This is a genomic window from Ruegeria sp. R8_1 (genome assembly GCF_017743815.1).
Lineage (GTDB): Bacteria > Pseudomonadota > Alphaproteobacteria > Rhodobacterales > Rhodobacteraceae > Ruegeria > Ruegeria lacuscaerulensis_A.
Window position 1 is genome coordinate 564,573 of the sequence record NZ_JAGHRL010000001.1, and the last position, 54,751, is coordinate 619,323.

A 54,751-nucleotide genomic window follows, 5' to 3' on the forward strand; every position below is an offset into this window, starting at 1 on the left:
CGACGATTTTCATCGCCAGTTCGTTCATGAAGGTACAGCCCTCGACAAAGGCTTTGGCGCGGCTTCCGATCATTAGGACCGCAATGCCGACAACGATCACGTAGAAGATGATCTGCAGCATTTCGCCATTGGCCAGCGCCTGAACCGGGTTCTTGGGGATGATGTTTGCCAGTATCTGCCACGCGGTGTCCTGCGTTGCGATGGACACATCCGCGCTGGCCATGTGCAGGCTGTCAAATCCCATGCCGGGGTTGATGATATTGGCAAACACCAGCGCCGTCATCACCGCCAGCGCCGTGGTCGCCAGATAGGTGACAAAGGTCAGCCCACCTACGCGCCCAAAGACTTTGAGATCACCAATCCCAACCACGCCGCACAGTAGGGAAAACACCACCAGCGGTACGACCAGCATCTGCAGCGCGTTCAGGAACATCTGGCCGACCATGGTGAACAGGCCGTTGACCACATGCTCTTGAAGGAACGGTATGTGCCAATAGTTCAGGGCCAGTCCAAGGGCTGAACCAAGGGCAAGGGCCGTCAGGATTTGCGTCGTTAGGTTGGCCGCAAGCAGCCGTCGCATAGCATGGGTCATTGTCCGTCTCCCTTTACCAAAGCCAAACCCGCAGGTCGGGAACCTGTTGCATCACGGGCTGTGTCATTGAAGCCCAGCCGCACGGATCTACACGGGGTCGAACGGTTGAGGGTCAGGATTACTTGGTGACGTAGGGTAAGGATTCAATTGCTGGGCGTAGGGAAGTCGCCATTTAGATGATTAATAATTCTTCATCTTTTCTGAGGGATCGGCCCCGAGACAGTCAAAATGCTGGAACACGCGCTAGCTGAACTCGATCAAGTCCCAGCGATTTCCAAACGGGTCACGCCAGACCGCGACGGTTCCATAAGGTTCATGACGAGGGGTCTCCTCGAACGTCACGCCAGCCGCCGTCATGGCTGCGTGGTCGCGGTGAAAATCATCCGTCGCCAGAAAAAAGCCGACACGTCCGCCGGTTTGGTTGCCTATGGCCTTGTTTTGATCGACGTCAGCCGCTTTGGCCAGCAGCAAGGACCCCTCGGGCGCGTTGGGAGGGGCCACGCGCACCCAACGCTTACCATCACCCAAATCAATGTCCTGCTCGAGCGTAAAGCTCAGGGTCTGCGTGTAAAATGAAATCGCAGCATCGTAGTCTGGCACCACGAGGGTCACCGCATGCAGGCTCTGACGCATGGGACTTCAGCCTTTGGTCGGGTGTCGGTCAGGCAATTGGATATTCGCCACTTGCTCGGCAATCGGAGCGGTGGACAGAGGGTGGTGGCCCGATCCTGCAAGATCATCCGGGTTTCCGACCTTGACCCATTCACCCTGAATATATGCCTCTAACCCCGAAAACCGGGCTTTATATCCCATCTTCGGGCTGCCAGGGACCCAATATCCAAGATAAACATAAGGCAGCCCGGCCTCGCGTGCGATGTCGATATGATCAAGGATCATATAGGTGCCCAGGGAATTCTGCGGTTGATGCGGGTCATAGAACGAGTAGACCATGCTAAGCCCGTCATCCAGAACATCGGTCAGACTGACGGCGATCAGGTTATCGGTGTCGGGGTCCGCATATTCCACAACCCGGCTGCGGATCGGAGTTTCCTCGATCATTGCGGCGAATTCGAACACGTCCATATCGGCCATACCTCCATCGGCATGGCGGGTATCCAGATAGCGGCGAAACAGCTCGTACTGTTCATCGGTGGCCCAAGGCGAATTGGCCTTGCGCTGCAGGAACGCGTTTCGCTTGACCGCGCGCTTTTGGCTTTTGCTGGGGGCAAACGCGGATACGTCGATACGGGCTGACAGACAAGCGGCGCAATCGGCACATGACGGCCGGTACAGGACGTTTTGAGAGCGCCGAAACCCTTGTTGCGACAACGAGTTATTCAGTTGATCCGCCCCTTCGCCCTGTAGGGCTGTGAACAGCTTCCGCTCCATCCTGCCCTCAAGATAAGGGCAAGGCTGAGGGGCCGTCACATAGAATTGTGGCGCGATAGGCAGCGTGTGTCGCATGAAAGTCCCGTGTTTCCTGACCGGGATGATAGCAATCGTTCCCGGAGCCGCCAAGTGATTCACGCGACAGGGTTACTATTACGCGCGCTGGTTGATCATCACCGTTCCAAGGAAGGAATCCGTCAGGCCCTGTCCGCGGGAACTGGTCAGCATCATAATGACCGAGATGACCTGCACCACAAAGATCGCCATGCTGACGAAATATCCCGCTGTATGGGCGATAGCTTTACCCAGGTCCATCCGTGCGCCGAATGCATCGCGCAGTTCGATTCCCATAAAACGCATGCCCAAAGTGGCCGACCCGTTCGCAATCGTGACGACGCGGTAGACAAAGCTGATGACGGCATAGATCAGAGGCAAAAAGAACAGTCCGGCAAAAAAAGTTAGAAAGACCGGCACAATACAAAGCAGCGATATCAGCGCGATATCGAACAGCCAGGCAACAAAGCGCTTGGTCGCCACCGATTGATAGAATTCCGGTTGGCGATCTGGATCTGGTAGATGAGTCATATAGGGGTATCCGCGTCGTTGAATGGGTTCACCCTGTCCCGAAAGCCGGGGCAGGGCAAGGATCAGATCAGGCGCGTGCGTCGCTTTCGTCTGCATCGTGGTTATCACGGGCGCGTTCGTCCATGAATTGATCGAACTCGGCCTTGTCTTTGGCATCGCGCAGGCGGCGCAGGAAGGCTTCGAAGTCCTGCTGTTCACGCTCGAGCCGGGCCAGGGTGTCGGCCTTATAGGCATCAAAGGCGCTGTTGCCCGAAGGTTTCATGGCGCTCATGTGGCTGTTCCAGGACGTGCGACGGCTGCAGGATTTGCTGAACATGCGTTTGCTCCAGATCATATAGGCCAAAAGGGCAAGGCCCACAGGCCAGAAAAAGATGAAACCTAGGACCATGGCGGCAATCCAGGCGCCTTTGCCCTTGTCGTCCAGCCAGGCCTCGATACGGTGCAGCCATCCCGGATTTGAAGGGACGGCGGGGTCGGATAGTGCGGTCATTTTGGTCTCCGGGGTTGATGTAAATTGCCTTCACATTGAATAGATGGGAGTTGGGCGGCAGGTTGCAAGGGGTGTATGTAAAAATGTTTTACATTGGCTTTGCGGGGGTGTCGCAGCGATGCAGTTAGGACTTGTGCAAGCCTTTGAAATCAGGCCATTTGGGGGCAGTAACACGCCGGAGGCCCCATCATGACCGCTCTGACGATCCACCGAATGCCACGCCCGTTCGATCCCGCGTTGGGTGATGAGACTCGGGGTCTGGTTTCGGGTCTGACGCCGGAACAGGGTGAGTTGATCGCGGGTGTCGCGGGCTCTAGCCCGTATCTCAAAGGCTTGATCGAGCGGGAAAAAGACTGGCTGGCCGGGGCCTTGCAGCAGCCGGATCAGGCGCTGGCTGAAGTGATGGCCACCGCCCGCGCGCTGCCGCCGGATCAGCTGAAACCGGGGTTGCGGCAGGGCAAACGGCGGATGGCGCTGCTGACCGCGCTGGCTGATGTGGCAGGGGCGTGGCCGTTGGAGAAAGTCACAGCTGCGCTGACGGATTTCGGGGCGCTGGCGGCGGATGTGGCGGCCAAGGCCGAGATCGCGGCGCTGATCCGGCGCGGCAAGTTGCCGGGCATGACCGAGGACGACGTTGAGACCGCCGCTGGGATGATCATTCTGGCCATGGGCAAGATGGGCGCGCATGAGCTGAATTACAGCTCGGATATCGACCTGATCGTGCTGTTCGATGAGACCCGGTTTGACCCGGATGATTTCTATGAGGCGCGGCAGGGCATGGTGCGCGCCACGCGGAACTTCTGTGCCACGCTCAGCGACAAAACCGCCGATGGCTATGTGTTCCGCACCGATTTGCGGTTGCGTCCCGATCCGGGTGTGACGCCCGTGTGCATGGCGGCCGAAGCCGCCGAGCGGTATTACGAAAGCCTTGGCCGCACGTGGGAGCGTGCCGCTTATATCAAAGCGCGCGCCTGCGCCGGGGACATCGCGGCGGGGCAGCGATTTCTGGACACGCTGCGCCCCTTTGTCTGGCGGCGGCATCTGGATTTTGCGGCCATTCAGGATGCCCACGACATGCGTCTGCGCATCCGCGAGAATAAGGGAACCGGCGGCGCTCTGACCATTCCGGGCCACGACATGAAGCTGGGGCAGGGTGGCATCCGCGAGATTGAGTTCTTCACCCAGACCCGCCAGTTGATCGCCGGAGGGCGCGACCCCGATTTGCGCGTCCGCGGCACAGTGCCGGGGCTGGCCGCGCTGGCCGCAAAGGACTGGGTGCCGTCAGAGGTTGCCGACAAGCTGACCGATCATTACCGCGCCCATCGCGAGGTCGAGCACCGCATCCAGATGATCCACGACGCCCAGACCCATAAGGTGCCGCAATCAGACGAAGGTATCGAGCGCGTCGCCTGCCTGATGGGGATGGACAGCGCCGCGCTGACCGCCAACCTCACCCGCCGCCTGACCGAGGTGCATGAGCTGACCGAGGGGTTTTTCGCCCCCGGAGCCGCAGCCCCCGCGCCGACCCCCGAGGTCGCCTTTGACGAAGGCGTCATGGCGCGCTGGCCGACCTATCCGGCGCTGCGCTCGCAACGGGGTGCGCGTATATTCGAGCGGCTGAAACCGGAATTGCTGTCGCGTCTGGCCAAAACCGCGAAACCGGATGAAGCGCTGCTGGCGCTCGACGGGTTCCTGTCGGGCTTGCCTGCAGGCGTTCAGCTGTTTTCGCTGTTCGAGGCCAACCCCCATCTGATCGACCTGCTGGTCGATATCGTGGGCACGTCTCATGCGCTGGCAGGGCACTTGTCGCGCAATGCCTCGGTTTTTGACGCGGTGATCGGCGGCAGCTTCTTTGACGACTGGCCGGGGCAGGCGGTGTTGCAGGCCGATCTGGAGCAGGCGCTGGCGCAAGAGGCGGACTATGAGACGCAGCTGGATTTTGCGCGCCGCTGGTGCAAGGAATGGCATTTCCGCATCGGTGTTCACCACCTGCGCGGGCTGATCGACGGGGCGCAGGCTGGGCAGCACTATGCCGATCTGGCCAGCGCCGTGATCGCCGCGCTTTTACCGCATGTGGCCGGGCAATTCGCCCGCAAACACGGACCCGCGCCGGGACGCGGGGCGGCGGTGCTGGGCATGGGCTCAATCGGGGCGGGACGGATCAATTCGCAATCCGATCTGGACATGATCGTGATCTATGACCCGCTGGATCAGGACATGTCCGACGGTCCGCGCCCGCTGGCCACGCGCACCTACTACGCGCGGTTCACGCAGGCGCTGATCACGGCCTTGTCTGCGCCCATGTCGCAGGGGCGGCTCTATGAGGTCGACATGCGTCTGCGCCCTTCGGGCAATCAGGGGCCGGTGGCAACCAGCTGGGCCAGCTTTACCAATTACCAACAGAATGAGGCCTGGGTTTGGGAGCACCTGGCCCTGACCCGCGCCCGCGTTGTGGCTGGAAATGCTGATCTGGCGCAGGATATCGAAACCTTCCGCACCGAGTTCCTGACCCGTCCTCGCGATACCGCGAAGGTGCTGCGCGAGGTGGCCGAGATGCGCACGCGGCTCGCCGCCGCCAAATCTCCGGCCGGTATCTGGGATGCCAAGAACGGCCCGGGCCGGATGATGGATATCGAACTGATGGCCGAGACGGGCGCGTTGCTAGCCGGTCTACCTCAACGTGATGTGCATACAGGGCTGGATGGCGCAGTCGCTGCCGGGCTGCTGGATGTCGCGCAGGCGCAAACGCTGAAGGACTGCTATGATCTATGCTGGTCGGTACAATGCGCGGCCCGGCTGCTGTCGGGTAAGGTGATCGAGGCGGACAAGATCGGCGAGGGCGGCACCGCTTTCCTGTGCCGGGCCACCGGGTTTGAACAGGTCGACCAGCTACAGGCCGCGCTGCAGGACAGTTACGACACCGCCGCCGGGATCATCGGCCGCGTGATTTCGGAGGATACCCATGGCGCGCAGTGACGACCCCAATGACCACAAGGGCCTGATCCGCGAGGCGTATAATATCGAGGGCATCACCTTGCCCGAATGCCGGACCATCTTTCTGGACTGGGCACTCAGCCTGCCTGCGGATCGGGACCAGACGCAGGCGCTGACCGATCTGCACGCGGTCTACGCAGCGCAGGCGGATCATCCGATGACGCAGGTGCTGGCCGAAGGGCTGCAGACGGCGCAAAAACCCAAACGGCGCGGCGGCTGGCGATCCCGCGACCGCTAGGGCTTTTCCCCGCGCGCCGGAGCCACTAAGAGGGGCGGCATGACCCAAACCGCTGACCGTCCCCGTATCCGCCTGAAACCCAAAGCCAATGCGCGCGGTCTGCGCCACGGCTTCCCCTGGGTCTATGCCAATGACATCGTCACCGACCGCCGTACCCGTAAAATTCCGGCGGGGGCTCTGGCCGTTTTGGAGGACGAAAATCGCGCGCCCATCGCGTTGGTTGCGGTGAACCCCGAGTCCAAGATCATGTGCCGCGTGCTGGACCGCGATCTGGACGCCGAGCTGAACGCCGCATGGTTCGAAACCCGCCTGCGCCGCGCGCTAGACATGCGCAAGCGTCTGTTCGACGCGCCTTATTACCGTCTGATCCATGCCGAGGCGGACGGCTTTCCCGGTGTGATCATCGACCGCTTTGGCGATGCCTGCGTGATCCAACCCAACGCGGCCTGGGCCGAAGCGCATCTGGATGTCCTGACCGACACGCTGGTCGCCGTGACCGGCGTGACCACGGTGCTGAAAAACGCATCGGGCCGGACACGCGGGCTTGAGGGGCTGGACGATGCCAACCTCACCCTGCGCGGCACGGCCCCCGATGCGCCGCTGCCGGTGCCGATGAACGGCGCGACCTATATGGCCGACCTGACCGGTGGTCAGAAAACCGGGCTGTTCTATGACCAACGGCCCAACCACGCCTTCGCGGCCCGGCTGGTCCAACCCGGCGCACAGGTGCTGGATGTGTTCAGCCACGTGGGCGGGTTCGGTCTGGCGATGCTGGCGGGCGGAGCGGGGCAGGCACTGTCCGTCGATGGTTCAGCCGCCGCACTGGAATTGGCAGCCCAGGGCGCGCAAGCATCCGGCTGTGCCGACCGGTTCCAAACCCGTCAGGGCGATGCCTTCGATGTCTTGACCCGACTGGCCGAGGAGGGCGCGCAATACGACGTGGTCATATGTGACCCGCCCGCCTTTGCGCCCTCGAAACAGGCACTGGACGCGGGCCTGCGCGCCTATGAGCGCATCGCGCGTCTGGCCGCGCCGCTGGTCAAACCGGGCGGTTATCTTGGCCTGTGTTCCTGTTCTCACGCCGCTGATCTGGGCCGTTTCCGCGACGCCTCATCGCGGGGAATCGGCCGGGCCGGGCGGCAGGCGCAACTGATCCATACGGGTTTTGCCGGACCAGACCACCCGCAACTGCCGCAGCTAGCCGAAAGCGGATACCTCAAAGCCGTATTCTACCGGCTGTGAGGGCGGTTCTGGACACCTGTGTCATCTACCCCACGGTGATGCGAGAGATGCTGCTGGGCGCGGCAAAACGGGGCCATTTCGACCCCATATGGTCTGCGCGCATCCTCGAAGAATGGGCCCGCGCCGCCCGCAAACTGGGCCCCACGGGCGAGGCACAGGCCCGCGCTGAAATCGCCCTGACCCAATCGCACTGGCCCAAGGCGGAACGCGCGGCGCAACCGGGTCTGGAACAGCGCCTCTGGCTGCCCGATGCCGCTGATGTTCACGTGTTGGCCACCGCCATAGCCTCGTCATCAGATGTGATCGTCACCATGAACGCCAAGGATTTCCCCCGCAACATTCTGTCGGAGGAGGGCTTGACCCGCCAAGACCCCGACGCGCTGCTGCATGGCTTCTGGCAAACCGACCCCAATGGCCTGTCGGATACCGCCAACCGTGTTCTCGCCGAGGCCAACCGCCTCTCAGGCGACCAGTGGACCCTGCGCGCGCTGATGAAAAAAGCCCGCCTCCCACGTCTCGGCAAAGCCCTCACCACCTAAACCCGATCCGCTCTTCATCTGTCCAAAAATATCCCGGGGTGTGTGAGGGGCTGGCCCCTCACGGCCGCAACCTATCCACCGGCACCCCAACGCTGTTCAAGCGCCTCCAACGCAGCAATCCGCTCATCCGTCTTGGGGTGGCTCATCAACCACGCAGGCGTGACTCCGGCCCGCTGCTCTGTCAGCTCTTCCAGCTTGTGAAACAGGGATTTCTGCGGCCCGATCCCGATCCCCGCCTTGGTCAACAAAGCGGCGGCATATTCGTCCGCCTCATACTCATCCCCGCGTGACAAGCGCGAGGCCAGAAGATGCGCCAGCATATTCGCAATCCATGCGCCAATGAACGGAATGAACCGGTTCAACACCATGATCAGCGCTGTCCGCAGCGCATTCTGACCGGAAAAATCAATCATCCGCCGCCGCGCATGACCCAAGGCAACATGGCCCAGCTCATGCGCAATCACGCTGGCCATTTCCTCGGCCGAGACCTCGCCATTGCGAAACTTTCGATAAAACCCGCGCGTGATGAAAATCCGCCCGTCGGGCGCGGCCAACCCATTTACAGGGTCGATTTCGTAGATGTAGACCGGCACCCGCTCGATCTCGAGCGCCGCCGCCAAACGATCGGTCATGCGTTTCAGCGCAGGGTCCGCCAACTCGGTCGATTTCGCGTCCAATTCGCGATGGGTACGCCACACGGAAATCCGGTACATGACGACGGCATAGGCGATGGCCAACAGGATCGGAGTCAGGCGCAGCATAGTTCTGATATGGGGCTGCGCAGAGGCCGAAGCAACAGGAAAATGACGCTGCGCAACAGCCTGTGAGGGCGCGTTGACCGGTCGCGGGTGGCGTGTTTAACCTGCGGCATGACACAGATCCAGACATCCTGTTCCTGCGGCCAGACCCAAGTGATCGTCAAAGCCGCGCCGCGTGTTCGTTTTCGCTGCCACTGCACGAAATGCCAATCCGTGTATCAGGCGCCCTACGCAGATGCGCTGCTGCTGCGCCGGGGGCAGGCGCGTCTCGCTGATCCGTCAACGATCAAATGGATTCACACCAAAAGCCCTTCGCCTCTGTCCCGCGGTCTGTGCAAATCCTGCGGTGATCCGATGCTGGCTTATCTGTTCGGTGCGCTCTCGGTGGTACCGGCCCGCACGGCGCAGCAGATGGAACTGCCACCGGTTGATTGCGACATCTACTACGGCACGCGGGTCGAAGATCAGTTGGACGACGTCCCGAAGTATTCGGGCGCGGTGTCAACCTATCTGGGCCTGACTTTACCCCTGACCCGAGTGCTGGCATTGCCGGGCCGGGAGCCAACAAGCAGTTAAGAGCCGGTTCAGCGCGTCAGTTCGCGCATTCCTTGCTCTAGCCCGACCAGCGTCATCGGCACCATGCGGTCCTCGAAAATCTCGCGGATCATGCTGATGGAATGGGTGTAGTCCCAATATTTCTCGGGCACTGGGTTGATCCACAGGTTGGACGCCCACTGATCGCGTGCGCGCTGCAGCCAGACTTGCCCGGCCTCTTGGTTCCAATGCTCATTGGCGCCGCCGGGATAGGCGATTTCATAGGGGCTCATCGAGGCGTCGCCTACGAAAATACACTTGTAATCAGGGCCATAGGTGCGCAGCACTTCGTGTGTGGGCGTTTGCTGATCCCAGCGGCGGGCATTGTCGCGCCATACGCCTTCATACAGGCAGTTGTGGAAATAGTAATATTCCAGATGCTTGAACTCGGTCCGCGCGGCCGAGAACAGCTCTTCGACCACTTTGATATGCGGGTCCATTGACCCGCCGACGTCCAGAAACAGCAACACTTTGACCGCGTTGTGACGTTCGGGGCGGGTTTTGACGTCCAGATAGCCGTGTTCGGCGGTGGCGCGGATGGTGCCGTCCAGATCCAGCTCATCCTCTGCGCCCTCGCGCGCCCAGCGGCGCAGGCGTTTCAGGGCGACCTTGATGTTGCGGGTGCCCAGTTCAACTGTGTCGTCCAGATTCTTGAATTCGCGCTTGTCCCAGACCTTGACCGCACGCTGGTGGCGGCTTTCCTTCTGGCCGATGCGCACGCCTTCGGGGTTGTACCCATACGCCCCGAACGGCGAGGTCCCGGCGGTGCCGATCCATTTGTTGCCACCCTGATGGCGGCTTTCCTGATCCTTGAGACGCTCTTGCAGCGTCTCCATCAGTTTCTCGAACCCGCCCATGGCCTCGATCTCGGCCTTTTCTTCTTCGGACAGGTGTTTCTCGGCCATTTTGGCCAGCCATTCGGCAGGGATGTCCACGGCCTCGATCACCTGATCAAAGCTGATTTCTTCCAAACCTTTGAAGCTGGCGGCGAAGGCTTGGTCGAACTTGTCGATATTACGCTCGTCCTTCACCATCGAGACACGGGCGAGGTAGTAGAACGCCTCGACATCATAGGTGGCCAGACCTTTTTTCATGCCTTCCAGAAAGGTCAGGTATTCGCGCAGGGATACTGGAATACGGGCTTTGCGGAGGTTCTCAAAGAAGGGCAGGAACATGGTTACGAAATCAGTCTGACGATGATCAGTGACAGGATAAGGCCCACCAGCGAAAAAGCGATACCATAGCCCGCGGCGTATTGTGCCATGTCCGCACCACTGCCGTTACGCTTGCGCGCGGCCATCGCTCCGAGGATCGCCCCCAGTAATGCCATTCCCAGAACTACGACCATGCGTTAACCGCCTCTGTTATTCGCGGGTGCCTCTGCAACGTCCTGCATCAGCGACCGGACCACCGTTTCCGAGCCAAACCCGTAGCGTGCCCACCCCAGACTGTCCAGCCTGACGGAACGTGCTTCGGTTGCGTGTCCCGCCTGATTTAGAGCCTCGGATTTCAGCAGCAGTAGTGTTGCCAGCTGCGAGGCGTTTTCAGCGCGCGTCATAACGTCGATGGCTTTGTCCAATTCGGGCAGGAATTGCGGTCCGCTGCCTTGTGCCAATGCATAAGTTCCAAGTTGGGTCGTGATATACGCCTGATGAATCTCTGTGTTTGGTGTCGCGCGGAGGTATTGCAGGGCGGTGTCGTAGTCGCGCAAGGCTTTTTGCGGATTGTCGAACTGTTCCATCCGACCCATCAGAAAATAGGGATAGGCACGACGGTGGTCGGTCCATCCTTGTTCCGCGCCAATCCGGGCGGCGCGACCGGCCGAGCGTAGTCTGGCATCAACACTGCGGTTTGGGTTGAGCGATTTCTGGATAGCCCGGATCCAGTCTCGCGTGGTCTGGGTCGTTGGTTGCGTCGGCACATCTTCACCGCGCGGGTTTAGACGTCTTAGCACGCCAGGAATAACGGCCTCGACCTCTTCGCGGGTCATACCGCTGCGCAGCTCAGGCGCATAGGCCGCGCGCAGGACCAGCATATCGAACCCAGTCAGAACTGTGTGTATGTTGTCGTCGTTAAAGATCGAATCCGGTAGATGATACAGATCGTTCAAAGGGCCTAAAGCCTGCGCCAGCTCTTCGTGCAGGCAGTCGCGTTTTTCCTGTGGGCTTGCGTCGAAGGGGATGAAAATGCCCAGTCTTTCCCGGTTGCGCAGGCGAAGCCAACTGCTTTTCTGTTTGCGCCGATCCCGGCGGTATTCCTCAAAGTCCGAAGAATTGGGCACCACGAAACAGGCGGCCTGGGGCAGGATACTTTGGATTTGTTCCTGGCTGACGGCTTCGATGGTGATATTGGCGGGGCCGTCCTGGATTTGCCGGATATCGATCCCGGCTTCACGCTGTAAGCGGGTCAGAAGGCGTCGGAGATCGCGTTGCATTGAAGGGGTGACCTGACCCGTAAGGCGCACGGTTACCGGTTCTTCAAACCGGGTGAATACAGGCAGCGCAGTGCCGCTTTCCAACGCGAAGTGAAGCGACACGAAATCCTGCGCGATATTCACGTTGGATCGCGTGGGCGGGGTTGGGCGCGCGGTCGCGAATGACTTGGCCGGCGGCAGGATGTCTTCGGTTGGTTTGACGCGCGTCGGCGGTTCGGGTGGGGTGACCGTGGTGCAGCCTACAAGGGCCAATCCGAACACCATCGCACCAAGCCTGATCATGGGCGTTGATACCGGATGAAGGGCGTTTGCTTGCCAATACGGTCATAGAGCTTGCGCGCGGTGTGGTTGAACTCTTGCGTCAGCCAATAGACCGAGGGTGCACCCTGACGGTCAGCTTCGTCATATACAGCCTGAATTAGCGCGCGGCCGACGCCGGTACCGCGTGACGACGGGGTTGCGAACAGATCTTGCAGATAACAGACAGGCTCTTCCTTCCACGCATGACGGTGGAACAGGTAGTGCGTCAGCCCGACCAACTGTCCGGCGCTTTCGGCGACAAAGCAGGAGAAATCATGCGGGTCATCACCCAAAAGGCGGGCAAAAGTGGTGTCATAGGTGCTATCGGGAACGGTCGTTTCATAGAACGTCAGGTAATCGCGCCATAGTTCAGCCCATTGGGCGCGATCATCAGGCCGCAAGGCGCGGATCGTAAGGGTGTCAGACACTCAGCTTGTCCCATCTGCTCGGATGCCCGGTCTTCGGGCTGTCGTTAACCAATGCTGACAGCCCGCTTGCCGTATGGCAAGGCCGATCACCCCATGATCAGCGTTTGCTGCGCGCCATAAAAGCCAGACGTTCGAACAAGTGCACATCCTGTTCGTTCTTAAGCAGCGCGCCGTGAAGCTTGGGTAGGGCATTTGCCCCGTCGCGTTTCAGATCCTCGGCGGTCAGATCCTCGGCCAGAAGCAGTTTCAACCAATCCAGCACTTCCGAGGTAGAGGGTTTCTTCTTCAGCCCCTGCGTCTCACGGATTTCATAGAACTGTGTCAGCGCGGTGGTCAGCAGGGCATCCTTGATCCCAGGGTGATGGACCTCGACGATGCGGCGCATTGTGGTCTCATCGGGGAAGCGGATATAGTGAAAGAAACACCGGCGCAGGAACGCGTCGGGCAGTTCCTTTTCGTTGTTCGAGGTGATGATCACGATAGGCCGGTTCTTGGCTTTGATCGTCTCACCGGTCTCATAGACGTGGAACTCCATCTTATCGAGTTCCTGCAGCAGATCGTTGGGAAATTCGATATCGGCCTTGTCGATCTCATCAATCAGCAGCACGACCTTTTCGTCGGCATCGAACGCCTGCCACAGCTTGCCTTTGCGGATATAGTTCGACACGTCATGCACACGCTCGTCGCCCAACTGGCTGTCACGCAAGCGGCTGACGGCGTCATATTCATACAAGCCCTGCTGCGCGCGGGTGGTGGATTTCACGTTCCACTCGATCATCTTCAGACCCAGCGCACCGGCCACCTGTTTGGCCAGCTCGGTTTTGCCAGTGCCCGGTTCGCCTTTGACTAGTAGTGGACGCTCCAGTGTGACCGCGGCATTCACCGCGATGGTCAAATCATCAGTGGCAACATATTCGGCTGTGCCTTGAAAACGTGCGGTCATGGGGTCCTCATCCTGTATCGCGCGGCCTGTGGTCTTTGGGTTACAGAGCAGTGAGGATTTTTACAACCCGCGTCGCTGCGTGCCGTCGCGCCAAATTGGTCAGCGAGTCCAATGCCTTTGGTTGATTCGAGCGCTAACAGACCCTGCGGCATTTTGGGGATTGCCTTGAAAAGGCCCGCCAATTTTCACAGAAAAACAAGGTTTTGTTGTTTGATGTCTCATATTTAGACTGATTATGATCACACTTGTCCGGCGCTACGTTTGCATAGTGACAATCCCCGCGCCGTCAGATAAACGCTCCGCAGAAGGGAATGCCTCATGTCTGGTGAAGAGAGTGCACTCGGCGTTGAAGGCCACACCGAGGGAGCAAAAATGAAGCAGGAAGTATTTCTGCCCGAAGATTATCGTCCGGCCGAAGACGAGCCATTTATGAACGACAGGCAGCTTGAGTATTTTCGTCGCAAGCTGTTGGACTGGAAGACCGAACTTTTGGCAGGCAGCCGCGACACGATCGAAGGTCTGCAGGACAACACCCGTAACATCCCCGACGTTGCCGACCGCGCAAGCGAGGAGACCGACCGCGCACTTGAACTGCGCACCCGCGACCGTCAGCGCAAACTGGTGGCCAAGATCGACTCGGCCCTGCGCCGGATCGACGAGGGTGAGTATGGGTACTGCGAAATGACCGGTGATCCGATTTCGTTGAAACGTCTGGATGCGCGCCCGATCGCAACCATGACGCTCGAGGCGCAGGAACGCCATGAGCGCCGCGAGAAGGTCCACCGCGACGATTGATCGCTGGCACTGCGGGAGATTCTAAAACGCCGGGGCCTGTCGCCTCGGCGTTTTTGTGTTTAAGGCGGGTCCATGAATATCGACGGTCTGAAATTCAGTGTCATCGGGGGCGGTATCGGCGGGCTGGCAGCGGCTTTGGTGCTGCGCCAACGCGGAGCGCAGGTTACGGTGTTCGAGCAGGCCCCGGCCCTGACCGAAGTGGGTGCGGGCTTGCAGATCAGCGCCAATGGCATGGTCGTGCTGCGCGCGCTGGGCGTGGTTGGCGCCAAGCCGCAACATGGCCAGTTGTCCTATGGCACGGTGCTGCGCGATTATCGTAAAGGGCGTGTTGTCAGCCGTGTGCCTGCGCCTGCGGCCGGGCCGACCTACTATTATCACCGCGCCGATCTGCTGGACCTGCTGCGTGCTGCAGCGATCGAGGCGGGGGTTGATATCCGGCTGGGTGCGCGGGTCGAGACGGTCCTAAAACATCCCAACGAGGCCGAGTTGGTGCTGGCCGATGGCGAACGCCTGCGATCGGAATGCACCATAGCGGCCGATGGGGGGCGCAGCGCCATTCGCCCGATCCTGAACGGGGCAGAGGCACCTCAGTTCACCCACCAGATTGCATGGCGCGCAACGATCCCGTGGTCGGGTCACGATGAAACACCGCGCGCTTCGCTGACCATGGGACCGGGTCGCCATGTCGTCACATATCCCCTGCGCGACCAGCGCCTGATGAACATCGTCGCAATTGAAGAACGCTCGGACTGGCAGGAAGAAGGCTGGCGTCTGACCGGAGATCCCGACGACCTGCGTGCACGGTTTGCCGATTTCGGGGGTCCGGTGGGTGATATCCTGTCTCAGGTGACCCAGACCCATCTATGGGCGCTGTTCCTGCGCCCCGTGGCGCAGCATTGGCAGAACGGACGCCTTGCCTTGCTGGGCGATGCGGCCCATCCCACATTGCCCTTCATGGCGCAGGGGGCGTGCTTAGCGCTAGAGGACGCATGGTGTCTTGCCCGTGCCTTCGAGGATCAGTCGGGTGTTACACAAGCCCTAGCCGCCTATGAGGCCCGCCGTCGTCCCCGAGCCACGCGTGTGGTGGCCGCCGCAGGAGCCAACGCCCGCAATTTCCACTTGCGCGGCCCAATGCGGGTGGCAGCGCAGATGGCCCTGATGGCAGTGGGGCCGCAATTGTCAAAAAAATACGAGTGGATTTACAGCTACGACGCCACGGCGTAGCGGCCTAAAGGTCCAGATCCACCCAAACCGGCACATGGTCCGAGGGTTTTTCCTGCCCGCGCACCGCCGCATCAATCTGGCAATCCCGCATGAGATCGGCTGCCTGTGGTGTCAGCAGGAAGTGGTCGATGCGAATGCCGTCATTCTTGTTCCACGCACCGGCCTGATAGTCCCAAAACGAATAGTGGCCGGGGCCCTGAGTGCGTGCGCGGAAAGCCTCGGTGAATCCTAGGTTTAGAATCTTGCGAAAGGCTGCCCGGCTTTCGGGACGAAACAGAGCGTCTTCACGCCATGCATCGGGCCGCGCAGCATCCTCGGCCTGCGGGATGATATTGTAATCTCCGGCCATCAAGGCTGGTTCTTCGCTTGCAATCAAGTCGCGCGCGCGGTCGAAAAGACGTTCCATCCACGCCAGTTTATAATCGTATTTGGGGCCGGGGGCAGGGTTGCCGTTAGGCAGGTATAACCCGCAGATACGCAGAGCTTGTTTCCCGATCACAGTCGCCTCGATCCAGCGCGCCTGTTCGTCCTCGTCATCGCCGGGCAAGCCGCGTATGACGTCTTCCAAAGGGAGTTTAGATAGGATTGCCACCCCGTTGAAACCCTTTTGTCCATGGGTTTCAACGTTATACCCGCGTTCTTCGAATATTTCGCGGGGGAAGTTCTCGTCGACGGATTTAATTTCCTGCAGCAGAGCGATGTCCGGTTGTGCTTCGTCCAGCCACCGGGGCAGGGCCTCGGCCCGGGCTTTGATTCCATTGATGTTGAACGTGGCGATTTTCATGCGCGGCCCTCCAAAGCTGTTGGCAACCTATCGCGCAGAATGAACCCAGCGGCAAGTGGGGCAGGGGGTGGCGAGGCTCTGCCTCGCGCTCCGGGATATTTTTGGACAGATGAAGAAACGGATCCTTAACCATTTTCGTACACGAAGATTAGGCGGTACAGGCGGGGACGCCGATGACCGCGACAGGTGAAGCTCTCCGGTTTTAATGCCGGGGAGTGGATCCCTCTTCATCTGTCCAAAAATATCCTGGGGGTGTGGGGGCAAAGCCCCCACCGGCGCTACATCGAAAATGACGTGCCGCAGCCGCACGAAGAAGTGGCGTTTGGGTTTTCGATGACAAACCGCGCACCGATCAGTTCCTGAGTAAAGTCGATGACCGCGTTTTCCAGAAAGGGTAGGGAAACCGAGTCCACGATGACCTTTTGGCCTTTGCCTTCCAACACAAGATCATCGTCTCTCGGCCGATCCAGCGCAATTTCATATTGAAACCCGGAGCATCCGCCGCCTTCGACCGCGACGCGTAAAGCCTGCCCTTGATCCGCTGCGCCGATCTCGGCAAGACGGTCAAAGGCGCGTTCGGTGACTGTGGGGGGCAGATTCATGCCGGACTCCAAAGGTTTATTTCCTTGTTGCGCTACAATATATGTAACCAAAGGACAGGCGACAAGGACAAGACCTTTGGACAGAGCGGGTTTTGCCTCGGACCCCGGCCGCGCAAGAGGGCGGTTGGTGCCGGAGGGCGAGAGCAGTTTCCGGTCATGCTTTCAGCGCGACCGTGACAGGATCATTCATGCCAGCGCGTTTAGGCGCCTCAAACACAAGACGCAAGTGTTTGTCGAACATGAAGGGGACAGCTACCGCACCCGTCTGACGCATTCAATCGAAGTGGCGCAAGTTGCGCGAACCATTGCAGGGGCCTTGGGCCTGAACCCCGAACTGACCGAGGCCGTGGCGCTGGCGCATGATTTGGGTCACACGCCTTTTGGTCATACCGGCGAAGATGCATTGCACGCGCTGATGCAGCCATATGGCGGGTTTGATCACAACGCTCAGGCCATTCGGATTGTCACCAAGCTGGAACGCCATTATGCCGAATTCGACGGTTGCAACCTGACTTGGGAGTGTCTGGAAGGCATTGCCAAGCACAACGGTCCGGTGGTTGGTGAATTACCCTGGGCGCTGGCCGAGTGCAACGGCGCGTTTGATCTGGAGCTGCACACTCATGCCAGCGCCGAGGCGCAGGTTGCGGCCCTATCCGACGACATTGCCTATAACAACCACGATTTGCTGGACGGGCTGCGGGCGGATTTGTTCAGTGACGAAGACATTCAAGCCCTGCCGATTGTGGGTGCATGCTATGCCGAGGTTGATCGCGCCTATCCAAATCTTGATCCGTATCGGCGCAGGCACGAGGCTCTGCGGCGCGTCTTTGGGGTCATGGTCTCGGATGTGATCGATACATCTGCCGGGTTGATTGCCGAATCTGGTGCGCAATCGGTGGAAGATATTCGCCATTTGGGCCGCCCGGTGATCCAGTTCTCGGGGCAATTGTGGGCGCAGTTGCAGGATATCCGCGCCTTTCTGTTCACCCGGATGTATCGCGCGCCTTCGGTGATGGAAGTGCGGGCCGAGGTTAGCAAGATCGTCGAGGAACTGTTCCCGATCTATCTTGTGGATCCGCGTCAAATGCCTGCCCGCTGGCACGCCGATATTGAGGCGGCAGTGGATGAAACCGCACTTGCCCGGATCGTGTCAGACTATATCGCCGGGATGACGGACCGGTTTGCGATACAGGATCATGTACGTTTGACAGGACGACCCGCGCCGGCGGGTCATTCGATCCCGATATAGGCCAGCGCCCAGACCTGTTGGCTGGCTTGAGCATCGGCTGCGTCTGCATCGTCGGTTGGCGGGAACACGATCATGGTGGGGCCATATCCTCCGACGCCCATCGGTGCACCGTCGGCATGGGTGGCTAAAATAGGTTTGTACGTCGAAATGCTATCCCATGGGATTTCCGCCTGATATCCGTCCATTGCCATGGGACGTGCGGTTTTTCCTTCGGCCCCCGCAAGGATCATGACATCCGACAGCAGCGGGCCACTAAACGTGTAGTCGCGTTGATGATCGGGCGGGCCATAGGGAATGGTTATTTGAACCTGGGGCAGGCTGTCCAGAAGGGCGGCGTCAAACCCTGCTGCCCCGTCATGAGTCACTTCGAGAAACCCAAGCAGCCCGCCGTCATTCTCGCCCCGCGCGGGCAGGTTGGTCTCAGTGACCGCGCCACCCAGTGTCACCAACACATGTCCTTGCGGTGCGGGCATTTCGGCCAGAACGGGCAGGGCGGTGGACAGAAGCAGGCTAAGGGGCAGGGCAAGGCGCATGAATGGTCTCCGATCAGGCAATTCCGCGCGACTTTAATGGGGAATGCGCTTAAACCAAGAGCAAACTTTAGGCATCCATTGACCTTGCTGGTTTGCGTGGTAAACCGCCGGGCAAGCAAAAGGACATCCGAAATGAACCTGTTTTCCGAGATCCGCGCCCTTGTACTGGACGCGCTGGCACAGATGCAGTCCGAAGGCGCGCTGCCCGAGGGGCTGAGCTTTGACAACGTCGCCGTGGAGCCTCCGCGCGATGCGGCGCATGGCGATATGGCCACGAACGCGGCGATGGTGCTGGCGAAACCGGCCAGGATGAAGCCGCGCGACATTGCCGATGTGCTGGCCGGGAAACTGGCCGCCGATGACCGGATCACCAGCGCCGAGGTTGCCGGGCCGGGGTTCCTGAACCTGCGGCTTGCGCCTGGTGTCTGGCAGGGCGTGCTGGCGGCGGTTCTGGAGACGGGCACCGATTATGGCCGCTCGACCATGGGGGCCGGGCAGAAGGTGAACGTCGAATACGTCTCGGCCAATCCCACCGGTCCGCTGCATGTGGGGCATACGCGGGGCGCGGTGTTCGGCGACGCTTTGGCAAGCCTGCTGGCCTATTCCGGCCATGATGTGACGCGGGAGTATTACATCAACGACGGCGGCGCGCAGGTGGATGTGTTGGCGCGTTCGGCCTATGAGCGGTATCGCGAGGCGAATGGCCTCAGCCCGGAAATCGCCGAGGGGCTCTATCCCGGTGACTACCTGATCCCGATCGGCGAGGCGCTTAAAGAGAAATACGGCGACAGCCTGATCGACAAACCTGAAAGCGAGTGGCTGGAAGATCTGCGCAACTTTGCCACCGATGCGATGATGGACCTGATCCGTGCCGATCTTAAGGCGCTGGGCGTTGAGATGGATGTGTTCTTTTCCGAGAAGTCCCTCTACGGCACAGGCCGGATCGAGGCCGCGCTGGAGTCGCTGACCGACAAGGGCCTGATCTATGAAGGTGTGCTGGAGCCGCCCAAGGGTAAAAAGCCCGAGGATTGGGAGCCGCGCGAGCAGACTCTGTTCAAATCGACCGAGCATGGCGATGACGTGGACCGCCCAGTCAAGAAATCGGACGGCGCGTGGACCTATTTCGCGCCCGATATCGCCTATCACTATGACAAAGTCAGCCGTGGCTTTGACGCGCTGATCGACGTGTTTGGTGCCGACCATGGTGGCTATGTCAAACGGATGAAGGCCGCTGTTTCGGCGCTGTCTGACGGCAAGGTGCCGCTGGACATCAAGCTGACCCAGTTGGTGAAGCTTTGGAAGAATGGCGAGCCGTTCAAGATGTCCAAGCGGGCTGGGAACTTTGTCACCCTGCGCGATGTGGTGGATCAGGTCGGTCCGGATGTGACCCGTTTCGTGATGCTGACCCGCAAGAACGACGCGCCTCTGGATTTCGATTTTGACAAGGTGCTGGAGCAGAGCCGCGAGAACCCCGTGTTCTACGTGCAATATGCTCATGCCCGCGTCATGAGCGTTCTGCGCCGCGCGGCTGAGGCCGGGATTGCCGCAGATGACGCGACCCTGAAAGGGGCCGATCTGAGCAAGAACGATCACGCATCCGAGCTGACGGTTGCGAAAAAGCTGGCCGAATGGCCGCGTCTGGTGGAAATCGCCGCCCGCACGAATGAGCCGCACCGCGTTGCGTTCTACCTCTATGAACTGGCCGGAGACTTCCACGCGCTGTGGAACAAGGGCAACGACGAAACCCAGCTGCGGTTCATCCAGGATGGCGATGTTGCCACAAGCCAGTCAAAAATCGCATTGGCCCGTGCCGTTTCTGTTGTGATTTCAGCGGGCTTGGGTATTCTTGGCGTTACCCCGGCGCAGGAGATGCGGTAACAAACACCGCCCGACGCGCCGGTACGAGGTAGGCAAGAAATGACCCGCGCGCCTTATTTCCCGGCGCGAAACGGGCGGTGAGGCGGACATGGCGAACTACGATTACTCGGGGCAAATGCGTCCCGAGCAGATGCATTACACGAATCAACCGCATCCTCAGGGTGGGTACGACTATTCCGATGAGATGCACGAATACGAAGATGCGCCCCGTGCCGCCGGTTTAAGTCGTATCGTGAATGCGCTGGGCGCGGTTGCATCCCTCGCCTTGGTCGCGGGGATCGGTGTCTGGGGCTACAAGCTTGTGATGCGCGATGTCAGTGGCGTTCCGGTGGTACGTGCTGTTGAAGGCCCTATGCGTATTCAGCCAGAAAACCCCGGTGGAACCCCCGCTGATCATCAGGGCCTTGCAGTAAATACTGTCGCTGCGGTCGGGACGGCTGCGCCTCCGGCAGATCGTCTGATTCTTGCTCCGCGCCCGGTTTCCCTGACGGATGAGGACACGCCGGTTGAACCGCTGCGTGCAACCCCTGCGGTGCATGTGGTTGAAGAGGAAATTTCGAACCAGGAGGCGGCTCAACTGCGTCAAGGCGCGGTTGATGCGTTGGTTGCCGAATTGGCGGGCGAGGCCAAAACGCCTGATACCGAAACAGACGAAGGTGTTCAGCTGGCCTCGTTGGCTCCGTTGGATGATGAACCCGCGATTGATCCTGCCGATCTGGCCGCGCAACTGCCTGACCCTGCGATTGCAGCCCTGCCGGGCGTCCGACGCTCATTGCGTCCGAACACGCGGCCCGCACGAACGACTGCCAGTGGCATTACTGCATCCAGCAAGACCGAAGACGCCATCAACGCCGCAGTCAAAGCGGCCGTGGGGCTGGATGTCGATCCGAACGCGCTGTCCAAAGGTACACGCATGGCCCAATTGGGCGCGTATGAAAGCCCTGATGTCGCGCGGGCCGAATGGGATCGTCTGAATGGGCGTTTCGGCGAGTATATGGATGGAAAACAGCGTGTTATCCAGAAAACCTCAAGCGGTGGGCGGACGTTCTATCGCCTTCGGGTTCTGGGCTTTGATGACCTGAGCGATTCACGCCAGTTCTGTGCCGCTCTGCAAGGGCAAGGCGCTGACTGTATCCCGGTGGCCGCTCGGTGACATTTCGCGCCGCAATTACCGATGCCGAGGGGCTGCGCCTGACGCCTCAGGAAAAGAAACTGTTTCGAGAAATGAACCCGTTTGGGTTCATTCTGTTCGCCCGCAATATTGAGACCGAGGATCAAGTCCGCGCTCTGTGTGATGAGTTCCGCGAGGCGGTAGGTCGCAATTGCCTAATTACCATTGATCAGGAAGGCGGGCGCGTGCAGCGCCTGCGCGCGCCCATCGCGCGCGAGTGGCTGCCGCCGCTGGATCATGCTGAACGCGCCGGGGATCACGCCGAACGCGCGATGTATCTGCGCTATCGCTTGATCGCGCGGGAATTGTTCGAGCTGGGCATCGACAGTAACTGTGCCCCCATGGTGGATCTGGCGCGCGCAGATACGCACGCTTTTCTAAAGAACCGCTGCTATGGGTCTGACCCTAATAAGGTTTCCAAGATCGGGCGCGCCGTCGCGAAGGGGCATCTTGAAGGCGGTGTTCTTCCCGTTATCAAGCATATGCCCGGCCACGGGCTGTCAACGCTGGACAGCCACCATGACCTGCCGCATGTGGACCTGACACAACAGGCGCTGGAAGGGGCTGATTTCGCTCCGTTCCGCGCTTTGAACGATCTGCCCATGGGGATGACCGCGCATCTGGTCTATGACCGGATCGACCCGCAACCGGCGACGATTTCGCCTACGATGATCGGCCTGATCCGAGACAAGATCGGGTTCGATGGGCTGATTATGACCGACGATATCTCGATGAAAGCCCTGAGCGGTGCGCCCGAAGAGATAGCCCAGCACGCGTTGGCTGCGGGCTGCGACGTGGTCCTGCATTGTAACGGCTCGTATGAGGCCCGCGCTAAAGTGCTGGAGGCCGCTGGCGAGATGACCCCGCAAGCGCAAAAACGCGCCGAAAAGGCGCTGTCGATGCGGCAAAAGCCCGTGGAACTTGACATCGAAGCCGCCGAGGCGGAACTATCTGCCCTAATGGGCGGGCAGGTATATGAACGATAACCTTTTCAGCGAAGACCCGGTCTCGGTCGCGGATCGGCTTGCTGCCGAGGCGTTGATTGTTGACGTTGACGGGTTCGAAGGCCCGCTGGACGTGCTGTTGACCCTGTCGCGGACGCAAAAGGTTGACCTGCGGAAAATCTCGGTTCTGGCGCTGGCGCAGCAATATCTGACCTTCGTGGAAAAGGCCCGCGCGCTGCGGATCGAATTGGCGGCAGATTATCTGGTCATGGCCGCGTGGCTCGCCTTTCTGAAATCCCGCCTGCTGCTGCCGCCCGATCCCGATGACGAAGGACCGTCGGGCGAGGAATTAGCCGCGCACCTGGCCTTCCAACTGGAACGTCTGCAGGCCATGCGAGATGCTGCTGCCCGTCTGATGGCGCGCGACCAGCTGGGGCGTGATTTCTTCAAACGCGGGCAGGGTGAGGATATCACCCGCATCCGTACAGTGACCTATTCGGCGACGCTGCTTGACCTGATGCAGGGCTATGCGCGCATCCGTACCCGCGACGAATTCCGCCCCTTTGTCATGGACCGCGATGCCGTCTTTACCATGGAACAGGCGCTGGAACGGATGCGCCCTCTGATCGGGTTTGCAGGCGCATGGACAGATATGGAGACCTATCTGCCGGACGGCTGGGATGCCGATCCGGTGCGGCGGCGCTCGGCCACGGCGGCGACGTTTGCGGCCTCGCTGGAGCTGGTGAAAGAAGGACACATGGAAATCAAACAGAGCGAAACGTTTGCTCCGATCCATCTGCGCAAGAGGACCGAAACACGTGACTGAAACCTCTGAGGAAACCGGCACACTGTTCGAAGCACCCCCCTTGGCCGAACAGGAGCGCATGGTCGAAGCCGTGCTGTTCGCCAGCGCCGAACCGGTGACGATCGGCGATCTCGAGGCCCGGATGCCCCATGGCAGCGATGCGGCGCAAGCGGTAGATCTGTTGCGCAAACGATACGAAGGCCGCGGCGTGCGCGTGGTGCGCGTGGGAGAGGCCTGGGCCATCCGAACCGCCCCCGATCTGGGATTTCTGATGCAGAAGGAAACGGTTGAGACCCGCAAACTCAGCCGTGCCGCGATCGAAACGCTGGCCATCGTGGCCTATCACCAGCCCTGCACGCGGGCCGAGATCGAGGAAATCCGTGGCGTGTCCGTCTCGCGCGGGACCATCGACCAGTTGCTGGAAATGGAGTGGATTCGTTTGGGTCGCCGCCGCATGACACCGGGCCGCCCAGTGACATTTGTGGTGACGCCGCAGTTTCTGGATCACTTCGGGCTGGAAAACGCCCGCGACCTTCCGGGGCTGCAAGAATTGCGGGCCGCAGGTTTGCTGGAAAACCGGCCGCCTCCGGGAACGATCCCAATGGGCGAAGGGCGCGCGGATGAAGATGACGACGAGCAGACCGAACTGTTCGAGGAAGAGTGATCGCGCGGCCCTTTTGTTGACGCAAGAATCACCTATGTTGAGGTGCAGGAAACGGAGTTAAGCAATGAATGCCAATCGAATGATCGATATGATTGTGCGTCAAGTCATGCGTCGGCTTGTGACAAAAGGCGTCGATAAAGGGTTCGACTTGGCGGGCCGAGTTGGAAAGCCGCAACAAGGACAGCCTTCTGCCAATGATCCTCAAGCTGCCCAGCATATGAAACAAAACGGCGACCGTCAGGCGCAAAACATGAAACAGATGCAGCGGATGACTCGTCAGATGCGGCGGTTCATGAAGTTTTAAGAGACAGCTTTAAAGTGCTTGGATAGTTTCAAGCCCTGTCCCTGATAGTTTGACGCAATGCCCGCCCCATAGAGCTGTGTGGGCATTTCAGCCATTTTTTCGTAGACGAGCCGTCCCACGACCTGCCCATGCTCTAGCACGAATGGGGCCTCATGGCAGCGCACCTCCAATACGCCACGTGACCCTGCACCCCCAGCGGCAGCATGACCAAAACCAGGGTCGAAGAAGCCGGCATAGTGCACCCGGAATTCACCAACCATAGCGAGATAAGGGGCCATTTCGGCGGCATACATTGGTGGGATATGAACAGCCTCGCGGCTGACCAGGATATAGAAAGCGCCGGGATCAAGGATGATGCGCCCCTCGGTGGTGCGCACTTCTTCCCAATATTCCTGCGGGTCGTATTCACCAATCCGGTCCAGATCGATCACACCCGTGTGGGGCTTGGCACGGTAGCCCACCAGGTCAGTGTCGGGCAGGCGCAGGTCAACTGAAAAGCCCAACCCATCCTGAATGACCGCAGGTCCATCGACCAGCGGGGACTTATTGTGCAGCGCGCTCAGTTCTGCGTCGCTCAACACGGCTTGTCCCTGACGGAATCTGATTTGGTTCAAACGCATGCCCGGTCGCACTAGAACCGAGAAGGAACGGGGGCAAATTTCGGCATAGAGCGGGCCGCGGTAGCCAGCGGGCACACGGTCAAATTCGGCCCCTCCATCTGTGATTGTACGTGTCAGCAGATCCAGCCGCCCGGTCGAGCTCTTGGCGTTGGCCACAGCGGTCACGCTGTCAGGCAGGGCCAGCGATTCCATCAGAGGCACCAGATAGACGCATCCCTTTTCCAGAACCGCGCCGTCGGTGATGTCGATGCGGTGCATCTCGAACTCGGTCAGGCGGTCGGCGACCGATCGCCCTTCGCCGGCCAGGAACGAGGCACGCACGCGGTAAGCGACTGTTCCAAGACGCAAATCCAGACTGGCCGGTTGTACCTGCGCGTCGACGACCGCCGGGTTTGCAGTGATCTCACCGCGTGCGATCATGCCTTCAATTTGCTGGTTTGGGCATACACCTGTCATCTCGATCCCCCCTGATGCCAGAGCGGGATCTGGCCTGTCTGCCATAAACGTCGGTGTGATTTGGTCGGGCTAGCAGGACTCGAACCTGCGACCTTCCGTCCCCCAGACGGACGCGCTACCAGGCTGCGCCATAGCCCGACGTTGAGGTGTTCATAAAGACTTTCCCGGCGGGGGCAAGAGGAAATCATCGCCTTTTTTCTTATCCCGCGGATCGGTTTTCAATTCTGTTCAGAACAGCGCGTAGTTCTTTTGCGACGGGTGCAATCCGGCGCAAAAGATCGTCGTCGAAATCGGTTCGTGCCCAGGCGCGGGCTGCAATTCCAGAAATTGCCGGAGACCGTTCGACATGGACAGGTGCAACCGCTTCGCGCGGCACAGATGTGTCTTGCGGCGTGGCCGGAGCGGGTTTTGCAGCAGGGCTTTCCTTAGGCGCACCAGGAGTCGTGCTGCTATCTCCCAGGTCCAGAGTGATCTGCTGGCTGGGCTCAGGTTTTGCAGTAAATGGAACCACCACCGCGTCGTTTGCCTTGGCTTCGGGTTCGGCGGTTTCATCAAGCCCCTGCGACAGCGATGCCACATAAGCCACGCCTTGCTCACGCAGAATGCGCTGCACGCCTTTGATGGTGATCCCATCTTCGTGCAGCAGCTTTTTGATACCTCCAAGCAGGCGCATGTCATTGGGTCGATAATACCGCCTGCCACCCGCGCGTTTGACCGGTTTCACCTGTGTGAAACGGCTTTCCCAAAATCGCAGAACATGGGCCTGAACACCCAGCCAGTCCGCAACTTCACTGATCGTGCGAAAGGCGTCGGGTGACTTGCTCATGGCGCTACTGTCCTGATCCTACTTGCGGTTCCCTGCGGCGACGCGATCCTTCATCAGGTGCGACGGGCGAAAGGTCAGCACGCGACGCGGCTGAATAGGAACCTCTTCCCCGGTTTTGGGGTTACGGCCGATGCGGGCAGTTTTGTCCCGAACGCTGAACGTCCCGAAAGATGAAATCTTGACCTGTTCGCCGCGCACAAGCGCGTCGGACATATGGTTCAGAACGCTTTCGACCAGTTGCGCGCTTTCATTGCGTGAGAGGCCTACCTCACGAAAGACGGCCTCGCTCAGATCCATTCGGGTCAGTGTTTTGTCGCCCATGCCATTTTCCCCTGTTGATGGTAAAGCATAGGGTCAGGGCAAATTCACTGTCAATATCAATGAATTGCACGGCTGTGTGTAAGCCGTTTTGCGCCTGTTACCACCGCAGGAGGACAGAACCCCACGCCAATCCACCCCCGATTGCCTCTGTCACCAGCAAATCGCCGGGTTTGAACTGCCCGCGTTGCTTGGCGACGGACATAGCCAGGGGAATCGATGCAGCAGACGTATTGCCGTGGTCCTGAAGTGTCACGACAACGTGATCCATGGGCACGCCCAGCTTCTTGGCGGTGCCCTGAATGATACGAATATTCGCCTGATGGGGAACGATCCAGTCCACATCCTCATGTCCAAGACCAACTTTTTCCAAGCAAGTCTCGGCAGTTGCGGTCAGACGTTCGACCGCTTGGCGGAAAAGTTGGTTGCCCTTCATACGAAGAAAACCAGTTGTTTGGGTCGAAACTCCTCCGTCGACGTAAAGCAGGTCTTTGTAGCGGCCGTCGGAATTCAGGTCAGTAGCCAGGATACCGCGATCCTCGGCTGTACCGGCCCCTTCCTGGCGTTCAAGAATCAAGGCACCAGCGCCATCGCCGAACAACACACAGGTGGACCGGTCCGTCCAATCCATGATTCGGGAAAACGTCTCGGCCCCGATCACCAGCACCCGCTTGGCCTGGTCCGACAAGATCAGAGCATTGGCATTGGTCAGGGCGTAAACGAAACCCGCACAAACGGCCTGAACGTCGAAGGCAAAACCTTTGGTCATACCCAACCTAGATTGCACCATGGTGGCCGCTGAAGGAAAGGTCAGGTCTGCCGTCGAAGTTGCCAGAACGATGGCGTCGATGTCATCCGCCGTCAGCCCGGCATCCGCCAGTGCGGCTTCGGCCGCCTTGGTCGCCATGTCCGAGGTGGTTTCACCTTCGGCTGCGAAATGACGACGTTCGATACCCGAGCGGGTTTTGATCCACTCATCAGATGTATCAAGCGACTTTTCAAACTCGGAATTCGGAACGATGCGCTCTGGCAAATAATGTCCGACACCTACAACAACTGAACGGCCTGCCATGTTGGGGTACTGCCTTTTTTGTTATTCGCCCGCCTTGGACGGTGCGTGGGCGGCATCTTGTGCAAGCTCGACCGTCGATGCAACCCGTGCCGCCAATTTTTCAGAGAACCCGGATTGCGCCAGGGTAAAGGCCAGTTTCACGGCGGCCGAAACTCCGGTGGCATCCGCACCGCCATGAGATTTCACGACCGTGCCGTTGAGACCCAAGAAAACCCCGCCATTCACACGGCGCGGGTCGATACGTTTCTTCAACCGGTTCAGCGAGGTGATCGCCAGAACCGAAGCCAGCCGGGACAGAGGCGAGTACTTGAATGCCTGACGCAGAAGGTCCCCGATCAGGCTGGCCGTGCCTTCGCCGGTCTTGATTGCGACATTGCCGGTAAACCCGTCGGTTACAATGACATCCGCCTTGTCACCGGGGATGTCGCTCCCTTCAACAAAGCCCACGAAATCAAAGCTGGCCTGTTCCGCAAAGTCCGAGATCATGGCGTGCGCTTCTTTCAATTCAGCGCGGCCCTTGTGTTCTTCGGTGCCCACATTCAGAAGGCCGATCCGGGGACGCTCTAGCGCCATGCCGTTGCGCGCGTATGAGGCGCCCATCAACGCGTATTGCAACAGATCCTTCGCGTCGGCGCGCACATCGGCGCCCACATCCAGCATCACGTTGAACCCCTGCGGGTTGCGCGAAGGCCACAGAATCGCGATAGCCGGGCGGTTCACACCGGGCAGTTTGCGCAGCCGTATCATCGACAGCGCCATCAGCGCGCCGGTGTTGCCGCAGGACACTGCACCATGCGCTTCGCCCTGACGCACCGATTCCAGCGTCGACCACATCGAGGTTTGCTTGCCGTTGCGCACAACCTGACTGGGTTTGTCCTCCATCGTGACCACGTCGGTGCAATCACGAAAAACGACGCGCCCGTTCAGGACACGTCGTTTGGCAACAAGCTTGCGCAACTCGGCTTCAGGTCCGTGCAGTATGAACGCGATGTCGGGGTTCTTGTCCGCCGATTTGGCGATCCCCGCCACAACGATAGCGGGGCCCGAATCTCCGCCCATAGCGTCAACCGAGATTGTGATCCGTCCGGTTTGCGTGGGCTGTTCCGTCATGCCTTGGCCTGCGCTTTGAAAGGCTTAGGCCGCGTCTTCGTCCAGGTCGATTTCGTCGGCCTGAGCGACGACCTCACGGTCATCATAGTGGCCGCAGGACGCACAGACGTGGTGCGGGCGCTTCAGCTCGCCGCAGTTTGCGCATTCGTTCGGGTTTGCAGCAACCAGAGCGTCGTGTGCGCGGCGGTTATTGCGACGCGACTTGGAAACTTTGTTCTGTTGGACGGCCATGGTCTCAACCTTTGTCTACTGAGGGTCCGCAGATTCGCTGCCGACCGGGTTTCATTCTTCGTTTTTTACGTGGTTTGACGCGCGTTTAGGGGACGAGCCCCGCAATGTCCAACCCAAATTCCGATGAGCGCGCGAAAATACTGCGATTCTCGACATGTTCAAGCAATTTTTCTGAGGGCGTGCTATGACAGGAAATCTGTCCCGTGTCACTCGTCTTTTTTCAGCGCATCGCGCAGGCTGGCAAGCCCGGCAAAGGGTTTGGCATCTTCATCTGTCATCGCCTGTTTGCCCGGCTCGGTATAGTCCGCCTGTCCCAGTTCCGCACCATCTTTTCGGGGGTATTGGGGCAGGGCCAGCGACAGAGCCTCAACCATTACTAATGCAGGGTCGATCTCGGGGCCCAGCGGTTCCGAATCGTCTCCTTCGGGGATTTCGAACTCTTCCTCATCGGGGTCAGCCCAGTCTGCCACGTACACGCGTGCGACCGGCACGTCGATCCGGGTTGTGACCGGTTCCAGCGTGACGACACAGGGCTGAATCACTGTCGCTCCCAGCTTGCCCGCCAGCACCCAGTCGCGTTTCCCCTGAGCCCGGACATCGCCAACAAAGCGCAGCTTGCGCAGGCCCAGCAGGCCCAGATCTTCTCGGATGACCGCAAGCTCTTTGGCGTCAGGGCGCAGGTCAAACGGGGTTGATGTGTTTTGGGGCAGGTCGGCCACCCGCAGAGATGTCTGGTTGCTCATTCGTGACCCTTTCCTGTGTTGAACCGGGGCTGCGGTTTGATGTAAGCGGATAGGGTCCGCAAGGGGCCAAGGCAAGAGGGTGCGCATGTTAAAGGTTGTGAACAGGTTGAAACCGGCGTCCAGAACGCTTGTCTTTACAGCCTGTCTGGCGGTGGCCAGCGCTTGTACACCGATTTTCGAGAATCACGGCTATATCCCTCCGGCAGAGGAACTGGCCGAGATAAAGGTCGGCGTCGATACCCGCGACAGCGTGATCGAGGCGGTTGGCGCTCCCAGCTCCTCTGGTGTAGTGCGGGATTCGGGTTTCTACTATGTGCGCTCGAAGGTGCGCCACTACGGCCCCAAGCGCCCCGAAGTGGTCGAGCGTCAGTTGGTTGCGATCAGCTTTGACCAGCGAGGCGTGGTCCGAAATATCGAGCGCTTTGGTCTGGAAGACGGTATTATCGTGCAGCTTGATCGGCGTGTCACCGACTCGAGCATCGAGGGCACGGGCTTTTTGCGTCAGCTTCTGGGTAATATCGGCAACTTCAATCCGGCAAACATTCCAGGCGCGACCAACTAATTCGTGGTTCTGTCTTGCCGTCGTCATGGGACGGTCACACATAGTGTGATACCCACGCGACAAGTTGAAACGGGTCGGCAACCGCGGAGGATGCGACCATGGCTCTATTGCTTGGCAAAGGCCGATATCGCGCGCGTCTGGCGCAAGACGAACAGGATCTGAGGGCGGCTCAGCGGCTACGCACTCTGGCCTTTGCGACGGATCAAACCGACTGTGACGCGTTTGATCCGATCTGTACCCATATCCTGGTCGAGGATACCAGATCAGACGGGCACCTGGTGTGCTGCTTTCGCATGTTCACGATGGAACATGGGGCCGAGGTCGGTCGCAGCTATTCCGCTCAGTTTTACGATTTGTCCGCACTTGAGGATTTTCAGGGGCGGATGATCGAAATGGGGCGGTTCTGCATCCATCCCGATTGGACTGATCCCGATATCCTGCGCGTGGCCTGGGGGGCGATGACGGCCTATGTGGATCAGAACAACATCGAAATGCTATTTGGCTGTTCATCTTTTGCTGGCACCGAGACAGACAAGTATCTGGACGCGTTCGCCATGCTGAAACACCGGCATTTGGCGCCGAAACGCTGGCTGCCGAGGGTCAAGGCGCCCGACGTGTTCCGCTTTGCCGCGCGGTTGCGGCGGCGGCCTGATGCGAAAAAGGCGATGCTACGGATGCCACCCTTGCTGCGCACCTATCTGATGATGGGTGGCTGGGTCAGCGATCATGCGGTGGTCGACCGGCATATGAACACGCTGCACGTGTTCACCGGGCTGGAAATCGGGGCGATTCCTCCGGCGCGCAAACGGCTGCTGCGTTCGGTCGCCGGGTAATCATCGTTGACGCCTGTGCCCTGCCGGTTTAGCTGGCGGGCATGGCGAGAATTCCTTTGTTGCAGATGTCCGGCATTTCCCTGACCTTTGGGGGCGATCCGGTGTTTTCCGAGCTTGATCTGGTGGTTCAACCCGGCGACCGTGTGGCGCTGGTGGGGCGCAACGGGTCCGGCAAATCGACCCTTATGAAAGTGATGGCTGGTCTGGTCGAACCGGACAAGGGCGACATCGTTGTGCCTCCGGGCAAGTCGGTCGGCTATATGGAGCAGGACCCGGGCATGGAGGGCTTTGCCACGCTGGGCGACTATGCCTCCAGCGGGCTAGAGCCGGGCGAACTGTATAAAGTCGAGCGCGCAGGCGAGGGGTTGAAGTTTGATCCGGCGCGCCCGGTTGAAACCGCCTCGGGCGGCGAACGTCGCCGTGCAGCACTGGCCAAGCTGATGGCAGAAGCGCCCGACCTTATGCTGCTGGACGAACCGACCAACCATCTGGATATCGAGGCGATTGCCTGGCTTGAACGCGAATTGGGCGGGACCCGTGCGGCTTATGTGCTGATCTCGCACGACCGCGCCTTTTTGCGTGCTTTGACCCGTGCGACTCTGTGGATCGACCGGGGCGCGGTGCGGCGGCAGGAACAGGGGTTTGATGCGTTCGAGGCATGGCGCGACAAGATCTGGGAAGAAGAGGATCAACAGCGCCACAAGCTGAACCGCCTGATCAAGTCCGAGGCGAAATGGGCCGTCGAAGGCATCAGCGCCCGCCGCAAACGCAATCAGGGCCGGGTGCGGGCCTTGCAAGCGTTGCGGGCCGAAAAATCGGCGCAGATCAAACGTCAGGGCTCGGCCGCGATGACGCTTGAGGCGGGGCCGAAATCTGGGCGAAAAGTGATCGAAGCCAAAGGCTTGGCCAAGGCTTTTGATGCAAAACCCATCGTGCGCAATTTTGACCTGCTGGTGCAGCGCGGCGATCGCGTGGCCTTTGTGGGCCCCAACGGCGTGGGGAAGACCACGCTGCTGAAAATGCTGCTGGGGCAGGAAAACCCGGATGAGGGTTCGGTGTCTTTGGGCACCAACCTTGAAGTCGCCGTCTTCGATCAGACGCGCGCCCAGCTGGACCCCGAGATGACCCTGTGGGACAGTCTGACCGGCGACCCCGAGATGCGCGTGTCCGGCAAGGCCGATCAGGTTATGGTGGGCGGACAGCCTAAACATGTGGTTGGCTACCTCAAGGAGTTCCTGTTCGATGAACGGCAGGCGCGGGCGGCGGTCAAATCCCTCTCGGGCGGCGAGAAAGCGCGGCTTTTGCTGGCCAAGCTGATGGCCAAGACGTCCAATTTGCTGGTGCTGGACGAACCGACCAACGATCTGGACGTGGAAACGCTGGACCTGCTGCAAGAGCTGCTGGATGATTATGACGGCACCGTTTTGTTGGTCAGCCACGACCGCGATTTTCTGGACCGTGTCGCCACGACGACCATTGCGATGGAAGGTAACGGCCGCGCCACTGTCTATGCGGGCGGTTGGTCGGATTACATCGCGCAGCGCGGCGATCTTCTGCCCAAGAAGGAAGAGAAATCAAAACCTTCCAAGCCGAAGATCAAGCAAGAGGCGCAGCCGAAGGCGGGTCTGTCCTTCTCGGAAAAACATCGCCTTGAAAAACTGCCTGCCGAAATGGAACGGCTTGAGGCCGAGATCGGCAAGCTTGAGGAACTCATGTCCGACCCCGAGCTGTTCACCCGCGAACCTGTGAAATTCCAGAAAGCAACCGAGGCTTTGGTCGAGCGGCAGGAAAAACTCGCTGCTGCTGAAGAGGAATGGCTGATGCTGGAAGAAAAGGCCGAGGGCGCTTAGGCTGGCAGAGCGCGGGCTGGGTTTCCAACCACGGTCTGCCCGGCGGCGACGTCCTTAGTGACCACGCTGCCCGCGCCGATGGTGGCATTGTCGCCGATGGTGATACCGGGCAACAGGATTGCTCCGCCGCCGATCCAGACATGTTTGCCGATTGTGACAGGTAAACCAACCTCCAGCCCCTGCGCGCGGTCTGCCGGATCTTTGGCATGTTGGGCGCAATAAATCTGCACATGGGGCCCGAACATCGTATCGTCGCCGATCCGGACCGGAGCCGTATCCAGAACGACGCAGCCGGCGTTGAAATAAACTCTGTCACCCAGACGAATGTTCATCCCATAGGCACAGTGAAACGGTGCCTCTAGCAAACAGTCCGCGCCCACATGACCCAAGAGGGTACGGAGTTCCGGCCCCATGTCGGTGCGCCGGTCCGGTGGGCTGGTGTTGTGCGCATGAACGGCGCGCCTGGCCTGATCGCGCAAGGCGTTCAGTTCCGGGTCCAGACAACAATACCACTGCCCGGCCTCCATTTTCTCGCGCTCGGTCATGGCGCTGGTTTACCGCATCCTGAGCGCACCGTCGATGCGGATGACCTCTCCGTTCAGATAGCCCATTTCCACGATGAACCCGGCCAGCCGCCCATATTCCTGCGGGTCGCCTAGGCGGGCGGGGTTGGGCACATCAGCGGCCAGCTGTTGCTGTACTTCTTCTGGCAGCCCAGCCAGCATGGGGGTCATGAAGATGCCCGGCGCAATTGCCATCACACGAATACCCAAGGACGCCAGATCGCGCGCCATGGGCAGGGTCATGCCTACGACCCCGCCTTTCGAAGCCGCATAAGCGGCCTGGCCTTTTTGTCCATCAAACGCAGCGATTGAGGCGGTGTTGATGATCACTCCGCGCGCGCCATCGGGTTCGGGGTCATTCTTGGCCATCTCGACCGCCGCCAGGCGGGATACGTTGAATGTGCCGACTAAGTTGATGTCTATGGTGCGTTGAAACGCGTCCAGAGGATGTGGGCCCTCTCGTCCAACTGTCTTGACGCCCACAGCGATCCCGGCGCAGTTCACGGCTGCGGTAATGCGTCCCATTCGCTCAACTGCGAAGGCCATTGCTTTGGAAACAGATGCTTCGTCGGTGACGTCCGTTGGTATGAAATGGCCACCGATCTCGGCTGCGACCTGCGGGCCACGGTCGGCATCGCGATCCAGAATCGTTACCTGCGCGCCCTTATCCGCGAAATGGCGTGCTGTTGCTTCGCCCAGTCCCGAGGCGCCTCCGGTAATCACGGCGGCGCTGTTCGATAGCTGCATTGCAGGTTCCTCCGAGTGATATGAACAAGTGTTCATTAACTTGGCAACCCCCTTGGTGTCCAGTGATCGAGCATGGGTTTGTTATGTCTTGGGCGCAAAACCTAAAGGTATTCTCATATTCGGTTAATCCGCCTTTCACGCCCAATCGCCACTTCGTGACTGAGGAAATTCGCGAATTCGAGTGTTTTGAAATTGGAGGTGCTGTGATGCGAAATTTTTTGAAAGGTAGTGCTTGCGGGCTGCTTGTCGTCCCGTTGGCTGGAGTAATTTATGTAGGCGAGGTCGCTGCTGCGACAGAGACCTGTAACTGGAAAACGGCGCGCGACGCGACCAAAAGAGGAGACTATGCGTCTCTGTGCGAATGCGCGCAAGTAACACCCAGCTTTCTTGAACGTCTGCAGCGACAGGCGGATTTCGATACCACGCTGCAGGTCACCAGCGAACAATGCCCAGGCCTAACGGGTTTGCTGACCGATCTTCCGACTGCTTCGATAGGTGCAACGGGTTTGAACGGAGAAAGCCGCAGCAGCGACCAGTTCGCGGATGCTGTTCCCGGAGCAGGGGGCGGCGGCCCCGGTAATGGCGGCGGCGACGATGGCCCCGGTAATGGCGGTGGCGGCGATGGCCCCGGTAATGGCGGCGGCGGCGATGGCCCCGGTAATGGCGGCGGCGGCGATGGCCCCGGTAATGGCGGCGGCGGCGATGGCCCCGGCAATGGTGGCGGCGGCGATGGCCCCGGTGATGGCGGCGGCGGCGATGGCCCCGGCAATGGCGGTGGCGGCGACGGTCCCGGTAACGGCGGCGGCGGCGATGGTCCCGGTAATGGCGGCGGTGGCAACGGCGGCAACAACGGAGGCCCTGGTAACGGCAATGGCAATGGTGGCAACCCCGGAAACGGTGGTGGCAACAACGGGGGTTCTGGTCCGGGCACCGGCAACGGCGGCGGTAACAATGGGCAGGGCGGCGGCTCTGGAAACGGCGGCGGCAACGGAAATGGCGGAAACAACGGAGGCGGTAACGGCGCTGGCGGTCAGGGGAACGGAGGCAACAATGGTGGCCCCGGTAACGGTAATGGAAACAACGGTAACCCCGGCAATGGCGGCGGCAACACTGGCGGTTCCGGCCCCGGCACCGGTAATGGCGGCAGCAACAATGGTCAGGGCGGCGGCTCGGGCAATGGAGGTGGTGGCAATGGCAACGGTGGGAACAATAGCAACCGTTGATCCGGCCCACATCTGAAACGTTAACGGCCACCCCGAAGGGTGGCCGTTTTTTTGAACAAATGCTGAGTTTTAGCCGAGTTTGATTACAGCGTGGCGTTTCTTTCCTGCGGACAACTTGAGTCTAACGTCTTTTGTCGTTTTCAAAATTTCCCCATTAGACCCCACTAGACGAGCGTGAAAATCACCTGTTGCCGTTCGGTAGATTTGAAATTTTGAACCCGTGTCGGTCAAGGGGGCGTCGTCCACTTTAGCACCATTTTCGGTGATAAGCCGCTTTGCTTCTTTCCCAGACTTGACCAGACCGGATTTAACAATGAGTTGGACGATAGACATCCCATCCATCAGTTCATCTGCTCCGACAGTCAGGGTCGGAAGGTCATCGCCCACACCGCCTTTTTCGAAGACCTCACGCGCGGTTGCTTCGGCTGTAGCTGCGGCCTCGGCCCCGTGCAGCAGGGTCGTGACTTCGTTGGCGAGGCGGATTTTGGCTTCGTTGATCTCAGACCCTTGCAGCGCAGCCAAGCGGTCGCATTCATCGACGGGCAGTTCGGTGAAGATTTTCAGGAAACGCCCTACATCCGCGTCGGTGGTGTTGCGCCAGAATTGCCAGAATTCATACGCGCTGAGCATGTCTCCGTTCAGCCAGACGGCTCCGCCCTGCGACTTGCCCATCTTACGTCCGTCGCTGGTGGTCAGCAGGGGCGTGGTCAGGCCGTAGATCTCGTGATCCAATACGCGGCGGGTCAGGTCGATACCGTTGACGATATTGCCCCACTGGTCCGATCCACCCATCTGCAGAACGCAGCTATAGCGGCGGTTCAGCTCTAGGAAGTCATAGGCTTGCAGGATCATGTAGTTGAATTCGAGGAAGCTCAGCGATTGTTCGCGGTCCAGCCGCGATTTCACGGACTCGAAAGACAGCATCCGGTTGACCGAGAAATGCCGCCCGATATCCCGCAGGAAATCGAGGTAGTTCAGGCTGTCCAGCCATTCCGCATTGTTCAGCATCAGCGCGCCGGTCTCGCTGTCATCATAGGACAGGTACTTGGCGAACACCTTTTGCATCCCGGCGATATTTGCGTCGATCTGTTCAGGGCCCAGCAGGGGGCGTTCATCCGACCGGAACGAGGGGTCGCCCACCTTGGTGGTGCCGCCGCCCATCAGAGTGATCGGCTTGTGGCCGGTCTTTTGCAGCCAGCGCAGCACCATGATGTTCATCAGGTGGCCCACATGCAGAGACTGCGCCGTTGCGTCATAGCCGATATAAGCTGTTTGCACCCCGCTGATCAGCGCCTCGTCAAGGCCCTGATAATCGGTGCAGTCGGCGAGAAAGCCGCGCTCGATCATCGTGGCGATGAAATCCGATTTGGGGTGGTAGGTCATATCCGTGCCCTTTGGGTTTATGTTGCGGGGCACTGTATAGGCGCGGCTTCAGGTAAGGAAAAGGCACGTTTTGCACGAAAAGCGCGGGCCGCGCCCGATGTGGCTTGCACTGTCTTCGCGTTACCGTGCAGGTTGAGGCCAACGCGCCGGATCAACGGGCGTGACGAACACGAGGGCAAACATGGGTCGGGCGATCAGCAAAACGGGCGCAGTCAGGGCATTGGGCGCCATGTCGGGCACGTCTCTGGACGGTGTTGATACGGCTGTGGTCGAAACCGATGGTGTGCGCATTCTGGGCTTTGGTCCCAGCGGATACCGGGCCTATTCAGATGCCGAGCGCGCCGTTTTACGGGCCGCGCTGGGCCAGTGGTACGGGCCAGACGTCGACGCCGCTGCCGAGCTGGTGACGGTTGCCCATGCCGAGGCGCTGTCCGAGTTCGATGAGATCGACCTGATCGGCTTTCACGGCCAGACCCTGGCGCATGAGCCGCGCGGGCGTGGGACGTTGCAGGTGGGCGACGGCGACGGTCTGACTCAGGCGCTGGGTGTTCCGGTCGTGTGGGATTTCCGCAGTGACGATGTGGCGATGGGGGGCGAGGGTGCTCCGCTGGCGCCGTTCTTCCATTTTGCCTGCGCTAAGTGGATCGGCGCGACCGAACCTCTGTGCTTCCTGAACTTGGGCGGGGTGGGGAACCTGACCTATGTGGACCCCAGCTTTGACGGCCCCGAAGCCCCCGGCGCGCTGCTGGCCTTTGACACCGGCCCGGCCAATGCGCCCGTGGATGACCTGATGCAGGCGCGGCTGGGTCTGCCGATGGACCGGGACGGCGCGTTGGCCCGCCAAGGGTCGGTCGAGGCGGGCGCGCTGGAGTTGTTCCTGTCCGAGCCCTTCTTCAACAAGATGCCCCCCAAATCGCTGGACCGGAACGATTTTGCCGAGATGATCCGACTGGTGCAGGAACTCTCGGACGCCGATGCCGTGGCGACCCTGACCGGCATGTGCGCCGCAGGCGTGATGCAGGGGATGGAGCATTGCCCCAAACCCCCTGCGCGTGTGCTGGTGACGGGCGGGGGCCGCCGCAACCCGGTTCTGATGGACATGCTGCGCGCGGGCCTCGATTGCGCGGTCGAGCCGGTCGAGGCCGTGGGGCTGGACGGAGATATGCTGGAGGCCCAAGCCTTCGCCTACCTCGCCGTCCGCGTGGCGCGGGGCCTGCCGACCTCATGCCCCGGAACCACAGGCGTCAGCGCGCTTGTCGGTGGAGGCGTGGTGAGTAGCGTCGCCGCAAGCTGAGCCGGTTGTATTTTGAGGTACAACCTATAAGTTAGTTGGCATGTTTTCGGTTTTGAGTTTTCGTTTTGTGTATGTGCCTGCATCGGCGTGTTTGTTTGTTTTGGCGAGCGTGGGAATAACCAAGGGCGCGGACCAAAAAATTTCTTTTCGTCAGTATATCGGTGGAGTCGAAGCTACACCGTTGTTGTATGAAAACGAGTCCGGGTGCGAAGCGCCCAAAAGGCTTGTTTCGATAACGTTTCTAAAGGAATATGAAGCCCTTGGCACTAACTACGATCCGTTTTTACCACCAGAGTCGCGCCGTAAACCGGTCACTGTAAGACGGTCGGGCAAAATTGAAGACGACAAAACTGTTACACGAAGCGCAATAACTGTTTCGAGTGCGCGGTTTTCGAACACGGATACAGCTAGGGAGGAGTTTCGGAAGGCCAGCACCCTTAACTTGAGTGGTAAGCTCTTTTTTTGCGAATATAGCGGATTTCTTGCTTTTGTGCGCGCAACAATTGAGTTGACGGGAGACCTTGGAGATTTCACCGCCCGATCAGATTGGGTGTTGGAGCCATCCACTGATCAACTGCGGATAGGGTATGGAAGTACCAATCTGCTTTCCGAAGAAGGTGAAATAGAATCCACGGGCATATTTCCATTCGATTTTTACGACGGTAACAGTCCTGGACGTTTTTACATCGAGTTTTTTTCAGCGGATGTTCCCTTCGACCGAAAGAATGGCGGGGACGCGATGCCAGTGGATGTTCGGGCATTTGTGGATTTTGATATCGTGCTGGCGAGCAACATAGATGAATAGCCGAGCATTTCTCTTGTGTGGCGTATTGTTCATCGCGCTAGGCCAAATTGTTCACGCGCGCGAATGGAAGGTCGTCCCACCAGAAACACCCGACTCCAACGTTTCCATGCAGGTGGCGGGGCATGCTTGCCCAGAACATTTCGACCCGGTTTCATTGTCTGCGGAACTGAGGGGTTTTCAAAAAAATCCAATTGAAGACAAAAGACCGGGCAATTTTGTCCCCGCAGGGTCCAGTCGGGTGAGGCCAGAAGGCGCACCAGATCTCGATACGCATGTCGCGGTGACGGCGTGTTTGTATCGGTCATATTTTCTTCCAATCCAAGCAAGCGTGACGTTTCTTGGCGATTGGGGCGAGGAACGGAAAGAAGCGCTTGAAATCCAACTGAGCGCTGAGAGTCAAGAAGATGGCCTTCGGCTGGAATACAACACTTACTTGTTGAGCGGGAGCCGTGCTTTGGATGGTCTGAGGGATGTCGATAAAGAAGCGATTGAGGCCAATGTGGCTGGATTTCTGGTCTTTCGCTTCGGGTATGATCCTGTGCGCTTGACTGGGGAAAATCACGATGGCGATTTGGTTCATCTGAAATCCGCAAATTTCAGCTTTTTTGTTCCGATTTTCACAGATTAATCTGCACTACCGCCCAATCGACCGCCCATACTCCACCGAAAACGCGCGATACCCGTCTGACGTCGATTTCAAATGCGCTCGGGTCCACCTGTGCAACGCGGGAAGCTGGTGGAAGGGGACATTCGGAAAGGCGTGGTGCTCGGCGTGGTAGGGCATGTTCCATGCCAGAAAGCGGATCAGGCGGTTGGTGAAAGTGGTGCGGGAGTTCTCGAGCATATTCGCAACCGGCGGACAGAGCCCGTGCTCGGCCAGAAGGTACAGCCTCAGAAAGGGCTGGCCGACCAGAACAGGCAGCAGCCAAAGCCACCACAGCAGGGGTGATACAAACAGGCTGACAAGCGCTAGGGCGTAGAGGCCCAGCAGCAGCCGCGCCTCCAGCCGCATGGCTTTGTGTTGGCGTGTCGGCAGATAGGGCGCGTTGATCTGGCCACGGGCATTTTGCACCAGAACCTGCGCCATGCCGCGCCAATAGGGCCAGCCGCTGAGGTAAATCAGCAGGCTGGGCCAGTTGTCGGGCTTGGGTTTGCCGCCCAGTTCGGGATCATTCTCGGGGTGGTTGGTCCATTTGTGATGGGCCAGATGAAAATAACGGAACCAGACAAAGGGCAGGGCAATCGGGACCGCCACCAGATGGCCCACGACCTCATTCATCCAAGGGGATTTGAACGGCGTCTTGTGCGTGCATTCATGGCTGAGGGTGAACAGGAACACCAGCAGGATACCCTGAGGCAGGATCAGCAAAGGCCATAAAGGCACCCGCGCGATGATGCCGATACTGGTGGCAGACAAGGCCAGCACATACAGCGCCAGATGCCGCAGCCCGGCCGAGTTGGACCGCTCTTGCAGTTTGTCTTTCGCCTCGGCTGGAATGGACGCGATGAGAGCGCGGTGGTCCATGGCTTAGCCCTTGGGGATATCGAAACCGGGCGCGGCCAGCTCGAAGCCGTCGAACTCGAACCCCGGAGAAACCGTGCAACTGACCAGAGTATAGGCACCGGTGCTGCGCGCGGCCTGCCAGTGGTTTTTGGGAACGATCAGTTGCGGCGCGCCTTGGGTCAGGTCGGGGGACAGGAAGTGTTCGGTCGCCGGGCCGTCATCCGAGGCGCTGAGCGACAGGATCAGCGGATCACCGGCGTGATACAGCCAGATCTCGGTCGCGTCGACGCGGTGCCAGTGGCTGCGCTCACCCTCGGCCAGAAGGAAGTAGATACAGGTACCGGTGGCGCGACCCGCATTGTCGGCGCGCCATGTCTCGCGGAACCAGCCGCCTTCGGGGTGCTGTTGCAGGTTCAGGTGGTCGATAATCTCTTGTGCGGTCATGGGGCCCTCGGGGTGTTTGGGGCGATTATGCACGGGATCGCGCGATCCGCTATGGTATTCGCGCAGAGGAGGAATATGTTTGCCGCATGACCCTGACGATCCCGTTTGACAACAGCTACGCCCGCCTTCCCAACAGCTTTTACGCTCGGCAGGCCCCGGTGCCAGTGAGAGCGCCGCAACTGATCGCCTTTAACAGCGATCTTGCGGCGATCCTTCGTGTGAGCCCTGGTGAGGTTCAGGATATGGCCGAAGCCTTTGCCGGGAATACGCTACCCGAGGGGGCAGAGCCAATCGCACAGCTTTATTCGGGGCATCAGTTCGGCAACTACAATCCCCAGCTGGGAGACGGCCGCGCGGTGCTTTTGGGCGAGACTGTCGGAACAGACGGCGTGCGCCGTGATATTCAGCTGAAGGGGTCGGGCCCCACGCCTTTCAGCCGTCAAGGGGACGGGCGCGCATGGCTGGGGCCTGTGCTGCGTGAATACGTGGTATCCGAGGCGATGCACGCGCTGGGCATTCCCACCACACGAGCTCTGGCGGCTGTCGAGACCGGAGAGATCGTGCTGCGCGAGGGCCCAATGCCCGGCGCTGTCCTCACCCGTGTTGCGCGCAGTCATTTGCGTGTGGGGACGTTTCAGGTTTTTGCTGCGCGGGGACAGTTGGACAGCCTGCGCCGCCTGACCGAATACGCGATTGAACGTCACTACCCACAAGCCGATGGACCGATGGGCCTGTTGCGCGCCGTCGTACAGGTGCAGTCCGAGTTGATTGCCGCATGGATGAGTGTTGGTTTCATCCATGGGGTGATGAACACCGACAATTGCTCGATCGCCGGAGAGACCATCGACTACGGCCCTTGCGCGTTCATGGACAGCTATCACCCCAATACGGTCTACAGCTCGATCGACCGGATGGGGCGCTATGCCTATTCGAACCAGCCCGACATCGCTGTCTGGAATCTGGCTCAACTGGCCACCGCCTTGATCCAGCAGATGGAGGACAAGGACGCGGCGGTTGAGGAAGCGACCGAGATTATTCACGCTATGCCCGACCTGTTGCAGCAGAACTGGTTAGTGCGTTTCCGGTCCAAGATCGGCCTTGCGAACGAAGAGGATGGCGATCAGGAATTGATCTCGGACCTGTTGGCACGGATGGCGCAGGGGCAGGCGGATTTCACCAATACGTTCCGCGCGCTGGGTAGTGACGCGGCGCGGGATCAATTCGCAGATCCTCAGGCATTCGATGCATGGTCTGAGGGGTGGCACTCTCGCTTGGAACGCGAGGACGACCCAAAGGCAACCATGTCCGCTGCGAACCCGGCCTTTATTCCCCGCAATCACCGGATAGAACAGATGATACAAGCGGCGGTGCAGGGTGACTATGCGCTGTTCCAGCGGTTGAATGACGTTCTTTCACGCCCCTATGAAGACCAGCCCGAGGCAGTTGACCTGACACACCCGCCGTCAGAGGCTGAGGTCGTTCACGCCACGTTCTGCGGCACCTGAGGGCGGCCCAGAATCTGGAATTGCAGACAAGCCTCTGACACGTCGATGGGCAAGGTCGGTGATATCAGCCCACTATCCGCCAGCATGACGGATTCGCGTTTGAGCTGGATTTCACGTCCGGATTCCGACTTCACATAGGTGCCCGATGTGCTGCGATCCGACAGGATCAGCTTGCCATCCTTCATGGTCAAAACCATGTGCAGGCGGGACACCCATGGTTGGCTCAGTACCACGTCGCAATCCGGTGAACGGCCTATCTTTAACTCGCCATTGTCCTGACACCGCCATGAGCGGTCCTCGTGGGACACAACAAGCGTCAGCCCCTCGGGTGCGTTGAAATGCGCCTCGGTTCGACCATAAGACAAGGGCAACCGCGTCTGGGTGAAAGTGCTCATGGTCGGGCTGATCAGAGAATGCGCGGCGAATAGCTCGGTCAGACCCTTGAGGTTTAACCGACCCAGTGGTTTGAGCATGCGGCGCAGGGAATCCGGCAACAATCTGGCGGCATCTTCACTGACGCATGCCTCACCGGGATTTGCCGCCGTTGCAAGGCGGGCGGTGATATTTACGGCCTCGCCATACACCCCTTTTTCGGCCAAAACGATCTGTCCGGAGTGGACGCCCACATGAACGGACAGAGAGGTTTCAGGCGATCCCTCGATCAGCTCCAGCACTGCGTTTATTGCGGCATTGGCATCCAGAAAGTAGCTAAGGACATCGTCCCCCTTCTGCCCAACCTGCGTGCCGCCATGTTGGCGCAACACATGTCTCAACCGATCCAGTTCGAGTTGGATCAACCTTTGGGCTTCTGTGTCCCCGACAGCCTTGTAGAGCGGCGTGCTTCCCGAGATGTCGGCAATTACCAGAGTGGCGAAGGTGGTTTCCACGTGAAATCCTTGGGTTCGGTTTGCGGCACTCTAGCTGCGCAGTACAGTTTGCACACACGATTTGCACTTGTTTAACGCAGTTTGTGGCGAAATTCTCCTTTGAAAGTTGTTCTGTGTCTAACTCTTGGAAATTTCATGTTGCGCTGGGCGCAGGGCGTGGCACTGTTGGGGCTGATAATCAGCCCCGAACGCTATGACCTCTCTGCCCACATTGCGCATTGCCAGCTACAACATTCAGAAATGTGTCGGTTTGGATTTCCGCCGACAGCCACAGCGTATCATGCAGGTCATTGATAGCATGAAGGCGGATATCGTTGTTCTGCAAGAGGCCGACAAACGCCTGCCGCCGCGCCCGGCAGCCCTGCCGCACTTCATGTTGGACGAGGCCGGTTGGGAGATTGTCGATCTTGGAGGGGCGGGTAGTCTGGGCTGGCATGGCAACGCCGTGATCTGGAAAGGCGGTGCGATTGAGGTGCGTCAGACAGGCCATCACGATCTGCCGGGGCTGGAACCGCGAGGTGCGGTCAGAGTCGAATTTGATACCCCCATCGGCCCTTTGCGGGTCATGGGGATGCATCTGGGTCTATTGCCGGCATCGCGCCGACAGCAAATTACTCATATCCGCCGTTGTGACGAAGACCTGCACGATATGCCCACGGTTTGGGCTGGTGATTTCAATGAATGGTCGCGCCAGCCAGTACTGGACCATCTGGCGCCGGATATGCGGTTCCTGCCTCCGGTTCCCAGCTTTCCCGCCGCACAGCCTTTGGGCGCGTTGGATCGCATCGCGCTGGGCGCAGGGCTTGAGGCGGTGGTGCATGGTGTCCACGATGCGCGGCCTGCGCATATTGCATCGGATCACTTGCCCATCTGGGCTGATCTGCGGCGCGTGGCCTAAGATACAATTCCCCTGTGGCGCAGAGTGCGCAGACGTATTAAGACAGAGAACCGAATATATCCCCGAGGGTCACTCATGTCCGATACGATCATCGCCCGTTGCGAAGCCAAGGGCCTGCGCATGACAGGTCAGCGTCGTACAATTGCGCAGGTGCTGCAACAAAGCGAAGATCATCCGGATGTCGAAGAACTATATGCCCGCGCCTCAAAGGTCGATGCGGGGATTTCCATCGCCACGGTCTATCGCACTGTAAAACTGTTCGAAGAGGCAGGGATTCTGGAGCGCCTGGAATTCGGCGACGGTCGCGCGCGGTATGAGGATGCTGAACGGGATCACCATGACCACCTGATCGACATGCAAACGGGTCAGGTCATTGAATTCGTAGACCCCGAGATCGAAGCGCTGCAGGAAAAGATTGCCGCCAAGCTGGGCTATAAGCTGAAAGGTCACCGACTGGAGCTGTACGGCGTTCCGCTGGAACAAGACTGATTCATCACGAATCCCGAACGGTGTTCGCACGCGAATTCATGTTTCTCGTGTGGATATCTCTTGCCTGAGTGATGGGCTTTCGATTTCTGTGAAGGGGCGGACAGCGCTTTTCTGACGGAACGGATCATGAATAACGTAAACGGCATTTTATTGGTCGTCGGCGCAATGGCGGCCTTTGCGCTTGAGGATATGTTCATCAAGCACCTTTCGGTATCAGTTCCGACCGGTCAGATCATGATTCTTTTGGGCGCGGTCTGTGGATTGGTCTTTGCCATTATGGCAGTCGGTACACGCAAACGGATCTTTGATCGGGCTGCGTGGCGACCCTTGCCACTTATCCGTGCAGGCAGCGAAGGGGTCGGTGCGATTGCTTTCGTGACCGCGCTGGCTCTGGTCGATTTGTCCACGGTGGCTGCGGTATTTCAGGCCATGCCGCTGGCCGTCACTGTCGGGGCGGCGCTGTTTTTGGGGGAACAGGTCGGCTGGCGCAGGTGGAGCGCGGTAGGCGTCGGGTTTCTTGGCGTTTTGATGATCATCCGACCGGGGCTTGAAGGGTTTCAGCCCGAGACCCTGTTAGTCGTTATCAGCGTTGTTTGCATTGCCGCGAGGGATCTGATCACGCGTCGATTGGATGCCGACATTGCGTCGTCGGTTGTGGCTCTGCAGGCTTACATCGCGGCGATTTTGGGTGGGCTGGTGCTTATGGTAGTTCAGACGCAACCGCTTGTCCCACTTGGTTCTGCGCAGATGGCGCCGCTGATCGGGGCCGTCATCTTCAGTGTCATCGGCTACTATGGCATCGTCACCGCTATGCGAGTGGGCGATGCGTCGGCGCTGACTCCGTTCCGCTACACGCGATTGGTTTTTTCGATTGCCGCCGGCATGATCATGTTTGGAGAGCGGCCGGACCTGATGACGATTGCAGGAGCCTCGCTCATCCTTGGCTCGGGCCTTTACACTTTCCTGCGGGAACGTCGTTTGGCGCGGGATATGGCCGCTGTGGCCTGACGGATCGTCGCAGGTTTGCGCAAACACCTGCCGTGAATCATGTTAGCGATAACATGCGTGGTTTACTTTTTACCTCGTGATGCTATGAGGCGTGCAACTTATTGCAGCCACAGGGACGGGCCTCATGAGCACGATTATCGACATCCACGCACGCGAAATTCTGGACAGCCGGGGCAACCCGACGGTCGAGGTGGACGTGATTCTGGAAGACGGCACCATGGGTCGGGCGGCTGTGCCCTCGGGCGCGTCCACAGGGGCCTATGAGGCGGTGGAAAAGCGTGACGGTGACAAGGCGCGCTATATGGGTAAGGGCGTGCTGGAAGCGGTTGCTGCCGTGAACGGTGAGATTGCCGAGGAGCTGGTGGGTTTCGACGCGACTGAACAGGTTGCCATCGACCAGGCGATGATAGAACTGGACAGGACCGAGAATAAGGGCCGTCTGGGCGCAAATGCCATTTTGGGCGTGTCGCTGGCCACAGCCAAGGCGGCGGCGGACTTTACCACTCAGCCTTTGTACCGCTATGTCGGCGGCACCTCTGCCCGCGTTCTGCCGGTGCCGATGATGAACATCATCAATGGTGGCGAGCATGCGGATAACCCGATCGACATTCAGGAATTCATGATCATGCCGACCTCGGCCAGCAATATCCGCGAGGCGGTGCGCATGGGGTCCGAAGTGTTCCACACACTGAAAAAAGAACTGTCCTCAGCCGGTCTGGCCACCGGTGTCGGTGATGAGGGCGGCTTTGCACCGAACATCGCCTCGACCCGCGAGGCACTGGATTTCATCCTGAAGTCCATCGAAAAGGCGGGCTACAAGCCGGGTGAGGAAATCCATCTGGCGTTGGATTGCGCTGCCACGGAATACTACAAAGACGGTAAATACGTGCTCGCGGGCGAGGGGATCACGCTTACGTCCGAGGAAAATGCGGCCTATTTGGCAGCGCTGGTCAAGGACTACCCGATCATCTCGATCGAAGACGGCATGTCCGAGGATGACTGGGACGGTTGGAAAGCTCTGACCGACGCCATCGGCAACGAGGTGCAACTGGTGGGTGACGACCTGTTCGTGACCAACCCCGAACGTCTGGCCGAAGGCATTGATCGCGGCTGCGCCAACTCGATGCTGGTTAAGGTGAACCAGATCGGCTCGCTGACCGAAACGCTGCGCGCCGTCGATATGGCGCACCGTGCGCGCTACACCAACGTGATGTCCCACCGCTCGGGCGAAACCGAGGACGCCACCATTGCCGATCTGGCCGTGGCGACGAACTGTGGTCAGATCAAAACCGGCAGCCTCGCGCGCTCGGACCGGTTGGCCAAGTATAACCAGCTGATCCGCATCGAAGAGTCACTGGGTGAAGTGGCCGAATACGCCGGGGCGTCGATCCTGAAGCGCTGATCAGCGTAAAACAGATAAATCTGACCCGGTCTTTCAAGGGAGGGCCGGGTTTTTCGTTTTGAAACCCGAATCCTGTGGCAACTAGAGAGCTGTGTGCCTTTAGTCGCACCCCCGAAGTACGCTGCCGGGCCGTTCTTGTTCGCCTCAAAATTGCAGTCAGGTGACGCTAGGTAAAGATTCTTCAATTATTTCTAGAAAAATTGTGCTTCGATTCTAATCCCTTGGCAGAAGATTGAGGCCATAACCCCAATTATGTGTGAACTTTTACCTATTAGCGAGACCCTGCCGCCAAGTATCTTGGAGGAACTACAGAAAAGGAGAATACCATGTCAGGTTCGAAATTCCTTCTCGCGGTTTCGTTGATCGGTACTGTTTTCATGGCGGCCTGTTCGGCGCCCGGAGTGTACCCAATTTCAGGTCAGTCGGTCTCGACTTCCGACCCCGTGAAGAACATGGATTCCCCCACCTATATGTACAGCGGTGAAATGCGCTAAGGCGCGTTCTCCGGGGGGCTGAACAAACAATTGCTATCAGAGCTTTTTGCTCATCAAAACATACCGATCGCGCGGTTTGAAGCCGGTGCGCAGATATAATCTCTGCGCGGTTTCATTGGTGCGGTCGACCTCAAGATGCAAAGCGGTTAGCCCGGCTCCGGCCAGGGCTTTCGGCAAATCTAACAGGACTTCTGTGGCGATGCCGCGCCCGCGCACTGCGGGGCGGATGTAAATCTCGTCGATGAAAGCATCCATGCCGCCAAACTCGACGGACCAGCCAAAGGTCAGAATGGCGTATCCCAGCGGTGCGCGCGCGGGGCCGATCAGGTAGACGCAACCATGGGGAATGCCCTCTAGCAACGGTGCCAGTGCGCTGCGTCGGTGATCGCTATCCTGTTCGATGCCAGCCTCGGCGTGAAAGGCGGCCACGAGGCCCATGAGACGGTCCAGATCCTCGGGCCGGGCGAGCTTCAGTGCAGCGCTCATAGTCGTGCCAACCGTTCGGTGAGCAGGTCAAAGAACCCCTGCGCGTCAACGTCACCCATGAACATGGCGTTCGCAGGGCGATCTGTGACGCGCCACCAATCGGCTACGGTCATCCCCAGTGTCAGCTCTGATTGGGTTTCGATCTCGACATTGATGTGACGGCCCGAGAACAGCTCGGGGCGGATCAGATAGGCGGTGACGCAGGGATCATGCAGGGGTGCACCCTCCGATCCGTATTTTTCCTTGTCGAACCGTTCGAAGAAATCAGTCATCTCGGCCACTGCGTGTCCGACCTTGCTGTCGAGCGCGCGGAAGGCGTCGTTGCGATGTGGCGTGACCAGCGCGTCATGGGTCACGTCCAGTGGCATAACGACGATGGACGCGCCGGATTTGAACACGATATCAGCGGCTTCTGGGTCGACATAGATATTGAATTCCGCCGCCGGAGTGATGTTGCCGACCTCAAAATACGCCCCACCCATCAGGACGATTTCCTGTATGCGGTCGACGATATCTGGGGCCTTGGTGAAGGCCGTCGCGATATTGGTGAGGGGGCCCAGCGGGCACAGTGTCACCGTGCCCGGTTCCTGCACGCGCAGGGTGTCGATGATGAAATCGACCGCGTGCCCTTGGGCCAGCGGCATTTGCGGATCGGGCAGAACGGGACCGTCCAGGCCGGTTTTGCCGTGCACATGTTCTGCCGTAACCAAGGGGCGGTTCAGTGGCCGATCACAACCTGCATAAACCGGCACGTCCGTGTGGCCGGCCAGTTCGCAGACGATGCGCGCGTTCTTGGCGGTCAGCTCCAGCGGTACGTTTCCGGCGACAGCGGTGATGCCCAGCACGTCGATCTCATCCGGGCTGGCCAGCGCCAACAGGATGGCGACGGCGTCGTCCTGACCGGGGTCGGTGTCGATAATGATTTTGCGCGGCATGGGGGTCTCCGAGGGGCTAGAAGCGCGGACACTCGCAAGTGTCACAGCACTTGTCCAGCGGTTTCAGGCCCCGCTGGGCACATCCACCGGCGGGAGTTTGCCATTGGCGCGATGCTCCTCGGTTTTCACCTCGTCCCACAGCGCGTCCATCTCAGCCAGATCGCTTTGGCCGGGCGTTTTGCCACGTGCGGCCAGACGCGCCTCGACCTGTTCGAAACGACGGGTGAACTTGGCGTTGGTGCGGCGCAGGGCGGCCTCAGGCTCGATCCCCAGATGACGGCCCAGATTGACGATCACGAACAGCAGATCGCCGAATTCATCTTCGAGCGCGTCGGCATCCATGCTGTCGCGGGCCTCTTCCAGCTCGGCGGCTTCTTCGGTGATCTTGGCCAATACATGGCTGGCATCGGGCCAGTCGAACCCCACGCGGGCCGCGCGCTTTTGCAGCTTATGGGCGCGCAAAAGGGCAGGCAGGTTGGCCGCAACGCCGTCCAGCGCGCCTTTCTGCTCTTTTCCCGCACGTTCAGCGGCTTTGATCGTCTCCCAATCCAGTGTCTGCTGTTCGGCCGACTTGTCCCGGGATTCGTCACCGAATACGTGCGGGTGACGCGCGACCATCTTGTCCGACATGGTGCGGACCACGTCCTGAAAGGTGAAATGCCCGGCCTCTTCGGCCATTTGTGCGTGAAAGACCGATTGGAACAGCAGGTCGCCCAACTCTCCCTTCAGTTCGTCATAAGCCTCGCGCTCGATGGCATCGGCGACCTCATAAGCCTCTTCGATCGTATAGGGGGCGATGGTCGCAAAATCCTGTTCGATATCCCACGGGCAGCCGGTTTGCGGGTCACGCAGGCGGCGCATGATTTCCAGCAAACGCTCAATCCCGGCGTCGCTATCGTGGATCAGAGGATTTTCGGCCATTGCGAACCCTTTCGTTCCGGTGTCAGATGCATCCATTCCGCAGACCGCTACAGGAGTCCACCCCAGATGCCCGTCGTCAACCGAATTGCCGATTTTGCCGCCGATATGACCGCGTGGCGGCAGCACCTGCATTCGATCCCCGAATTGGAGTTTCAGTGCCACCAGACAGCAGCTTTTGTCGCCGACCGGCTGCGCGAGTTTGGTGTAGATGAAATACATGAGGGCATCGCTACAACCGGTATCGTCGCAATCATCAATGGGCAGGCCGAGGGGGCGACGATCGGATTGCGCGCCGACATGGATGCGCTGCCGATCCCGGAAGAAACGGGCGTGGACTATGCCTCGAAACATCCCGGTAAGATGCATGCCTGCGGTCATGACGGGCATACCACGATGCTGCTGGGTGCAGCCCGTTATCTGGCCGAGACGCGAAACTTCGCGGGCCGCGTGGCGTTGATCTTTCAACCTGCCGAGGAAGAGGGCGGCGGCGCGGACATTATGGTTCAGGAAGGTATCATGGACCGGTTCGACATCGCGCAGGTCTATGCGCTGCACAATGCTCCAAACCTGCCCGAAGGCGCTTTTTACACCACGCCTGGGCCGATCATGGCCGCGGTTGATACGTTTCACGTTCACATTCAGGGCGTGGGCGGTCATGGCGCCATGCCCCACGAAACCCGCGATCCGGTGATGGCCGCCTGTGGCATTGCGCAGGCGCTGCAGACCATCGTCAGCCGCAATCATCACGCGCTGGACGATCTGGTGGTTTCGGTCACCCAAATTCATACCGGCACGGTTAACAACGTCATTCCCGACACGGCCTATATTAACGGCACCGTGCGCACCTTTGACCCGGAGGTGCAGAAGATGGTGATGGAACGCATGGCGCAGATCGTTGCCGGGCAGGCGGCCTCATACGGGGTTGAGGCCGAGCTGGATTACGAGGTCAACTATCCCGCCACCATCAATGATGCCGGCAAGGCCGGATTTGCCGCTGAGGTGGCCCGCGAAATCTCGGGCGAGGGGCTGGTGATCGAGAACATGACCCGCAACATGGGGGCCGAGGATTTCTCGTACATGCTGAACGCGCGACCGGGGGCCTATCTGAATCTGGGGCAGGGCGAGGGTGCCGGGCTGCACCATCCGAAATACAACTTCAACGACGAAATCGCTCCCGTGGGGGCTTCGTTCTTTGCGCGGATCGTCGAAAAGGCACAGCCGCTGGGCTGAACAGGGAAAAGGCATGGCACTGGAAGACGCAAAAACTCAGGTGGATGAGGCATTCACCAACCCCGACCTCAAGGGGCTGTCGTTCGAGAATACATTTGGTGGGGCGACGTCGTTCCTGCGGCGGCTTTACACAAAGGATCTGAAGGGCGTGGATATCGCCGTGACGGGCGTGCCGTTCGATCAGGCGGTAACGAACCGCCCCGGCACAAGGCTGGGTCCGCGCGCCATGCGTGAGGCGAGCGCGCTGCAGTCGCCGGATGCGCCTTATGGTTGGCCCTTTGATGCGCTCAGCGAGCTGGCCATCGTGGATTATGGAGATATGGCCTACGACTATGCCAATATTCCGGCCTTTCCCGATACGCTCACAGATCATATCCGAACCATCCTGAATGCCGATGTGGCCTCGGTCGCGTTGGGTGGTGATCACTATATCAGCTTCCCGATCCTGAAGGCTTATGCCGAGAAATACGGGCCTATGTCGCTGCTGCAATTCGATGCGCATACGGACACATGGGCCGACGATGATATGTCGCGGGTCGACCACGGGACAATGTTCTACAAGGCCGTAAAATCTGGGATCGTGGACCCGAAGCGGTCGGTGCAGGTAGGTATCCGCACCACGAACGAGGATACTCTGGGCGTCAACATCATCGACGCGCGAGAGGTTTACGAATCCGGCCCTGCCGCTGTTGCGCAAAAGATCAAATCCATTCTGGGCGACAGCCCCGTTTACCTGAGTTTTGACATCGACGGCTTGGACCCGGCGTTCGCGCCTGGCACCGGGACTCCCGTCTGGGGTGGGCTGAGTTCCATTCAAGCCCAGATCATCCTGCGCGACATTGCCGGGATCAATATCAAGGGCGGCGATGTGGTCGAGGTCTCTCCGCCCTATGACACATCGGGCGCGACGGCGATTGCCGGGGCCCACGTAGCGACGCAGATTATTTGCCTTTTGGGGTGGAACAAGCTCATGCCTTAACCATTGGTTAGCCATCTTTCCGGTATCACCATAACCAAAAGGTCGGACGGGAGAGATACGGGCATGACAGACTTCAACCAACCCATCAGCGGCAATGATCTGGCGCGGTTTTCGGGGCCGAATACGTTCATGCGCCTGCCGCAGGCGGAGTCTCTGGCGGGGCTGGATGTGGCCGTTCTGGGCATCCCGATGGATATCGGCACCTCGTGGCGGTCGGGTACGCGGTTCGGGCCAAAACAGATCCGCGCCGAAAGCGCGATGATCCGTCCTTACAACATGGCCAGTTTTGCCGCGCCCTTCGACAGCCTCCAGATTGCGGATATCGGCGATCTGGCAATCAACACGTTTTCGTTGTCCGACAGTTTGAAAATAATACGCGAAAGCTATGACGCGATTCTGGCGCAAAACGTGACACCGGTTGCGATGGGGGGCGATCACTCGATCACCTTGCCGATTTTGCGGGCGATTGCGGCCAAACATGGGCCGGTCGCGCTGGTCCATGTGGATGCCCATGCTGACGTGAATGATGAGATGTTTGGTGAAAAGGAAACTCACGGTACCGTCTTCCGCCGCGCCTATGAAGAAGGGCTGATCGTCCCTGACAAAACCTTTCAGGTCGGTATCCGAGGCTCGGGCTATTCCGCGTCGGACTTCACCGAAGCCAAGGGCTGGGGATTCAAGCAGTTCCCTGCGTGGGAATTGTGGCAACAGAATCTAACCGTGACAGGCGCACAAATCCGAAAGGAAATAGGAGAGCATCCGGTTTACGTTTCCTTCGATATCGACAGTCTCGACCCATCCTTTGCCCCCGGCACCGGCACACCCGAGATTGCCGGTCTGACCACCCCACAAGCGTTGCAGCTGATTCAGGCTTTGCGAGGGATGAATGTGGCGGGGTGCGATCTGGTCGAGGTGTCTCCGCCCTATGACCCAACGGGGAACACGGCGCTGACCGCTGCCAACCTGCTGTTTGAAATGTTGTGCATTTTATCCGGAGTGACGTGACGGTACGGGGTGTCAAACCTTGCAGAGGGGGCACGTACCGGTAGTTTGCCCTCAAAGCAAAGGGATAAATTATGAAGATGGTTCTTTGGCTGATCGTGGGGGCGGTGATCGCACTTGGATTTTACATCCGACTTGCGCCCTCGGACCCTGCGCGCTGGCATGTGGCGGTTGCTGGTACTACGGATGAGGACATGCAGGGTGGGGTCATCCGCGTGGTCGAAACTGGGCCAGACGGCCTCGCAAAACTGGACGTGATAGCACAAGCCACACCGCGCACCACCGTTCTTGTCGGATCTGTCGAAGATGGAATGATCACCTATGTCACCCGTACCCAAGTAATCGGCTTTCCCGACTACACCACGGTTCAGCAGGATGGCGACGTTCTGCGCATCCATGCCCGTCTGCGCTTTGGGCGTTCAGATTTTGGGGTAAACCGAGACCGTGTTGATGGGTGGCTTGCCGCGCTCCAGCTCTGAGGACAAACACCCTTCCGAGACCTCGCGCCACATCGGGACGTTCAGGGACATCTGGCATTGCGCCATGAACATGCGGCCGTCCACTTGCAGGCAGATCATCTGGCCCAGATCCACGCGCGCGCCTGATTTGTCCGTGCAATAACAATCGCGTACCTTGCCGTCCGGCCCGACGTAGTCCGCCATGGCAGGTACCGCAAACAGCGATAAAATCAAAACCAACCCCTTCATGAGGGGTAGCTTAGCACAAGCTCGGCCCTTGACCAAAGCCGCAGATTAGGGGACACCGCCGGGATGATCCCCGAAGAACGCCTTGAGCAGATAACCCAGCGATTCCAGTATCTCGAAGCGGCCATGTCCGATGGTGCCTCGGGCGGGGATATTGCGGCTCTGGCCAAAGAATATTCCGACCTCAAGCCTGTGGTCGACCAGATCATGGCGTGGAGGCAGCTGCGCGCCGATCTGACAGAGGCTCAGGCGATGCTGGCTGATCCCGACATGAAGGAGCTGGCTGAAGAGGAAATCCCCGATCTTCAAGCCCGTATCCCACAGGCCGAACACGCGCTGCAACTGGCGCTTTTGCCTAAGGATGCTGCAGACGCGCGCCCAGCGATGTTGGAAATCCGCCCCGGCACTGGTGGGGATGAAGCCGCTTTATTCGCGGGCGATCTGTTGCGCATGTATCAGCGTTACGCCGAGGCGCGCGGCTGGCGGTTCGAGATCATCGAAGAACAGGCCTCGGATCTGGGTGGCATCAAAGAGGTGGTGGCCCATATCAAGGGCGAGAATGTCTTTGCCCGGATGAAGTACGAATCCGGCGTGCACCGGGTGCAGCGCGTGCCCGAAACCGAAAGCGGGGGGCGTATCCATACCTCGGCAGCCACCGTGGCCGTTTTGCCCGAGGCCGAAGATGTCGATATTCAGATCGACGCGAACGACATTCGGATCGACACGATGCGCAGCTCGGGCGCGGGGG

General features: G+C 59.6%; 63 protein-coding genes and 1 tRNA gene (2 of these 64 only partly in view). 32 read left to right on the plus strand and 32 right to left on the minus strand.

What is annotated here, in order from left to right:
• From J7380_RS02820 to J7380_RS02840, 5 genes are all read right to left on the minus strand, one after another.
• Window positions 1-592: the start of a dicarboxylate/amino acid:cation symporter gene (locus J7380_RS02820; RefSeq protein WP_209194385.1), read on the minus strand. It extends 767 nt beyond the left edge of the window; only the first 592 of its 1,359 coding nucleotides appear in the window; it begins with the start codon at window positions 590-592; its stop codon lies off the left edge, out of view.
• 243 nt (window positions 593-835) lie between these two features.
• Window positions 836-1,225, minus strand: a complete 390-nt coding sequence (locus J7380_RS02825; RefSeq protein WP_209194386.1) for a VOC family protein — start codon at window positions 1,223-1,225, stop codon at window positions 836-838.
• Between the two features lie 6 nt (window positions 1,226-1,231).
• A complete protein-coding gene (locus J7380_RS02830; RefSeq protein WP_209194387.1) occupies window positions 1,232-2,056 on the minus strand; it encodes an arginyltransferase in 825 nt (274 codons plus the stop codon).
• A gap of 78 nt (window positions 2,057-2,134) precedes the next feature.
• Window positions 2,135-2,566 carry an RDD family protein gene (locus J7380_RS02835; protein ID WP_209194620.1) on the minus strand — a complete coding sequence of 144 codons (432 nt, stop codon included), beginning with the start codon at window positions 2,564-2,566 and terminating at the stop codon, window positions 2,135-2,137.
• Between the two features lie 67 nt (window positions 2,567-2,633).
• Window positions 2,634-3,056, minus strand: coding sequence for a DUF2852 domain-containing protein (locus J7380_RS02840; protein ID WP_170752663.1), 423 nt, complete (start codon window positions 3,054-3,056; stop codon window positions 2,634-2,636).
• 186 nt (window positions 3,057-3,242) lie between these two features.
• Between J7380_RS02840 and J7380_RS02845 the strand changes: the two genes are divergently transcribed.
• From J7380_RS02845 to J7380_RS02860, 4 genes are read left to right on the plus strand one after another with little or no spacing between them, the layout of a single operon-like run.
• Window positions 3,243-6,032 (plus strand): glutamine-synthetase adenylyltransferase, encoded by a 2,790-nt coding sequence (locus J7380_RS02845; RefSeq protein WP_209194621.1) that lies wholly within the window; start codon window positions 3,243-3,245, stop codon window positions 6,030-6,032.
• The gene (locus tag J7380_RS02850) at window positions 6,019-6,288 is read left to right on the plus strand and encodes a hypothetical protein (RefSeq protein WP_209194388.1); all 270 of its coding nucleotides are present in this window, start codon (window positions 6,019-6,021) and stop codon (window positions 6,286-6,288) included. Before J7380_RS02845 ends, J7380_RS02850 begins: the two co-directional genes overlap by 14 nt.
• A 39-nt stretch (window positions 6,289-6,327) precedes the next feature.
• Window positions 6,328-7,530: a class I SAM-dependent rRNA methyltransferase gene (locus J7380_RS02855; protein ID WP_209194389.1), complete on the plus strand. Its 1,203-nt coding sequence runs from the start codon at window positions 6,328-6,330 to the stop codon at window positions 7,528-7,530.
• Window positions 7,527-8,069, plus strand: coding sequence for a PIN domain-containing protein (locus tag J7380_RS02860; RefSeq protein ID WP_209194390.1), 543 nt, complete (start codon window positions 7,527-7,529; stop codon window positions 8,067-8,069). Before J7380_RS02855 ends, J7380_RS02860 begins: the two co-directional genes overlap by 4 nt.
• 71 nt (window positions 8,070-8,140) lie before the next feature.
• Here J7380_RS02860 and J7380_RS02865 read toward each other — a convergent pair whose 3' ends face one another.
• Window positions 8,141-8,830 (minus strand): M48 family metallopeptidase, encoded by a 690-nt coding sequence (locus tag J7380_RS02865; protein ID WP_209194391.1) that lies wholly within the window; start codon window positions 8,828-8,830, stop codon window positions 8,141-8,143.
• A 108-nt stretch (window positions 8,831-8,938) separates the two neighbouring features.
• Here J7380_RS02865 and J7380_RS02870 point away from each other — a divergent pair, with 108 nt between their 5' ends.
• On the plus strand, window positions 8,939-9,403 hold the full coding sequence (locus J7380_RS02870) for a GFA family protein (RefSeq protein ID WP_209194392.1): 465 nt from the start codon (window positions 8,939-8,941) through the stop codon (window positions 9,401-9,403).
• 8 nt (window positions 9,404-9,411) lie between these two features.
• Here the strand turns inward: J7380_RS02870 and J7380_RS02875 are convergent, their stop codons facing one another.
• From J7380_RS02875 to J7380_RS02895, 5 genes are all read right to left on the minus strand, one after another.
• Entirely contained in the window at window positions 9,412-10,596 is a 1,185-nt protein-coding gene (locus J7380_RS02875) for a VWA domain-containing protein (RefSeq protein WP_209194393.1), read from the minus strand.
• A gap of 2 nt (window positions 10,597-10,598) precedes the next feature.
• Window positions 10,599-10,769, minus strand: coding sequence for a hypothetical protein (locus tag J7380_RS02880; RefSeq protein ID WP_209194394.1), 171 nt, complete (start codon window positions 10,767-10,769; stop codon window positions 10,599-10,601).
• Between the two features lie 3 nt (window positions 10,770-10,772).
• Entirely contained in the window at window positions 10,773-12,137 is a 1,365-nt protein-coding gene (locus J7380_RS02885; protein WP_209194395.1) for a DUF2927 domain-containing protein, read from the minus strand.
• Window positions 12,134-12,583 (minus strand): GNAT family N-acetyltransferase, encoded by a 450-nt coding sequence (locus J7380_RS02890; protein WP_209194396.1) that lies wholly within the window; start codon window positions 12,581-12,583, stop codon window positions 12,134-12,136. The genes J7380_RS02885 and J7380_RS02890 overlap by 4 nt, the downstream gene beginning before the upstream one ends.
• Before the next feature lie 97 nt (window positions 12,584-12,680).
• Window positions 12,681-13,526, minus strand: a complete 846-nt coding sequence (locus tag J7380_RS02895) for a MoxR family ATPase (protein WP_170788747.1) — start codon at window positions 13,524-13,526, stop codon at window positions 12,681-12,683.
• A 372-nt stretch (window positions 13,527-13,898) separates the two neighbouring features.
• On the opposite strand from J7380_RS02895, the gene dksA reads away from it, so the two are divergent.
• The gene (gene dksA / locus J7380_RS02900; RefSeq protein WP_170329440.1) at window positions 13,899-14,321 is read left to right on the plus strand and encodes an RNA polymerase-binding protein DksA; all 423 of its coding nucleotides are present in this window, start codon (window positions 13,899-13,901) and stop codon (window positions 14,319-14,321) included.
• A 72-nt stretch (window positions 14,322-14,393) separates the two neighbouring features.
• Window positions 14,394-15,545, plus strand: a complete 1,152-nt coding sequence (locus J7380_RS02905; protein ID WP_209194397.1) for an FAD-dependent monooxygenase — start codon at window positions 14,394-14,396, stop codon at window positions 15,543-15,545.
• A gap of 4 nt (window positions 15,546-15,549) precedes the next feature.
• Here the strand turns inward: J7380_RS02905 and xth are convergent, their stop codons facing one another.
• Together xth and J7380_RS02915 are read right to left on the minus strand one after the other, a co-directional pair.
• Window positions 15,550-16,329, minus strand: a complete 780-nt coding sequence (gene xth, locus J7380_RS02910; protein ID WP_209194398.1) for an exodeoxyribonuclease III — start codon at window positions 16,327-16,329, stop codon at window positions 15,550-15,552.
• A 278-nt stretch (window positions 16,330-16,607) separates the two neighbouring features.
• Window positions 16,608-16,931, minus strand: a complete 324-nt coding sequence (locus J7380_RS02915; protein ID WP_209194399.1) for an iron-sulfur cluster assembly accessory protein — start codon at window positions 16,929-16,931, stop codon at window positions 16,608-16,610.
• 76 nt (window positions 16,932-17,007) lie between these two features.
• Between J7380_RS02915 and J7380_RS02920 the strand changes: the two genes are divergently transcribed.
• Window positions 17,008-18,180, plus strand: coding sequence for a deoxyguanosinetriphosphate triphosphohydrolase (locus tag J7380_RS02920; RefSeq protein WP_209194400.1), 1,173 nt, complete (start codon window positions 17,008-17,010; stop codon window positions 18,178-18,180).
• Here the strand turns inward: J7380_RS02920 and J7380_RS02925 are convergent.
• Entirely contained in the window at window positions 18,162-18,713 is a 552-nt protein-coding gene (locus J7380_RS02925) for a hypothetical protein (RefSeq protein ID WP_209194401.1), read from the minus strand. The two genes, J7380_RS02920 and J7380_RS02925, sit on opposite strands and share 19 nt — an antisense overlap.
• Window positions 18,714-18,845: 132 nt before the next feature.
• Between J7380_RS02925 and argS the strand changes: the two genes are divergently transcribed.
• The 6 genes from argS (at window position 18,846) to J7380_RS02955 (ending at window position 24,479) form a co-directional block, all read left to right on the plus strand.
• On the plus strand, window positions 18,846-20,591 hold the full coding sequence (gene argS / locus J7380_RS02930; RefSeq protein ID WP_209194402.1) for an arginine--tRNA ligase: 1,746 nt from the start codon (window positions 18,846-18,848) through the stop codon (window positions 20,589-20,591).
• Window positions 20,592-20,679: 88 nt separating this feature from the next.
• The gene (locus J7380_RS02935; RefSeq protein ID WP_209194403.1) at window positions 20,680-21,744 is read left to right on the plus strand and encodes an SPOR domain-containing protein; all 1,065 of its coding nucleotides are present in this window, start codon (window positions 20,680-20,682) and stop codon (window positions 21,742-21,744) included.
• The gene (nagZ, locus tag J7380_RS02940) at window positions 21,741-22,748 is read left to right on the plus strand and encodes a beta-N-acetylhexosaminidase (RefSeq protein WP_209194404.1); all 1,008 of its coding nucleotides are present in this window, start codon (window positions 21,741-21,743) and stop codon (window positions 22,746-22,748) included. Before J7380_RS02935 ends, nagZ begins: the two co-directional genes overlap by 4 nt.
• Window positions 22,738-23,532 (plus strand): ScpA family protein, encoded by a 795-nt coding sequence (locus tag J7380_RS02945; RefSeq protein WP_170354448.1) that lies wholly within the window; start codon window positions 22,738-22,740, stop codon window positions 23,530-23,532. Before nagZ ends, J7380_RS02945 begins: the two co-directional genes overlap by 11 nt.
• Window positions 23,525-24,175, plus strand: a complete 651-nt coding sequence (gene scpB, locus J7380_RS02950) for an SMC-Scp complex subunit ScpB (RefSeq protein ID WP_209194405.1) — start codon at window positions 23,525-23,527, stop codon at window positions 24,173-24,175. The genes J7380_RS02945 and scpB overlap by 8 nt, the downstream gene beginning before the upstream one ends.
• 64 nt (window positions 24,176-24,239) lie before the next feature.
• A complete protein-coding gene (locus tag J7380_RS02955) occupies window positions 24,240-24,479 on the plus strand; it encodes a hypothetical protein (RefSeq protein ID WP_170354446.1) in 240 nt (79 codons plus the stop codon).
• On the opposite strand, the gene J7380_RS02960 is transcribed toward J7380_RS02955, so the two are convergent.
• The 8 genes from J7380_RS02960 to J7380_RS02995 form a co-directional block, all read right to left on the minus strand.
• Window positions 24,476-25,555, minus strand: coding sequence for a 2'-deoxycytidine 5'-triphosphate deaminase (locus tag J7380_RS02960; protein ID WP_209194406.1), 1,080 nt, complete (start codon window positions 25,553-25,555; stop codon window positions 24,476-24,478). The two genes, J7380_RS02955 and J7380_RS02960, sit on opposite strands and share 4 nt — an antisense overlap.
• A 61-nt stretch (window positions 25,556-25,616) precedes the next feature.
• Window positions 25,617-25,693: transfer RNA gene (locus tag J7380_RS02965), tRNA-Pro, on the minus strand.
• A 61-nt stretch (window positions 25,694-25,754) separates the two neighbouring features.
• Complete coding sequence (locus J7380_RS02970) at window positions 25,755-26,381, minus strand: MerR family transcriptional regulator (protein WP_209194407.1); 627 nt, start codon at window positions 26,379-26,381, stop codon at window positions 25,755-25,757.
• An 18-nt stretch (window positions 26,382-26,399) separates the two neighbouring features.
• Window positions 26,400-26,702 (minus strand): integration host factor subunit alpha, encoded by a 303-nt coding sequence (ihfA, locus tag J7380_RS02975; protein WP_008755922.1) that lies wholly within the window; start codon window positions 26,700-26,702, stop codon window positions 26,400-26,402.
• Window positions 26,703-26,799: 97 nt separating this feature from the next.
• A complete protein-coding gene (locus J7380_RS02980) occupies window positions 26,800-27,771 on the minus strand; it encodes a beta-ketoacyl-ACP synthase III (protein WP_209194408.1) in 972 nt (323 codons plus the stop codon).
• A 21-nt stretch (window positions 27,772-27,792) separates the two neighbouring features.
• Window positions 27,793-28,881, minus strand: coding sequence for a phosphate acyltransferase PlsX (gene plsX / locus J7380_RS02985; protein WP_209194409.1), 1,089 nt, complete (start codon window positions 28,879-28,881; stop codon window positions 27,793-27,795).
• A gap of 24 nt (window positions 28,882-28,905) precedes the next feature.
• Window positions 28,906-29,112 (minus strand): 50S ribosomal protein L32, encoded by a 207-nt coding sequence (rpmF, locus tag J7380_RS02990; RefSeq protein ID WP_037316137.1) that lies wholly within the window; start codon window positions 29,110-29,112, stop codon window positions 28,906-28,908.
• Window positions 29,113-29,318: 206 nt separating this feature from the next.
• Window positions 29,319-29,855, minus strand: coding sequence for a DUF177 domain-containing protein (locus J7380_RS02995; RefSeq protein ID WP_209194410.1), 537 nt, complete (start codon window positions 29,853-29,855; stop codon window positions 29,319-29,321).
• An 85-nt stretch (window positions 29,856-29,940) separates the two neighbouring features.
• On the opposite strand from J7380_RS02995, the gene bamE reads away from it, so the two are divergent.
• The 3 genes from bamE to J7380_RS03010 all read left to right on the plus strand — a co-directional run bounded on the left by bamE (window position 29,941) and on the right by J7380_RS03010 (window position 33,100).
• Window positions 29,941-30,417: an outer membrane protein assembly factor BamE gene (gene bamE, locus J7380_RS03000; protein ID WP_209194411.1), complete on the plus strand. Its 477-nt coding sequence runs from the start codon at window positions 29,941-29,943 to the stop codon at window positions 30,415-30,417.
• A 98-nt stretch (window positions 30,418-30,515) separates the two neighbouring features.
• Complete coding sequence (locus J7380_RS03005; RefSeq protein ID WP_209194412.1) at window positions 30,516-31,250, plus strand: GNAT family N-acyltransferase; 735 nt, start codon at window positions 30,516-30,518, stop codon at window positions 31,248-31,250.
• A gap of 41 nt (window positions 31,251-31,291) precedes the next feature.
• On the plus strand, window positions 31,292-33,100 hold the full coding sequence (locus tag J7380_RS03010) for an ATP-binding cassette domain-containing protein (RefSeq protein WP_247742360.1): 1,809 nt from the start codon (window positions 31,292-31,294) through the stop codon (window positions 33,098-33,100).
• On the opposite strand, the gene J7380_RS03015 is transcribed toward J7380_RS03010, so the two are convergent.
• Window positions 33,097-33,645, minus strand: a complete 549-nt coding sequence (locus J7380_RS03015; protein WP_209194413.1) for a sugar O-acetyltransferase — start codon at window positions 33,643-33,645, stop codon at window positions 33,097-33,099. The genes J7380_RS03010 and J7380_RS03015 overlap by 4 nt on opposite strands.
• Before the next feature lie 9 nt (window positions 33,646-33,654).
• Window positions 33,655-34,410 (minus strand): 3-hydroxyacyl-CoA dehydrogenase, encoded by a 756-nt coding sequence (locus J7380_RS03020; protein ID WP_209194414.1) that lies wholly within the window; start codon window positions 34,408-34,410, stop codon window positions 33,655-33,657.
• Window positions 34,411-34,616: 206 nt separating this feature from the next.
• On the opposite strand from J7380_RS03020, the gene J7380_RS03025 reads away from it, so the two are divergent.
• Window positions 34,617-35,633, plus strand: coding sequence for a hypothetical protein (locus J7380_RS03025; protein ID WP_209194415.1), 1,017 nt, complete (start codon window positions 34,617-34,619; stop codon window positions 35,631-35,633).
• A gap of 69 nt (window positions 35,634-35,702) precedes the next feature.
• Here the strand turns inward: J7380_RS03025 and tyrS are convergent, their stop codons facing one another.
• Entirely contained in the window at window positions 35,703-37,016 is a 1,314-nt protein-coding gene (gene tyrS, locus J7380_RS03030; protein WP_209194416.1) for a tyrosine--tRNA ligase, read from the minus strand.
• Window positions 37,017-37,197: 181 nt separating this feature from the next.
• On the opposite strand from tyrS, the gene J7380_RS03035 reads away from it, so the two are divergent.
• The 3 genes from J7380_RS03035 to J7380_RS03045 are packed head-to-tail and all read left to right on the plus strand — an operon-like array spanning window position 37,198 to window position 39,743.
• On the plus strand, window positions 37,198-38,310 hold the full coding sequence (locus J7380_RS03035) for an anhydro-N-acetylmuramic acid kinase (protein ID WP_209194417.1): 1,113 nt from the start codon (window positions 37,198-37,200) through the stop codon (window positions 38,308-38,310).
• Between the two features lie 40 nt (window positions 38,311-38,350).
• Window positions 38,351-39,115 (plus strand): hypothetical protein, encoded by a 765-nt coding sequence (locus J7380_RS03040; RefSeq protein ID WP_209194418.1) that lies wholly within the window; start codon window positions 38,351-38,353, stop codon window positions 39,113-39,115.
• Window positions 39,108-39,743 (plus strand): hypothetical protein, encoded by a 636-nt coding sequence (locus J7380_RS03045; RefSeq protein WP_209194419.1) that lies wholly within the window; start codon window positions 39,108-39,110, stop codon window positions 39,741-39,743. Before J7380_RS03040 ends, J7380_RS03045 begins: the two co-directional genes overlap by 8 nt.
• A gap of 6 nt (window positions 39,744-39,749) precedes the next feature.
• On the opposite strand, the gene J7380_RS03050 is transcribed toward J7380_RS03045, so the two are convergent.
• Both J7380_RS03050 and J7380_RS03055 read right to left on the minus strand, forming a co-directional pair.
• Entirely contained in the window at window positions 39,750-40,640 is an 891-nt protein-coding gene (locus J7380_RS03050; protein WP_209194420.1) for a fatty acid desaturase, read from the minus strand.
• A 3-nt stretch (window positions 40,641-40,643) separates the two neighbouring features.
• Complete coding sequence (locus J7380_RS03055) at window positions 40,644-41,063, minus strand: cupin domain-containing protein (RefSeq protein WP_209194421.1); 420 nt, start codon at window positions 41,061-41,063, stop codon at window positions 40,644-40,646.
• 86 nt (window positions 41,064-41,149) lie between these two features.
• On the opposite strand from J7380_RS03055, the gene J7380_RS03060 reads away from it, so the two are divergent.
• Window positions 41,150-42,568 carry a protein adenylyltransferase SelO gene (locus J7380_RS03060; protein ID WP_209194422.1) on the plus strand — a complete coding sequence of 473 codons (1,419 nt, stop codon included), beginning with the start codon at window positions 41,150-41,152 and terminating at the stop codon, window positions 42,566-42,568.
• Here J7380_RS03060 and J7380_RS03065 read toward each other — a convergent pair.
• Complete coding sequence (locus J7380_RS03065) at window positions 42,544-43,455, minus strand: adenylate/guanylate cyclase domain-containing protein (protein ID WP_209194423.1); 912 nt, start codon at window positions 43,453-43,455, stop codon at window positions 42,544-42,546. The two genes, J7380_RS03060 and J7380_RS03065, sit on opposite strands and share 25 nt — an antisense overlap.
• 193 nt (window positions 43,456-43,648) lie before the next feature.
• On the opposite strand from J7380_RS03065, the gene J7380_RS03070 reads away from it, so the two are divergent.
• The 5 genes from J7380_RS03070 to J7380_RS03090 all read left to right on the plus strand — a co-directional run bounded on the left by J7380_RS03070 (window position 43,649) and on the right by J7380_RS03090 (window position 47,746).
• Entirely contained in the window at window positions 43,649-44,353 is a 705-nt protein-coding gene (locus J7380_RS03070) for an endonuclease/exonuclease/phosphatase family protein (RefSeq protein ID WP_209194424.1), read from the plus strand.
• Window positions 44,354-44,428: 75 nt separating this feature from the next.
• Window positions 44,429-44,842: a Fur family transcriptional regulator gene (locus J7380_RS03075; protein ID WP_170752731.1), complete on the plus strand. Its 414-nt coding sequence runs from the start codon at window positions 44,429-44,431 to the stop codon at window positions 44,840-44,842.
• A gap of 126 nt (window positions 44,843-44,968) precedes the next feature.
• Complete coding sequence (locus tag J7380_RS03080; protein ID WP_209194425.1) at window positions 44,969-45,850, plus strand: DMT family transporter; 882 nt, start codon at window positions 44,969-44,971, stop codon at window positions 45,848-45,850.
• 124 nt (window positions 45,851-45,974) lie between these two features.
• Window positions 45,975-47,252 (plus strand): phosphopyruvate hydratase, encoded by a 1,278-nt coding sequence (gene eno / locus J7380_RS03085; protein ID WP_209194426.1) that lies wholly within the window; start codon window positions 45,975-45,977, stop codon window positions 47,250-47,252.
• A 326-nt stretch (window positions 47,253-47,578) separates the two neighbouring features.
• Window positions 47,579-47,746 (plus strand): hypothetical protein, encoded by a 168-nt coding sequence (locus J7380_RS03090; RefSeq protein ID WP_170354408.1) that lies wholly within the window; start codon window positions 47,579-47,581, stop codon window positions 47,744-47,746.
• A 36-nt stretch (window positions 47,747-47,782) separates the two neighbouring features.
• Here the strand turns inward: J7380_RS03090 and J7380_RS03095 are convergent, their stop codons facing one another.
• The 3 genes from J7380_RS03095 to mazG form a co-directional block, all read right to left on the minus strand.
• Entirely contained in the window at window positions 47,783-48,232 is a 450-nt protein-coding gene (locus J7380_RS03095) for a GNAT family N-acetyltransferase (RefSeq protein ID WP_209194427.1), read from the minus strand.
• On the minus strand, window positions 48,229-49,167 hold the full coding sequence (locus J7380_RS03100; RefSeq protein ID WP_209194428.1) for a nucleoside hydrolase: 939 nt from the start codon (window positions 49,165-49,167) through the stop codon (window positions 48,229-48,231). The genes J7380_RS03095 and J7380_RS03100 overlap by 4 nt, the downstream gene beginning before the upstream one ends.
• A 63-nt stretch (window positions 49,168-49,230) precedes the next feature.
• On the minus strand, window positions 49,231-50,088 hold the full coding sequence (mazG, locus tag J7380_RS03105) for a nucleoside triphosphate pyrophosphohydrolase (protein ID WP_209194429.1): 858 nt from the start codon (window positions 50,086-50,088) through the stop codon (window positions 49,231-49,233).
• A 66-nt stretch (window positions 50,089-50,154) separates the two neighbouring features.
• Between mazG and J7380_RS03110 the strand changes: the two genes are divergently transcribed.
• From J7380_RS03110 to J7380_RS03125, 4 genes are all read left to right on the plus strand, one after another.
• A complete protein-coding gene (locus J7380_RS03110) occupies window positions 50,155-51,318 on the plus strand; it encodes a M20 aminoacylase family protein (RefSeq protein WP_209194430.1) in 1,164 nt (387 codons plus the stop codon).
• A 13-nt stretch (window positions 51,319-51,331) separates the two neighbouring features.
• On the plus strand, window positions 51,332-52,297 hold the full coding sequence (gene speB / locus J7380_RS03115) for an agmatinase (RefSeq protein WP_209194431.1): 966 nt from the start codon (window positions 51,332-51,334) through the stop codon (window positions 52,295-52,297).
• A gap of 63 nt (window positions 52,298-52,360) precedes the next feature.
• Window positions 52,361-53,302, plus strand: coding sequence for an agmatinase (gene speB / locus J7380_RS03120; RefSeq protein WP_209194432.1), 942 nt, complete (start codon window positions 52,361-52,363; stop codon window positions 53,300-53,302).
• 71 nt (window positions 53,303-53,373) lie between these two features.
• Window positions 53,374-53,778 carry a DUF1499 domain-containing protein gene (locus tag J7380_RS03125; RefSeq protein ID WP_209194433.1) on the plus strand — a complete coding sequence of 135 codons (405 nt, stop codon included), beginning with the start codon at window positions 53,374-53,376 and terminating at the stop codon, window positions 53,776-53,778.
• Here J7380_RS03125 and J7380_RS03130 read toward each other — a convergent pair.
• Complete coding sequence (locus J7380_RS03130) at window positions 53,719-54,006, minus strand: hypothetical protein (RefSeq protein ID WP_209194434.1); 288 nt, start codon at window positions 54,004-54,006, stop codon at window positions 53,719-53,721. The two genes, J7380_RS03125 and J7380_RS03130, sit on opposite strands and share 60 nt — an antisense overlap.
• Window positions 54,007-54,069: 63 nt before the next feature.
• Between J7380_RS03130 and prfA the strand changes: the two genes are divergently transcribed.
• On the plus strand, window positions 54,070-54,751 hold the 5' portion of the coding sequence (prfA, locus tag J7380_RS03135; RefSeq protein WP_209194435.1) for a peptide chain release factor 1. Its footprint extends 374 nt past the window's final position; only the first 682 of its 1,056 coding nucleotides appear in the window; its start codon is at window positions 54,070-54,072; the stop codon falls past the right edge of the window.

Coding starts and splice junctions, on each gene's coding strand:
- J7380_RS02825 (WP_209194386.1), bottom strand. CDS start 1,225: ATGCGTCAGAGCCTGCATGCGGTGACCCTCGTGGTGCCAGACTACGAT.
- J7380_RS02830 (WP_209194387.1), bottom strand. CDS start 2,056: ATGCGACACACGCTGCCTATCGCGCCACAATTCTATGTGACGGCCCCT.
- J7380_RS02835 (WP_209194620.1), bottom strand. CDS start 2,566: ATGACTCATCTACCAGATCCAGATCGCCAACCGGAATTCTATCAATCG.
- J7380_RS02840 (WP_170752663.1), bottom strand. CDS start 3,056: ATGACCGCACTATCCGACCCCGCCGTCCCTTCAAATCCGGGATGGCTG.
- J7380_RS02850 (WP_209194388.1), top strand. CDS start 6,019: ATGGCGCGCAGTGACGACCCCAATGACCACAAGGGCCTGATCCGCGAG.
- J7380_RS02855 (WP_209194389.1), top strand. CDS start 6,328: ATGACCCAAACCGCTGACCGTCCCCGTATCCGCCTGAAACCCAAAGCC.
- J7380_RS02865 (WP_209194391.1), bottom strand. CDS start 8,830: ATGCTGCGCCTGACTCCGATCCTGTTGGCCATCGCCTATGCCGTCGTC.
- J7380_RS02870 (WP_209194392.1), top strand. CDS start 8,939: ATGACACAGATCCAGACATCCTGTTCCTGCGGCCAGACCCAAGTGATC.
- J7380_RS02875 (WP_209194393.1), bottom strand. CDS start 10,596: ATGTTCCTGCCCTTCTTTGAGAACCTCCGCAAAGCCCGTATTCCAGTA.
- J7380_RS02880 (WP_209194394.1), bottom strand. CDS start 10,769: ATGGTCGTAGTTCTGGGAATGGCATTACTGGGGGCGATCCTCGGAGCG.
- J7380_RS02885 (WP_209194395.1), bottom strand. CDS start 12,137: ATGATCAGGCTTGGTGCGATGGTGTTCGGATTGGCCCTTGTAGGCTGC.
- J7380_RS02895 (WP_170788747.1), bottom strand. CDS start 13,526: ATGACCGCACGTTTTCAAGGCACAGCCGAATATGTTGCCACTGATGAT.
- dksA (WP_170329440.1), top strand. CDS start 13,899: ATGAAGCAGGAAGTATTTCTGCCCGAAGATTATCGTCCGGCCGAAGAC.
- J7380_RS02905 (WP_209194397.1), top strand. CDS start 14,394: ATGAATATCGACGGTCTGAAATTCAGTGTCATCGGGGGCGGTATCGGC.
- xth (WP_209194398.1), bottom strand. CDS start 16,329: ATGAAAATCGCCACGTTCAACATCAATGGAATCAAAGCCCGGGCCGAG.
- J7380_RS02915 (WP_209194399.1), bottom strand. CDS start 16,931: ATGAATCTGCCCCCCACAGTCACCGAACGCGCCTTTGACCGTCTTGCC.
- J7380_RS02925 (WP_209194401.1), bottom strand. CDS start 18,713: ATGCGCCTTGCCCTGCCCCTTAGCCTGCTTCTGTCCACCGCCCTGCCC.
- argS (WP_209194402.1), top strand. CDS start 18,846: ATGAACCTGTTTTCCGAGATCCGCGCCCTTGTACTGGACGCGCTGGCA.
- J7380_RS02935 (WP_209194403.1), top strand. CDS start 20,680: ATGGCGAACTACGATTACTCGGGGCAAATGCGTCCCGAGCAGATGCAT.
- J7380_RS02945 (WP_170354448.1), top strand. CDS start 22,738: ATGAACGATAACCTTTTCAGCGAAGACCCGGTCTCGGTCGCGGATCGG.
- J7380_RS02955 (WP_170354446.1), top strand. CDS start 24,240: ATGAATGCCAATCGAATGATCGATATGATTGTGCGTCAAGTCATGCGT.
- J7380_RS02960 (WP_209194406.1), bottom strand. CDS start 25,555: ATGACAGGTGTATGCCCAAACCAGCAAATTGAAGGCATGATCGCACGC.
- J7380_RS02970 (WP_209194407.1), bottom strand. CDS start 26,381: ATGAGCAAGTCACCCGACGCCTTTCGCACGATCAGTGAAGTTGCGGAC.
- ihfA (WP_008755922.1), bottom strand. CDS start 26,702: ATGGGCGACAAAACACTGACCCGAATGGATCTGAGCGAGGCCGTCTTT.
- J7380_RS02980 (WP_209194408.1), bottom strand. CDS start 27,771: ATGGCAGGCCGTTCAGTTGTTGTAGGTGTCGGACATTATTTGCCAGAG.
- plsX (WP_209194409.1), bottom strand. CDS start 28,881: ATGACGGAACAGCCCACGCAAACCGGACGGATCACAATCTCGGTTGAC.
- rpmF (WP_037316137.1), bottom strand. CDS start 29,112: ATGGCCGTCCAACAGAACAAAGTTTCCAAGTCGCGTCGCAATAACCGC.
- J7380_RS02995 (WP_209194410.1), bottom strand. CDS start 29,855: ATGAGCAACCAGACATCTCTGCGGGTGGCCGACCTGCCCCAAAACACA.
- bamE (WP_209194411.1), top strand. CDS start 29,941: ATGTTAAAGGTTGTGAACAGGTTGAAACCGGCGTCCAGAACGCTTGTC.
- J7380_RS03005 (WP_209194412.1), top strand. CDS start 30,516: ATGGCTCTATTGCTTGGCAAAGGCCGATATCGCGCGCGTCTGGCGCAA.
- J7380_RS03010 (WP_247742360.1), top strand. CDS start 31,292: ATGGCGAGAATTCCTTTGTTGCAGATGTCCGGCATTTCCCTGACCTTT.
- J7380_RS03015 (WP_209194413.1), bottom strand. CDS start 33,645: ATGACCGAGCGCGAGAAAATGGAGGCCGGGCAGTGGTATTGTTGTCTG.
- J7380_RS03020 (WP_209194414.1), bottom strand. CDS start 34,410: ATGCAGCTATCGAACAGCGCCGCCGTGATTACCGGAGGCGCCTCGGGA.
- J7380_RS03025 (WP_209194415.1), top strand. CDS start 34,617: ATGCGAAATTTTTTGAAAGGTAGTGCTTGCGGGCTGCTTGTCGTCCCG.
- tyrS (WP_209194416.1), bottom strand. CDS start 37,016: ATGACCTACCACCCCAAATCGGATTTCATCGCCACGATGATCGAGCGC.
- J7380_RS03035 (WP_209194417.1), top strand. CDS start 37,198: ATGGGTCGGGCGATCAGCAAAACGGGCGCAGTCAGGGCATTGGGCGCC.
- J7380_RS03040 (WP_209194418.1), top strand. CDS start 38,351: ATGTTTTCGGTTTTGAGTTTTCGTTTTGTGTATGTGCCTGCATCGGCG.
- J7380_RS03045 (WP_209194419.1), top strand. CDS start 39,108: ATGAATAGCCGAGCATTTCTCTTGTGTGGCGTATTGTTCATCGCGCTA.
- J7380_RS03050 (WP_209194420.1), bottom strand. CDS start 40,640: ATGGACCACCGCGCTCTCATCGCGTCCATTCCAGCCGAGGCGAAAGAC.
- J7380_RS03055 (WP_209194421.1), bottom strand. CDS start 41,063: ATGACCGCACAAGAGATTATCGACCACCTGAACCTGCAACAGCACCCC.
- J7380_RS03060 (WP_209194422.1), top strand. CDS start 41,150: ATGACCCTGACGATCCCGTTTGACAACAGCTACGCCCGCCTTCCCAAC.
- J7380_RS03070 (WP_209194424.1), top strand. CDS start 43,649: ATGACCTCTCTGCCCACATTGCGCATTGCCAGCTACAACATTCAGAAA.
- J7380_RS03075 (WP_170752731.1), top strand. CDS start 44,429: ATGTCCGATACGATCATCGCCCGTTGCGAAGCCAAGGGCCTGCGCATG.
- J7380_RS03080 (WP_209194425.1), top strand. CDS start 44,969: ATGAATAACGTAAACGGCATTTTATTGGTCGTCGGCGCAATGGCGGCC.
- eno (WP_209194426.1), top strand. CDS start 45,975: ATGAGCACGATTATCGACATCCACGCACGCGAAATTCTGGACAGCCGG.
- J7380_RS03090 (WP_170354408.1), top strand. CDS start 47,579: ATGTCAGGTTCGAAATTCCTTCTCGCGGTTTCGTTGATCGGTACTGTT.
- J7380_RS03095 (WP_209194427.1), bottom strand. CDS start 48,232: ATGAGCGCTGCACTGAAGCTCGCCCGGCCCGAGGATCTGGACCGTCTC.
- J7380_RS03100 (WP_209194428.1), bottom strand. CDS start 49,167: ATGCCGCGCAAAATCATTATCGACACCGACCCCGGTCAGGACGACGCC.
- mazG (WP_209194429.1), bottom strand. CDS start 50,088: ATGGCCGAAAATCCTCTGATCCACGATAGCGACGCCGGGATTGAGCGT.
- J7380_RS03110 (WP_209194430.1), top strand. CDS start 50,155: ATGCCCGTCGTCAACCGAATTGCCGATTTTGCCGCCGATATGACCGCG.
- speB (WP_209194431.1), top strand. CDS start 51,332: ATGGCACTGGAAGACGCAAAAACTCAGGTGGATGAGGCATTCACCAAC.
- speB (WP_209194432.1), top strand. CDS start 52,361: ATGACAGACTTCAACCAACCCATCAGCGGCAATGATCTGGCGCGGTTT.
- J7380_RS03125 (WP_209194433.1), top strand. CDS start 53,374: ATGAAGATGGTTCTTTGGCTGATCGTGGGGGCGGTGATCGCACTTGGA.
- J7380_RS03130 (WP_209194434.1), bottom strand. CDS start 54,006: ATGAAGGGGTTGGTTTTGATTTTATCGCTGTTTGCGGTACCTGCCATG.